This window comes from Rhodopirellula sp. SH410, assembly GCF_055811895.1.
Genome location: NZ_CM147949.1, coordinates 7797986 through 7855656 on the forward strand (window position 1 = coordinate 7797986; position 57671 = coordinate 7855656).

At 57.2% G+C, this 57671-nt stretch carries 45 protein-coding genes and 1 pseudogene (2 of these 46 running past the window's edge); 16 read left to right on the top strand and 30 right to left on the bottom strand.

Annotated elements, in window-relative coordinates; translation table 11 throughout:
* A protein-coding gene (locus SH410x_RS28655; RefSeq protein ID WP_473673080.1) for an outer membrane protein assembly factor BamB family protein crosses the window boundary here: on the top strand, positions 1-488 show its 3' portion. The gene continues 904 nt to the left of window position 1, outside the view; the window shows 488 of its 1392 coding nt (coding positions 905-1392); the start codon falls outside the window, past its left edge; the stop codon is at positions 486-488.
* A gap of 402 nt (positions 489-890) precedes the next feature.
* A complete protein-coding gene (locus tag SH410x_RS28660) occupies positions 891-1793 on the top strand; it encodes a sugar phosphate isomerase/epimerase family protein (protein WP_473673082.1) in 903 nt (300 codons plus the stop codon).
* 195 nt (positions 1794-1988) lie between these two features.
* Here the strand turns inward: SH410x_RS28660 and SH410x_RS28665 are convergent, their stop codons facing one another.
* On the bottom strand, positions 1989-4064 hold the full coding sequence (locus SH410x_RS28665) for a VWA domain-containing protein (protein WP_473673084.1): 2076 nt from the start codon (positions 4062-4064) through the stop codon (positions 1989-1991).
* Positions 4061-5050 carry a DUF58 domain-containing protein gene (locus tag SH410x_RS28670; RefSeq protein ID WP_473673087.1) on the bottom strand — a complete coding sequence of 330 codons (990 nt, stop codon included), beginning with the start codon at positions 5048-5050 and terminating at the stop codon, positions 4061-4063. Before SH410x_RS28670 ends, SH410x_RS28665 begins: the two co-directional genes overlap by 4 nt.
* A gap of 139 nt (positions 5051-5189) precedes the next feature.
* Here SH410x_RS28670 and ruvA point away from each other — a divergent pair, with 139 nt between their 5' ends.
* Both ruvA and SH410x_RS28680 read left to right on the top strand, forming a co-directional pair.
* Positions 5190-5813, top strand: a complete 624-nt coding sequence (gene ruvA / locus SH410x_RS28675; RefSeq protein WP_473673089.1) for a Holliday junction branch migration protein RuvA — start codon at positions 5190-5192, stop codon at positions 5811-5813.
* A gap of 141 nt (positions 5814-5954) precedes the next feature.
* Positions 5955-6869 carry a response regulator gene (locus SH410x_RS28680; protein ID WP_473673091.1) on the top strand — a complete coding sequence of 305 codons (915 nt, stop codon included), beginning with the start codon at positions 5955-5957 and terminating at the stop codon, positions 6867-6869.
* On the opposite strand, the gene SH410x_RS28685 is transcribed toward SH410x_RS28680, so the two are convergent.
* Positions 6832-10125, bottom strand: coding sequence for a PAS domain-containing protein (locus SH410x_RS28685; RefSeq protein WP_473673093.1), 3294 nt, complete (start codon positions 10123-10125; stop codon positions 6832-6834). The genes SH410x_RS28680 and SH410x_RS28685 overlap by 38 nt on opposite strands.
* Positions 10126-10354: 229 nt before the next feature.
* Here SH410x_RS28685 and SH410x_RS28690 point away from each other — a divergent pair, with 229 nt between their 5' ends.
* The 3 genes from SH410x_RS28690 to SH410x_RS28700 are packed head-to-tail and all read left to right on the top strand — an operon-like array spanning position 10355 to position 13790.
* Positions 10355-11581: a formylglycine-generating enzyme family protein gene (locus SH410x_RS28690; RefSeq protein ID WP_473677428.1), complete on the top strand. Its 1227-nt coding sequence runs from the start codon at positions 10355-10357 to the stop codon at positions 11579-11581.
* 5 nt (positions 11582-11586) lie between these two features.
* The gene (locus tag SH410x_RS28695) at positions 11587-12486 is read left to right on the top strand and encodes an NAD(P)-dependent oxidoreductase (RefSeq protein WP_473673095.1); all 900 of its coding nucleotides are present in this window, start codon (positions 11587-11589) and stop codon (positions 12484-12486) included.
* The gene (locus SH410x_RS28700; protein WP_473673098.1) at positions 12483-13790 is read left to right on the top strand and encodes a glycosyltransferase family 39 protein; all 1308 of its coding nucleotides are present in this window, start codon (positions 12483-12485) and stop codon (positions 13788-13790) included. Before SH410x_RS28695 ends, SH410x_RS28700 begins: the two co-directional genes overlap by 4 nt.
* On the opposite strand, the gene SH410x_RS28705 is transcribed toward SH410x_RS28700, so the two are convergent.
* The 10 genes from SH410x_RS28705 to SH410x_RS28750 all read right to left on the bottom strand — a co-directional run bounded on the left by SH410x_RS28705 (position 13681) and on the right by SH410x_RS28750 (position 28499).
* The gene (locus tag SH410x_RS28705; protein WP_473673099.1) at positions 13681-14769 is read right to left on the bottom strand and encodes a hypothetical protein; all 1089 of its coding nucleotides are present in this window, start codon (positions 14767-14769) and stop codon (positions 13681-13683) included. The two genes, SH410x_RS28700 and SH410x_RS28705, sit on opposite strands and share 110 nt — an antisense overlap.
* A 3-nt stretch (positions 14770-14772) precedes the next feature.
* On the bottom strand, positions 14773-15354 hold the full coding sequence (locus tag SH410x_RS28710; RefSeq protein WP_473673101.1) for a YceI family protein: 582 nt from the start codon (positions 15352-15354) through the stop codon (positions 14773-14775).
* Positions 15355-15518: 164 nt separating this feature from the next.
* Positions 15519-16760 (bottom strand): DUF1501 domain-containing protein, encoded by a 1242-nt coding sequence (locus tag SH410x_RS28715; RefSeq protein ID WP_473673102.1) that lies wholly within the window; start codon positions 16758-16760, stop codon positions 15519-15521.
* An 18-nt stretch (positions 16761-16778) separates the two neighbouring features.
* Positions 16779-18137: a DUF1800 domain-containing protein gene (locus SH410x_RS28720; protein WP_473673104.1), complete on the bottom strand. Its 1359-nt coding sequence runs from the start codon at positions 18135-18137 to the stop codon at positions 16779-16781.
* Between the two features lie 8 nt (positions 18138-18145).
* Positions 18146-19975 (bottom strand): hypothetical protein, encoded by a 1830-nt coding sequence (locus tag SH410x_RS28725; protein WP_473673106.1) that lies wholly within the window; start codon positions 19973-19975, stop codon positions 18146-18148.
* Positions 19976-20341: 366 nt separating this feature from the next.
* Positions 20342-21616, bottom strand: coding sequence for an ATP-binding protein (locus SH410x_RS28730; protein ID WP_473673108.1), 1275 nt, complete (start codon positions 21614-21616; stop codon positions 20342-20344).
* Positions 21613-22302 carry a response regulator gene (locus SH410x_RS28735; protein WP_473673110.1) on the bottom strand — a complete coding sequence of 230 codons (690 nt, stop codon included), beginning with the start codon at positions 22300-22302 and terminating at the stop codon, positions 21613-21615. Before SH410x_RS28735 ends, SH410x_RS28730 begins: the two co-directional genes overlap by 4 nt.
* An 84-nt stretch (positions 22303-22386) precedes the next feature.
* Positions 22387-25341 (bottom strand): excinuclease ABC subunit UvrA, encoded by a 2955-nt coding sequence (gene uvrA, locus SH410x_RS28740; protein ID WP_473677429.1) that lies wholly within the window; start codon positions 25339-25341, stop codon positions 22387-22389.
* A 399-nt stretch (positions 25342-25740) separates the two neighbouring features.
* Positions 25741-27147, bottom strand: a complete 1407-nt coding sequence (locus tag SH410x_RS28745; RefSeq protein ID WP_473673112.1) for a sigma-54-dependent transcriptional regulator — start codon at positions 27145-27147, stop codon at positions 25741-25743.
* On the bottom strand, positions 27144-28499 hold the full coding sequence (locus tag SH410x_RS28750; RefSeq protein ID WP_473673114.1) for an ATP-binding protein: 1356 nt from the start codon (positions 28497-28499) through the stop codon (positions 27144-27146). The genes SH410x_RS28745 and SH410x_RS28750 overlap by 4 nt, the downstream gene beginning before the upstream one ends.
* A 189-nt stretch (positions 28500-28688) precedes the next feature.
* On the opposite strand from SH410x_RS28750, the gene SH410x_RS28755 reads away from it, so the two are divergent.
* A complete protein-coding gene (locus SH410x_RS28755) occupies positions 28689-29381 on the top strand; it encodes a dioxygenase family protein (protein WP_473673116.1) in 693 nt (230 codons plus the stop codon).
* Between the two features lie 165 nt (positions 29382-29546).
* Here SH410x_RS28755 and SH410x_RS28760 read toward each other — a convergent pair whose 3' ends face one another.
* Entirely contained in the window at positions 29547-30320 is a 774-nt protein-coding gene (locus tag SH410x_RS28760; protein ID WP_473673118.1) for a ThuA domain-containing protein, read from the bottom strand.
* Positions 30321-30435: 115 nt separating this feature from the next.
* Positions 30436-31845 carry a DUF4912 domain-containing protein gene (locus SH410x_RS28765; RefSeq protein ID WP_473673120.1) on the bottom strand — a complete coding sequence of 470 codons (1410 nt, stop codon included), beginning with the start codon at positions 31843-31845 and terminating at the stop codon, positions 30436-30438.
* 308 nt (positions 31846-32153) lie between these two features.
* On the opposite strand from SH410x_RS28765, the gene SH410x_RS28770 reads away from it, so the two are divergent.
* The 5 genes from SH410x_RS28770 (at position 32154) to SH410x_RS28790 (ending at position 40327) form a co-directional block, all read left to right on the top strand.
* A complete protein-coding gene (locus SH410x_RS28770; protein WP_473673122.1) occupies positions 32154-32465 on the top strand; it encodes an AtpZ/AtpI family protein in 312 nt (103 codons plus the stop codon).
* A gap of 88 nt (positions 32466-32553) precedes the next feature.
* A complete protein-coding gene (locus SH410x_RS28775; protein WP_473673124.1) occupies positions 32554-33708 on the top strand; it encodes a type IV pilus twitching motility protein PilT in 1155 nt (384 codons plus the stop codon).
* Positions 33709-35046 carry an ATPase, T2SS/T4P/T4SS family gene (locus tag SH410x_RS28780; RefSeq protein ID WP_473673127.1) on the top strand — a complete coding sequence of 446 codons (1338 nt, stop codon included), beginning with the start codon at positions 33709-33711 and terminating at the stop codon, positions 35044-35046.
* 315 nt (positions 35047-35361) lie between these two features.
* Positions 35362-39750: an RHS repeat-associated core domain-containing protein gene (locus SH410x_RS28785; RefSeq protein WP_473673129.1), complete on the top strand. Its 4389-nt coding sequence runs from the start codon at positions 35362-35364 to the stop codon at positions 39748-39750.
* A gap of 190 nt (positions 39751-39940) precedes the next feature.
* Positions 39941-40327 carry an ankyrin repeat domain-containing protein gene (locus tag SH410x_RS28790; RefSeq protein WP_473673131.1) on the top strand — a complete coding sequence of 129 codons (387 nt, stop codon included), beginning with the start codon at positions 39941-39943 and terminating at the stop codon, positions 40325-40327.
* Positions 40328-41137: 810 nt separating this feature from the next.
* Here the strand turns inward: SH410x_RS28790 and SH410x_RS28795 are convergent.
* The 6 genes from SH410x_RS28795 to SH410x_RS28820 all read right to left on the bottom strand — a co-directional run bounded on the left by SH410x_RS28795 (position 41138) and on the right by SH410x_RS28820 (position 45310).
* The gene (locus SH410x_RS28795; RefSeq protein WP_473670643.1) at positions 41138-41458 is read right to left on the bottom strand and encodes a hypothetical protein; all 321 of its coding nucleotides are present in this window, start codon (positions 41456-41458) and stop codon (positions 41138-41140) included.
* A 46-nt stretch (positions 41459-41504) separates the two neighbouring features.
* Positions 41505-41675: a hypothetical protein gene (locus SH410x_RS28800; RefSeq protein ID WP_186775120.1), complete on the bottom strand. Its 171-nt coding sequence runs from the start codon at positions 41673-41675 to the stop codon at positions 41505-41507.
* Positions 41676-42049: 374 nt separating this feature from the next.
* Positions 42050-42370, bottom strand: coding sequence for a hypothetical protein (locus SH410x_RS28805; protein ID WP_473670643.1), 321 nt, complete (start codon positions 42368-42370; stop codon positions 42050-42052).
* 46 nt (positions 42371-42416) lie between these two features.
* Entirely contained in the window at positions 42417-43220 is an 804-nt protein-coding gene (locus SH410x_RS28810; protein WP_473670642.1) for an AAA family ATPase, read from the bottom strand.
* Positions 43221-43280: 60 nt separating this feature from the next.
* Positions 43281-44498, bottom strand: coding sequence for a DDE-type integrase/transposase/recombinase (locus SH410x_RS28815; RefSeq protein WP_473670640.1), 1218 nt, complete (start codon positions 44496-44498; stop codon positions 43281-43283).
* A gap of 248 nt (positions 44499-44746) precedes the next feature.
* The gene (locus tag SH410x_RS28820; protein WP_473670638.1) at positions 44747-45310 is read right to left on the bottom strand and encodes a hypothetical protein; all 564 of its coding nucleotides are present in this window, start codon (positions 45308-45310) and stop codon (positions 44747-44749) included.
* Positions 45311-45630: 320 nt separating this feature from the next.
* Between SH410x_RS28820 and SH410x_RS28825 the strand changes: the two are divergent.
* From SH410x_RS28825 to SH410x_RS28835, 3 genes and pseudogenes are all read left to right on the top strand, one after another.
* Positions 45631-46713 (top strand): annotated as a pseudogene (locus SH410x_RS28825) (hypothetical protein); the annotation flags it as partial.
* 69 nt (positions 46714-46782) lie between these two features.
* Entirely contained in the window at positions 46783-47748 is a 966-nt protein-coding gene (locus tag SH410x_RS28830) for an RHS repeat-associated core domain-containing protein (protein WP_473677430.1), read from the top strand.
* A gap of 61 nt (positions 47749-47809) precedes the next feature.
* On the top strand, positions 47810-48010 hold the full coding sequence (locus tag SH410x_RS28835; RefSeq protein WP_473673133.1) for a hypothetical protein: 201 nt from the start codon (positions 47810-47812) through the stop codon (positions 48008-48010).
* 580 nt (positions 48011-48590) lie between these two features.
* On the opposite strand, the gene SH410x_RS28840 is transcribed toward SH410x_RS28835, so the two are convergent.
* The 9 genes from SH410x_RS28840 to SH410x_RS28880 all read right to left on the bottom strand — a co-directional run.
* Positions 48591-48755, bottom strand: coding sequence for a hypothetical protein (locus SH410x_RS28840; protein WP_473673135.1), 165 nt, complete (start codon positions 48753-48755; stop codon positions 48591-48593).
* A 341-nt stretch (positions 48756-49096) separates the two neighbouring features.
* Positions 49097-49417 (bottom strand): hypothetical protein, encoded by a 321-nt coding sequence (locus SH410x_RS28845; RefSeq protein WP_473670643.1) that lies wholly within the window; start codon positions 49415-49417, stop codon positions 49097-49099.
* A 46-nt stretch (positions 49418-49463) separates the two neighbouring features.
* Positions 49464-50267 carry an AAA family ATPase gene (locus SH410x_RS28850; protein WP_473670642.1) on the bottom strand — a complete coding sequence of 268 codons (804 nt, stop codon included), beginning with the start codon at positions 50265-50267 and terminating at the stop codon, positions 49464-49466.
* A 60-nt stretch (positions 50268-50327) separates the two neighbouring features.
* Positions 50328-51545, bottom strand: coding sequence for a DDE-type integrase/transposase/recombinase (locus SH410x_RS28855; protein WP_473670640.1), 1218 nt, complete (start codon positions 51543-51545; stop codon positions 50328-50330).
* A gap of 248 nt (positions 51546-51793) precedes the next feature.
* Complete coding sequence (locus SH410x_RS28860) at positions 51794-52357, bottom strand: hypothetical protein (protein ID WP_473670638.1); 564 nt, start codon at positions 52355-52357, stop codon at positions 51794-51796.
* A gap of 204 nt (positions 52358-52561) precedes the next feature.
* Positions 52562-53944: an IS4 family transposase gene (locus tag SH410x_RS28865; RefSeq protein ID WP_473673137.1), complete on the bottom strand. Its 1383-nt coding sequence runs from the start codon at positions 53942-53944 to the stop codon at positions 52562-52564.
* A 362-nt stretch (positions 53945-54306) separates the two neighbouring features.
* The gene (locus SH410x_RS28870) at positions 54307-55290 is read right to left on the bottom strand and encodes an NAD-dependent epimerase/dehydratase family protein (protein WP_473677431.1); all 984 of its coding nucleotides are present in this window, start codon (positions 55288-55290) and stop codon (positions 54307-54309) included.
* A gap of 12 nt (positions 55291-55302) precedes the next feature.
* Positions 55303-56604, bottom strand: coding sequence for a TCR/Tet family MFS transporter (locus tag SH410x_RS28875; RefSeq protein ID WP_473673139.1), 1302 nt, complete (start codon positions 56602-56604; stop codon positions 55303-55305).
* A gap of 139 nt (positions 56605-56743) precedes the next feature.
* A protein-coding gene (locus tag SH410x_RS28880; RefSeq protein ID WP_473677432.1) for a YheT family hydrolase crosses the window boundary here: on the bottom strand, positions 56744-57671 show its 3' portion. 122 nt of this gene lie beyond the right edge of the window; only the last 928 of its 1050 coding nucleotides appear in the window; the start codon falls outside the window, past its right edge; its stop codon occupies positions 56744-56746.

Sequence of the window (57671 nt, forward strand, 5' to 3'; positions counted from 1 at the left end):
AGTGCTACGAGGTCGGTGCGACCCTTGTGGAAATCACCCTCAACGGGGGCGAGGCCGGGTTTGAAGTCCTCTGGCACGACGAACCGGGCAATCGTCGTAAGCAGAGTTTACGCTCACACCTCTCGACGCCCATTTTGGAGGATGGCTTTCTGTACGCATGCAGCGGCCGGAACGCACCGGATAGCGACTTTCGCTGCGTTGAGTTTTCAACCGGAAAGGTGCAATGGACATCTCTTGAACGTCGTCGCAGTACCGCATCGCGGGCCGGCAATCTGCTGTTGGTGCTCGAAGAAAGAGGGGAGCTGCACCTGCTGCGCTGCACACCCCAGCGATTTGAGGAGATCGCAGTCTGGCCGCTCGATACGGATGCGGAGAACCGCCCGGCAATCACATACCCCTGCTGGGCCGCCCCCATCATCGCCAGCGATTGCTTTCTCGTCCGCGGCGACGACACCCTGTTATGCCTCGAACTCCCCGCCCACCCCTAACAGGCTGTTGATCTCGCCGAAGGGCGACCGCGCCGACGCCGATGACCACGCCGATGACCACGCCGATGACGGTGATCGGTACGTCAATCGTCGGACGAGTGAAAGTGGCGAGTGAAAGTGGCGAGATTGAAGGCCCGTTTCGTAATCAAGGACTCCCGCAAAGCGGACGACTGATGCGAGTAAATGCATGACACTGCGGTCGCTCTCGATTATCCTGTTCAGGCTGTCGATTCCATGAGCCGCGTGCTGTGAGGCAGCGGGTAACATCGCTGTCGGTTGAATGAACCGATCCCCGTAAGGCATCGGGCCAACACCGCCCACCCCAGTCGCTCACGCGACTCGTCTCACTCCATCGGCAGCCCGTTTTGAGAAACCCCATCAGCTTCCGCACAAGGTACACTCATGCAACGTCGTGATTTTCTAGCTGGACTCGCCGCCGCCTCGGTCACTGGTCCGTCAGCGTTCGCTCGCGGGCCGATCGAACGGAGCGGTCCGCCGAGGCTGAACATCGGATTGGCCGCCTACTCGCTGCGAGCATACTTTGGATACTCGCGAGGCAAACGTCAGGCCATTGCGGCGGGCGACACTGAGATCGATATGTTCGATTTCCTCGACTACTGCGTCGCTCAAAATTTCGCAGCCGCGGAACTGACCAGCTACTTCTTTCCACCTGAATGCGATCACGCGTACCTGTTATCGTTGCGACACGCAGCCTTCATACGTGGTCTGGAGATTTCGGGTACGGCAATCGGAAATAATTTTACGGTTGGCAAAGGCCAGCGACTCGATGACGAAGTTGCGGCGGCCAAGCAATGGATCGATCGCGCCGCGATCCTCGGTGCACCGCATGTTCGTTTCTTCGCGGGCACCGCGAAGGATCTCAACCAAGACACCGCCCGACTCGACGAGGCCATCGAGGCACTCGGCGAATGCGCCGCGCATGCAGCGACCAAGGGTATCTTCATTGGCGTGGAGAACCACGGGAATTTAACAGCCACCAACATGCTTGAAATCATGCGGCAAGTGGACAGCCCATGGATTGGTATCAATCTCGACACCGGCAATTTCCACAGTGAGGATCCGTATGCCGATCTCACCGCCTGTGCGCCCTACGCGGTCAACGTGCAAGTCAAAGCCAGCATGAAGACACCCCTTGGGAAGGTTTATCCCGCCGACTTACCAAGGATTGGCAACATCCTGAAAGACGCCGGCTACCAGGGGTTCGTGATTCTCGAATACGAAGACGAACGACCCTACGCGAATATCCCCCAGGTCCACAGCGAGTTACGTCGAGCACTCGGTTAGTTGCCAATCGCGTTGGCACATCGTTTGCGTTAAGGATTCCTTTGTATCCGCGTTGTTGTTGAATGCGGAATCAATTTGGCCTTAGCGGAGAGAATGAAATGTATATTGGTGGTGGAATACTAGGAACGATTTTGTTGGTACTGTTAATTCTATTCGTAGCCCGACGTGTTTGAGCTACCGATCGGCAGGCTGCAGTCAGCTCACCCGCCGGCTGTACAGCCACCATTCGCCCAGCAGCACGGCGAGCACGAGCATTAGAAGTAACCGCCAATACTCATGGCGGGATTCGATGCCCGCGCTGGCTGCGGACACTTTTTGAAAACCAAGCTCGACATCTGGCTTGGTTGCAATACTGCTCTCTTGCAGATCGAACAGATTGATCGCGAAACGATCAACGACCTTGGAAGCGGGATGACCGTCACTCCCTCCACGGGCAGCGGCTACCGCCTCCGTGCTGACGAGTTGATAATTACCCGGCTGATTCGTCTGCACAATTTCGATGTTGCCACCTTCACCGATCGCGAGTTCCTCAAGCGTTGCGTCGCGATCATCTTCATCCGTCCGTACTAGGTCGACGTGGTGGATCACGCTCTCGAGTCGTACCGGAACCGTTTCACCGGGCTGGTACGAAGGGGCTGCTGACGAGGCGGCGGCACCGGCGAGATACCGCAGCACGTTGAGCAGGAAAACCGGCCACGAACGCTCGGCATACCAGTTGGTGTTCGCTTGGGTAATGCCATCGGCATCTTCGTCGACCAACGCGAACCCCAACACGAGATCACGATAGCCGCCGCGCGGCGCGACGGCCATGACCGTGCCGAGGTCTGATTCCACCAGCGTGGAGGTGCCTTCAGGGCCTTGGACACCGCGACCTGAAAAGACGAGTAGCGAATACATCTCGAGGTACCGCAAGATCGGATGCGTACGATCAATGTCGATCAACGTCAAACTATCCTTCGGAGTCGTCCACTTCCAATCTTCGCTAGGCAGCTCGCCGATCGTGAAGGTATTGGTCGCGGGCAGTTTCGGCGGCCCGCAACGATCGAAAATCATCAAGTCATCGCTACCTGCGGCGGCGCGTTGGACGTACGCGTCGGTCTTTAAGTAATCCGGGGCGACGAACTCACACGCAGCAATCCGCTTCGCTTTCTCAGTGGTCAGCCCCAGTTCCAGTGGACGATTTCCCTCCGTGACAACGAGCACAGAGACCAGGCCGGAGGGAGTCAGGGCGGCGTAGGCGGTATTATCGATCGACAGGTCATCGTCGACGTCGAGGGTGAAACGCAAACGGACGGCGTCCGCTGCTTCGACGGTGAACGACATGCCGCTCTGTTCACCCGGGGCGATGGACACTCCCGTCGCGTCGACGAGTCGGCCCTCGAGATACAAGGACGCCTCAGTGGACACGGGCTCACCCCCTGCATTGACGACCGTCGCGAACGCTTCGATTTGGGCGGGATTTTGCAGGTTTCGCGTGGCCGAAAAGGAGGTGATGGCAAGGTTTTTACTCTGCTCCGATCCGATCGCATGGTAGACAGGTTGCAGATTCCCGAGATCAAAATCGATCGCCGCTGGAAAATTACCGTCGCTGAAGAGCTGCAGTTCGGCGGGCATTGCCTCGGCGACCGATTCGCTGTCAGGATCATCTGTCGCCGAAATCCGCCGCGGATTGGCCAGCCCATCGGCGGCGCGGAGTGCTGCGAGAATGTCCGTTGGACGATTGGTCACCTGGCAGCGATCAAGGGCTTCCCGCAGACGGCCACGATCGGACGTGAACGCCTGCATGACTTCGGCGCGGTCGCTGAACGTGATCAGCATCGCTGACTCATGATCCTGCATCGACTCGATCCGCTCTCCGATGCGTGCGCGAGCTTGCTCAAACCGCGTTTGCGATCGCTCACCGTCAGCATCCGCCGCCGGGGCCTGCATGCTCGCCGAGGTATCGAGCAAGAACACGATCCGGCCGAGCGAACTGGTTTGACCGCGAACCCCAGGTCGAAGCAACGCGGCCGTCGCCAACAGCACGGCCAGCAACTGCAGCAGCAACAGGATGCTGTTGCGGAGCCGTTGCAACAAACTATTGACGTGCAAATCTTCAATCGTCCGAGACCATAAATAGGTACTCGGCACCTCGACGGGTTCCCGTCGCAGTTTTAGAAAGTACATCAGGATGATGCCGATCGGAACTGCCGCGAGCACCGCCCAGGGCCACGTGCCCGTCAGGGCTGGGATCCAACTCAGTGCGGCGAGTAGCGGAACCATTGCAGTCATCGGACGACTCCCCGAGAGCGAAGGTACTTCGTCATGACCGTTTCGACGGGCGTGTCGGTCGGCACCAAGACATGCATGATCGACCGCTGAGCGCAATATTGCCGCGCGTCGTGCAGGAACGCATTGAGGGTTTCATGGTACTGGTCGATCACATACTGATTGACGGTAATCTCTGCGGCGTCACCGTCTTCGACATCGATCAGACGACGATCGCCCCGCAGCGGTGGATCGAGTTCCTCTTGCGAGAGCACTTGCAAAACAAACACGTCCATCTGGCGACCGATGAGCATCCGCAGCGCCGATTCGTAACCGGACTTGTCCATCAGATCCGTAATCAGCACGACGACCCCCGTCGACACGCCACGGAGCACGAAGTCCTTGACCCCCTCGTGCAGCGACGTGTTGGCCGACGGATCGTGACTCGGTGCAGGCACGAGGCCATCGAGGTATTGCAGCATTTTCCACAAACCACCACGTGAGCGGATGACGGGTGCGGACTTGCCGGCATTCCCCAACGCCTGCACACATACGCGATCACCGCGGCACAGACCGATATACCCGAGTGCGGCGGCGAGCTGCTTGGCCACCCGTAACTTGTTGGGCGTGCCGAAGTTCATCGATGCACTGGTGTCGATGAGCGCGTAGAAATGCAGATCTTCCTCTTCCTGGAATAGCTTCAGGAATAACTGGTCCAATCGCGCGTACAGATTCCAATCAATCAGTCGCAAATCGTCGCCGGGCACATAGTTGCGAAAATCGGCGAACTCAACGCTCTGACCCTTCCGCCGGCTGATCCGCTCACCCTTCATTCGCCCTCGAAAAATTTTCCGCGAGACCAACTCAAGCCTTTCGAGTCGGTGCAGCAGTGCCGGAGATAGCAGCGGACCGGCCTGAGCGCTATGGGCCCCAGGCGTTGCCGCCGATGGCGGATCGGTAGTGAGATCAGTGGTATCAGACATGTTCCCTAGGATAGCCGAAATCCACATCGCGGCGGCACTGGCTGGCGAGCCGGATTCCGATCCACTAGATTCCTTGTGACCAAGACCATCGCCGTACCGGCCCAAGCGACGCGGAGCCTGTCGTCTGGGCCGGCGTCCTCAGGAAAATCTCACCAAGGAAATCGATTTGATTAGCGCAATCGCAGGGACGCTCAGCCACGTTGACGAAACGAGCATCACGATCCAGGCCGGCCCGTTTGACTACGAGGTGTTCGTCGGCGATTTCACGCGTCGGCAACTGCAGCCGAAAATCAACGAACAGATCCGCCTGCACACACTTAATTACATTGAAGGCAATACAGCGGGAGGCCGACTGACGCCTCGATTGATCGGATTTTTGACGCTGCCCGAACGGCAGTTTTTTGATCTGTTCTGTAGCGTTGATGGTGTGGGGGCGAAAAAGGCGTTGCGGGCGATGGTGCGTCCGGTGCGTGAACTCGCGGTGCTGATTGAGGAGCAGGACAGCAAGTCGCTGTCGGCGCTGCCGGGGATTGGCCCGGCGACAAGCGAACGGATTATTGCCAAACTACGCCGCAAAATGCCCCGTTTTGCCCTGATGGTGACCGGGGATGAGCTCAGTGGCGGGGCTGCCGAAACCTCCCCTGTTGTCGAGGAAACCTACGAGGCGCTCGTGATGCTCGGTCACAGCGAAGCGGACGCGAGGCATTTGATCGATGAAGCGGTCGCGAGCGGCAAGAAGTTCAAAGACACCGAGTCGTTGTTGACAGCGATCTACCAGAAATCGAAGTAGCCCTCCGAACGCGAGTGAACCTGATACAATCGAGAGTAATATCCTTCGTACCAGCGATTTTTTTGAGAAGGACTCTGTTCGTGCAGAGCCTCCGCTAGACGATGTCGGTTTTCTGACCAAGTCAACTGCCTAGAATCGAATATGACTGAACCCACACTTGTCCTCGCTGTCGACGATAGCATGACCCAGGTGACTGGCATGCAGCTCCTGTTGCAGCAGCATGGATACGAGGTGATGACGGCGGCCAACGGTCAGTTGGCACTCGAGGCAGTCCGGCAGCGTCGCCCGGACCTCGTCGTGACCGACTTGCAGATGCCCGAGATGGATGGCTTGCAACTCGTTGCCGCCCTGAGGCAAGAATTCGCGGGCCTGCCGATTATCTTAACAACCGGTAAGGGTAGCGAGGAGATCGCGGCCAAGGCGTTGCGTTTGGGCGCGTCGAGCTATGTTCCCAAGCGAACGCTCAACGAGGATTTAGTCCCCACGATCGAACGGATGATGTCGATGGTCGACGTCGCCGACCACCGGACTCAGCAATCGACACTGCTGACATCGATCCGCCTGGAGTTATCCCTGGGCAACGACGATATTCAGGTTCCCAATGTGATTGCACGGCTCGAACAACCCTTGTCGGAATTAGGTCTGCTCGACGATACGATGCAGATGCAGATTTCAACGGCGTTGGACGAGGCGTTGATCAATGCGATCATTCATGGCAACTTGGAGATCAGTACCGAGCTGCGTTATGAAGGCACCGACGAGCAGTTTCGCGAACTTGTCCGCGAGCGACAACGGCAGGCCCCCTTTCGCGACCGCAACGTCACCATCGCGATGGACGCCAATCGCGAGGAAGTGACGTTTACCATTCGCGATCAGGGTCCTGGATTCGATGTCAGCTGCCTTCCCGATCCGACGGACTTCAGCAACCTTGGGGAATGTGGCGGCCGAGGGCTGCTGCTGATCAATGCATTCATGGATAAAGTCAGTCACCATGACAATGGCAATGCGATTGTCATGTTTAAGAAGAAGGCGGACGCGTCGCTAGAGAGTGATTGATCTCGTCTAAATAATGCCGCGTGCAGCGATCGAGTTCATCGAGCATGGACGCGGCATCACGGAGATCACCGCTCTTGGCTTGTTGCTCGAGTCGTTGTCCGGCCGCGGCGACTTGCTCGGCCCCCAAACAGCCAGCTGCTCCCTTGAGCGTGTGAGCACTGCGTTGCAACAGTGTCGCGTCTTCCGCACTGAGCTGATCTCGCATCGCAGGCAACAACTGCTCCGCTTCGTCGCAAAACGCCATCGCTAACTGGCTGGCCATGTCCTCATCGCCACAGGCTTTGCCCATGATGACTTCCCACGCGGAGGTTGACGGCTCGCATTGAGGTGCCCGGACGTCCATGGCCTGCTCCTGTTGGTGTTCGTGCCGTCCCGCGAAAGCGTTGAATTCCTCGGCCTCACTCGGAGCAGCTTTCTCGCCCGTCTCGAACGCTTCGGTGCCATCGAGCAGCACTGCGGGCGACCGTTCGAGGGCCCGCTGCAAGTCGGCCGCATCAAATGGTTTGGAGACATAATCATCCATGCCTGCGGCGAGGCAGGTTTCGCGGTCACCTTTCATGGCTTCTGCGGTCATGGCAACGATGAACTGATGTTGTTCGGTTCCCACCTCTCGCTCCCGGATAATTTCGGTGGCTTCGTACCCATTCATCTCGGGCATTTGGATGTCCATCAACACCACATCGAACGCCTCGCTTTGAAGAAGATCGACGGCTTCGCGACCATTGAGAACGAGTTGCACCTGGTGCCCCCACTTATGGAGAAAACCAAGTGCCACGCGTTGATTGACCAATCCATCTTCGACCAGCAAAACCTTCCGTGGTCTAATTTTCGGCAGCGCACTTCGCAACGGCGCAACTACTTTTTTCTCATGCTCGACGCCCATCACGTCCAAGACCACATCACGCAGCTCTGAGGCGATCACAGGTTTGGTCAGATATCGGTTGATGCCGAGTTCACGCATCTGCGGTGAACTCAGTCCTGCGAATGAGGAGGACAGCATCACGATCGGCCCGTGCTCGAGTTCATTTTGTCGATCAGCGAGTTGTTGTGCGAACCCAATCCCATCGAGGTAGGGCATGTGATAATCCAATAGGATCAGCCCGAACGGATCATCGTCCCGCATGGCTTGCGAGATGGTGTGGAGTGCGGCCTCACCGTCCTCGGCCATGACGGGTTTCAGATTCCAGAGTTGCAATAGCTCTTGTAAAATCCGTCGGTTTGTCGCGTTATCATCGACGACCAAGACTCGCGTGCCCGCAATCTTGGAGAACGCCGCCGGGCGACGGGGTGTTTGGTCGGGTGCGATGCCCAAGTGGACATAGAAGTGAAAAGTGGTGCCGACGCCGAGCTCACTCTCCACCCACACGCTGCCTTGCATCATCTGGATCAACCTCGCCGAAATGGTGAGGCCCAACCCCGTGCCCCCGAATCGCCGCGTCGTCGACGCATCGGCTTGCGCGAACGCTTCGAAAATCTTCTGCTGTTTTTCTTTGGCGATACCGATGCCGGTGTCTCGAACGGTGATGTGCAGGACCGCCTCGTCGCCCTCGAGTGATTCGGGATTGACGTCGACGACCACCTCCCCGCTACTGGTGAACTTGATCGCGTTGCCGACAAAATTAACGACGATCTGGCGGAGACGCCCGGCATCCCCCATCAGTTCGTTGGGGATCGATGGGTCAATTCGACCTGCTAATTCCAGCCCCTTTTCGTTGGCCTTGAGCGTCAGCAGTTTGATGGCTTTGCCGATGCAGTCGCGCAGGTTGAACGGGGCACTGTCGAGTTCGAGACGACCGGCTTCGATCTTTGAGAAATCGAGAATGTCATTGAGCAATCGCAGCAGGGAGTCGGCAGATTGCTGGACCAAGGCCAAGAATTCCTGCTGCTCAGGCGTCATTTCCGTGCCAGCGAGCAGCTCGGTCATCCCCAAAATGCCATTCATGGGCGTGCGGATTTCGTGGCTCATGTTCGCCAGGAACTCACTCTTCGCGCGGTTGGCTGCATCAGCGAGCTCCTTGGCCGCGAGCAGCTCTTCTGCGGCCAACTTCCGCGCCGTGATATCGCGGCTGATCCCGACCATCCCCATCACGTTGCCGTCGTTACCGTACAGCGGGACCTTCGTCGTCAGCAACCAAATCCGCCGACCGTCTGAACGTTGAATCGTTTCTTCTTGATCAACCAACGGCTGCCCCGAACGCATCACATTTTGGTCATCGGCGACGTAGTTGCATGCCATCTCAGGCGGAGAGAAATCGTAGTCATTTTTGCCGACGACCTGGGACACATCGTCTATCCCGAGCAACCTCATCATGGCATGGTTGCTGGTCAAGAACCGACTGTAGCGGTCCTTGACGTAAATGATGTCGGGGATGTTATTCATGATGGTTTTGAGTAGATCGCGTTCACGAGCCAACTCGGTTTCGGCCCGCACTTGGGCCGTCACATCGCGTGAGATGCCAAAGGTGCCAATGATTTCCCCTTGATCGTTTCGCAACGGAATTTTGGTGGTACTGCACCAAGTGTCGGGTTCCCCGTCGCGAGTCTCACGCTCGATTTTGCCGACGATCGATTCGCCGGTGCGGATAATCCTCCGCTCGTCTTCGAGGGCATCGCTGGCGTGCTCGTCACCAAAGAAGTCAGCATCCGTTTTGCCCACGGCATCGTTGGGATCGGATAGTCCAAACATGCTCGCGTGTGCCTGGCTGATGCGGACAAATCGACTTCGGCGATCTTTGAAATAGACCGCATCGGGGATGTTGTCGAACCACGCATCCATCAGGAATCGTGCTTTTTTCAACTTCGCTTCGGTTTGTTTTTGCTCCGTCACGTCCCAGCAGATCACTTCGACGCCGAGGACATCGCCGTCGGGGCCGAGCGTCGGCAGACGGATGACTTCGAGGAAGCACGTCCCCTGGACATCCCCCTTGAGCAGTTCATTGTCCTGTGCATCGAGATCACGGATGTCGCTGACAAACGCCTCGATCACATGATCGGGCTGGCCACACTTCATCACCTGTTGCTCGAGCACCCAGCCGGCCTCGGCGATCTCGGAAGAATAGAGCTCGAAATCTGTTTTGCCGGCAATTTCGTCGAAACTCATCCCGATCGATTCGCAAAACATCTCGTTGGCATAGAGGATGCGACCCTCGCGATCCTTGCGAACAACGCATAATTCGCGCTTTTCGTACAGGCGTTGTCGCGAACTGGCGGCTTTTTGACGCAGACTGTGCGACACGCTTGGCTTGGACTTGTTCATGAATATCGGCTCAGGTGGAGTTTGACCTACCCTTATTCTATCCTACGGTTTGGAGAAAGACAGAAAACAATCCCCTGACGGCCTATTGTTCGACTCGCTTTCAGCAAGACTAGCATCCTGGGCGAAGAGGTCTAGAATGGGGCACCGAACGATCCCAATCCGATGTGAACTGCGCCGATCGACTCTCGCCGCGTCCCATCTCGCCTCGCTAGCCACTGCCTTCATCGCCATGCCTGTGTACCGACAAAAACTCTTCTCCGCTTGCCTCGGCCTCGCTGCACTTTCGGGAGCGGTCGTTTCGACGCAGGCGGTCGCAGCCCAACCCACCCCAGCGGCAGCCAAGGATGCCGCGACCATTCAGGGGATCGCGAGTGAAAAACCTGCTGAGGGGCCCTTCGTCGCGCTCGAGGATGGCAGGTTCATGGTGCCGTACACGGAACGCATTCCGGGTACGGACATTACCTTCGAGATGGTCCCCGTCCCAGGCGGTGATTTCACCTTGGGAACCCCCGAAGACGCCGACGACTTCGTCGAAGATGAGGGGCCCGCGATTGTGCTAACCGCCAAGCCCATGTGGGTGGCCAAGACGGAAACACGCTGGGACATGTACAAAGAGTACATGCGGATGTACGGCGTCTTCAAAGATTTTGAAATGGAGGGGATTCGTCCCGTCGATGAAACCAATCTCGTGGATTCGGTGACGGCACCGACGGAACTCTATGACCCCTCGTTCACGTTTGAATATGGTTCCGAACCGACTCAGCCGGCGGTGACGATGACCCAGTACGCTGCCCAGCAGTTCACCAAATGGTTGTCGCGAATGACCAACACGCAATACCGCTTGCCCACCGAAGCCGAATGGGAACACGCCGCCCGCGGCGGAACCACGACAGCCTACAGCTGGGGCGATGACCCGACTGTCATCGACGACTACGCGTGGTACTTCGATAACTCCCTCGATGGTCCCGGTGACGTTGGTACGAAGAAGCCGAATCCGTTTGGACTCTATGATATGCACGGCAACGCCGCCGAGTGGACCGTCAACGGGTACACCGAAGATGGTTATGATTGGATGCAAGACGAAACGCCGAGCGACGCGACCGCCGCAACGCGTTGGCCTGAGAATCCCTATCCTTGTGTCGTCCGTGGTGGCAGTTGGGAAATGGAACCACCCGAACTGCGCAGTGCCGCGAGATTGGCGTCGGACGACGAGGAATGGAAGTCGGAAGACCCGAATTTCCCTCGCAGCCCGTGGTGGTTCACCAGCGACCCATCACGCGGTGTTGGCCTTCGCCTGTTCCGCTCTCTCGAGCCGCTACCCCCCCAAACAATCTCCAAGTTTTGGGATACCTCGGTCGCTGAAACACTCATGGACGTCGAGAGCCGCATCAATGAAGGCCGAGGCGGATATGGCTACGTCGATGAGGGTCTCGGTGAGGCCGCCAAGGAAAAGTAAGCTCCATGACCGCTGACAAACCGTCGATTGGTTGGATCGGCACCGGTGTCATGGGACACTCGATGGCCGGACACCTGCTCGATGCGGGTTACCCGCTCACGCTCACAACACGCACGCGAGAGAAAGCGGCGTCGCTGATCGAGCGTGGTGCGCGATGGGCGGCCTCACCCCGTGAAGTCGCCGAGCAAGCGCAGATCGTTTTTGCGATCGTGGGCTATCCCGCCGACGTCCGCGAGGTGTTCCTCGATCCGCAACACGGCGCTGTGGCGGGGATCCCCCAAGATGGCATTTTGGTCGATATGACGACCAGCGAACCGTCCTTGGCGGTCGAAATTGAAAAGGTCGCCCGCCAGTGCGGCGCTGACGCTCTCGATGCCCCCGTCTCCGGTGGCGACTCAGGCGCAGCCGCCGGCACACTGTCGATCATGATCGGTGGCAGTCCCGAAACGGTGAATCGCGTCATGCCCTGTTTTGAGATCATGGGCAAGACCATTGTGCACCAGGGCGGTCCCGGTGCCGGGCAGCACACCAAAATGGTCAACCAAACCTTGATCGCCAGCGGCATGATTGGCGTCTGTGAAGCACTCGTCTACGCCGTCCGCGCGGGACTGGACCCGCCGACCGTGCTGCGCTCGGTCGGCTCGGGTGCGGCGGGCAGTTGGTCGCTGAGTAATCTGGGTCCCCGTATGATTGCGGGCGATTTCGAACCCGGTTTCTATGTCGAGCACTTCGTCAAAGACATGGGCATCGCGCTCGCGGAAGCAAAGAGAATGAATCTTTGCCTACCAGGCCTTGCACTCGCCGAGCAACTCTACCAATCCGTGATCGCCAAGGGCGGCGGGCGGGCGGGGACGCAAGCCCTGGTCAGTGCCGTCGCTGAGATGTCAGGAATGGAGTGGGATTGAGCGATCAGGCACGCACGCGCCTGGTCCGTTGGACCTGCTTGGCATTGGTCGTTGTAGTCGTACGCGGCGGCTTCCTGCTGACCCACTACGATTCCCTACAAGACGATCCTGACGCGTATCGGGTGATTGCCGAAACGCTCGCGCGAACCGGTGTGTTTGGGTTGCCCGTCGGTCCCGACGCGGCGCGGGCGACCGCGTTTCGCCCCCCGCTCTATCCGTGGCTGCTGTCGTGGCTGGTCGATGGGACGGGGCAGCTCTCCAATTTCTCGGTGGCAATCGTTCAGTTGATCCTGGGAGGGCTGACGATCGGATTGACCTGGGACATTGCCCGCCGCCTGTTATCGGGCTGGGCGGCATTGTTCGCGGCCGCGTTGGTCTTGATCGATCCCATTCTGCTATGGCAATCCTCGCTTGTGATGACAGAGACCATCGCGACGGCACTCGTGGTGATGGTGTGGTGGTGGTGGGTCGTGCGAATTTCCGGCCCGCGAGATCGCCCACCGGAAACACGGACTCCTCCACCACCGCGGTCGCCTGTTCTGGACGCAGTCGTCCTGGGCACGCTGCTGACCTTGTGCATTCTTTGTCGACCGACCTTTTTAGTCTGGGCAGCGATGATCGCTGCCTGCCTGCCGGTGGCCGGCCGGTTGCACCGTGCTGGCCGAGCCGTGACGCTGGCGATCACGCTGGCGATCATCGGGATGGGCGTGGGTGCCTGGACGCTGCGCAACGTCGCCGCGATCGGCCATGGAGTCTGGGGCACGACGCATGGCGGCTACACGCTGCTGTTGGCCAATAATGATTCGTTCTATGACTACTTGGAAAACAAACCCACCGAGCTGCCCTGGCGTCGCCATGCATGGCAGGCGGACGAGTTTTTCGAGGTGTACCAAGCATTGCCCCGGAGCGGAGACGAAGTCGCTGACGATCGAGTCGCCTACGCTGCTGCAAAATCAGCGATCGCACGCCGACCGGATATGTTCACGTACTCGTGCTGGGTTCGCATGATGCGATTGTGGCAGCCGTTCCCGCACGCGACCGCAGGCCGGTCAACGAGCCTGATTGTTATCGTTGGGTTGCTGCACAGTCTCGTGTACGCGCTCATTGTGATGGCGGTCCTGAGACATATTCATTCATTTCATCCGCGTCACTGGCGGCGTTGGATAGCATGGTGGCCCGCTGCCGCGCTCGTGATCACGCTGAGCGCTGTCCACGCGGTTTACTGGAGTAATCCACGGATGCGTTCGCCCGCGATCCCAGTTCTCTCCATCGCCGCTGCAGCAGCGTTTGTGCGACGGCGCTGATCTCTGATTCATGGGCTGACGTGGATTCATGGGCTGACGTGGTTGTCTTGGCAGTTCCTAAGAGTGGTGACATCTCGCGGTCGAACTTTCGCTTCGCCGCGATCAATACGACCAGTAAGGGGATCACGACCAGTGCCAAGCGGAATGATGCAACCAACCAAGGCTTGCGATTTCGCAGCAGGGGTAACTCAGTCGTCCAGCACAACAGGGGCGCCAACAGCATCGTGAGTGCAGGCCCCGTCGAAATCTCACCGAAGAAGCGACCGATGAACAGCAGGCTGAACAAACCTACGACGCCAACGCCAACGACGCCCGCAGGCACGAAACGATCCGGGTTGTCCCTCTCGACGCGGTGAGCGGCGTATTTTGTGAACACACGCAGAGCGAGCGATGCTCCCAGCAGTGTCGCGACGAAGGGGATCGCTGCGGCGCCGCCTTTGATGTAACCCGCCATCATCACAGCCACGCCACTGCACTGAATGGCAAGACAGAGTGCCAATGGAATGGAGAGCCCCCCACTTCGCGTCGCCAACCAGGAAAGCAGGCTCCAAACGAGCGCCAACCCGAGGCCACAAGCCACGATCGTCACCCCGGCTCGCGACGACGTCCAGTCTCCCGAGCTACTCAGATAGACGGATCCATGCAGCAAGATGCGTGGCGTCGCCAGTGACAGGATGATTCGCAACAACCAAACCGCCCTGCGCGGAACTCGGTTGAATCCCGCGATTAGTTCAATACCGAGCACTGCCGGAAGAACGATCATCAACAACCGATCGAGCCCGCTGCGCGGGGGCCACGACAGGTTGAGAGCCAACACGGCGTTGCCGGCCGCGAGGCCGACTCCGACCCCGATCAGGCACGCCGCGTTCAACCCAGTCTCGTTTACCGACCGCCTCAGCGACAACACTGCCAGCACGACGATGGCGCTGACGGCGGCGGCAACACCCATTGCCTTCCAATAGAGCAATGGATCAGGCATCAGCTATTTCTGAACACCTTCACAGTCAATCATGATCAACGCTTCGTCGCCGATCGGTCCGATCGCATTTTTGTCGAAGCCGTAGTCACTACGCTTGAGTGCTAGCTCAGTCGAAAATGCGACGCGTTTGACGTCTTTAAACACGTGTTCCTTGCCACCCATCAGGACGATCGTGATCTCGTTCGTCGTGCCGTGCATCGTAAAGTCGCCTGTCACTTCATACCCACCATCGATCGCCTTCGTGCTCGTGCTTTTAAACTCAATCGTGGGGTACTGTTTGGTATCAAAGTAATCGGGTTGGCGCAGGTGTTTGTCACGAGCTTCGTTAGCGGTATCCACGCTGTCGGTTTTGATCGTTAGAGAGAAAGTCGACTTGGAAGGATCCTCGCGATCGAGAGTGAATTTTCCAGCGACGTCATTGAACCGGCCATGAATCCAGCTGATGTCGAGATGTCGGGCCTTAAAACTGACGGACGAATGAACGAGGTCATAGTCATACTCGTCCGCCGCCTGGGTGGGCGTGGTGGAGACGCATAGGACGGCGCCACATACGAGCATTCGGGCCGACGCTGAAAGAAATCGCATCATAAAATTGTTCCTGGGAGAGTTAGGGGAATGGCATATTTGCCGCCATTGTAGCAGCTAGAGGTCCGCGGCGAAGCGAGTTGAAGGGTGGATCGCCCCTGCGGCTCGGTATCGTTGATCTCCCGTGACCATCAGGTCTGTACTCGCCAGGTTCAAAATGAAAATCAAGCGAACAATGGTAGTGACTTGTATTCTTTACCGAGAATGGGTGTCGGATCGGTACCGAGCCAATCTTGCAGCACCGATGCGTAGACTTGGCGGAAGTCGTACTCGTGTTTCAAATCGCCGTCTTGCAGATCGGTCAAGTTCGGATGTTTGCCGTAAATGCCCGCGTTGACACCGCCACCACATAAGAACATTGGTCCCGCAGCGCCGTGGTCGGTTCCTTCGCTGGCGTTCTCCGAAACGCGCCGTCCAAACTCGCTAAACGTCATGACGCAGACCCGCTTGCCGTGATCGTGGGCCTCTAAGTCACGCACCAACGCGCTCACCGCATCGCTCCATTGTCGGAGCAGAATACTGTGCGTCTGTGCTTGCTGGGCATGCGTGTCGAAACCATCGTGTTGGACGTAGTAGATTCGAGTCGTCAGACCTGCGTCGATCAATTGGGCCACGACTCGCAGCTTCTTCCCCAGCTCCGTTTCGGGATATTTCACTTCGCTTTGATAGCCCTGAACCGCGTCCGTCACTCGCTGGCTCGCCGCAATCGCGGATCTCGTGCTGAATTGCAAAAAATCCAACAGGTCGTTCTCACCCGCAGTGCTGGTCAGCTGAGGATTGTGCAGCAGCTCACGCAGTGACTGCTTGTCAGTGCCTCGCAATTGGAAATCGGTTAGTTCTTTCACGGTGGGGACACGGATGCTGGTCGAAGCGATCGCCGCTGGTTGCTGTTCACTACCGAGGTGTAAGGCAAGGACATCACCTCCAGCGGTCAAGGGCTGCTGATCCAGGAACCGGCCAAGCCATCCATCGGGACGGGGTTCGCCTTTGCGTCGGCAGGTGTGCCAGATATCCATCGACTCGAAATGGGACCGGTTCGGCTGCTCATACCCGACACTGCGAACGGCGGCAAATTGGCTGGCTTGCAATAGATCATGCATGCCGGTCAATGAGGGATGCAAACCGCAATCATCATCACACCTCAACACGTCGCTCGCTGGGATCGCGAGCCGAGGACGAGCCGACCGATAGTCATCATCAGCGTACGGAACGATGGTGTTCAATCCATCGTTCCCACCGGACATTTGGACAACAATCAGTACTCTTTCATTCTTGCGACTGACACCCGATGCGGCTTCGGCAAAGCAATTCGGCAATGCCACCCCCACCCCCACCCCCATCGCCGCAGCCGAGCCGACGGAGTTTCGCAGGAATCTTCGTCGACTTTGATTGTTAGCAATGATCATCTTGATAGGCCTTTAAAATCACGCGAGTTGGCAGATGGGTAGAGATGTCACAGCATGCAGTAGCGAACGCATTCGCCGCTCGGTGTCGCCCGAGTGGGATGCGGCGGTCTCGCGGAGCTGGGCTTTGGTGGCGTCATCCAATCGCACGGCGAGCAAACAATGCTCGAAGTGCTCGATGGCCTGGTCGGTCGTTTGCACATCCTGGCCCCGTAGATATTCAGAAAGGCTCCCGCCTCCGAAGCGTGTCGCCTCGCTTTCTAAAATGTCAGCGATCAGATTCGCGCGGCCGAGCAACGTTGAAGAATTGATCCACGCCCGGCCGCCGTCCCAGCCCTTCACATTCGGCGGGTAGAACAAGCCTTGCCCGATGTTCAGCAAGCCTTCCGCGACCAGTTGGGTATTGGTGGTGCCCTTGAGACTGCGCAGCATGCCCATCACCAATTCGACCGGTGACTTGATCTTGCGACCGACCGAATTCGAGGAATAGAACAGATTGCTCGCTAGGATTCGCTGGACGACTGGCGCCAATTGCCAATCATGTTCGCGCAGCAGGTCTGCCAGCGGTTGCAACATTGCATCGGTTGGAGCGGGTTCATCACTGACGAAGAACCGAACCAGTTTACGAGCGATGAACCGTGGTGCAGCAGGCTGCTCCAAGACGATCCGCACACCATCCTCCCCGTCGAAATTGCCACGCTGTCCCAACACCGTCTTCTCGTCAGAATCGTGCTGGTAACGATTCTTGCGAAACTTTTTGTTCTTGATCTCCCATCCCGTGAAACAGCGTGCCAGTTCGAGCACGTCCCTTTCGCTGTAGTTGCCTTCTCCCAAACAGAACAGCTCCATCAATTCGCGGGCGAAGTTCTCGTTCGGATGCGCTTTGCGATTGATAGCCGAATCGAGGTAGATCAGCATCGCAGGATCTTGAGAAATCTTCATTGCCAACTCACTAAAATCACCCAGCGCATGATCACGCAGGAGCTGATTTTGATTCCACATCATTCTGGCGTCTTTGACCTTCTCAGCCCCCGTTGCGAAATGCCCGTGCCAAAGCAGCGTCGTCTTCTCGAGCAGCTGGTTGGGTGTGTATAGCAGTCGATAAACCCACGCCGCTGACAACTTTGCGGGGTCGCCGCCAGCCAACGTCGCTTCGGCAAGCATGTCGGCGGTGGAGCGAAAATCGGTTGGATCAGAATCTCCCGCAAGCAGTTCGCTCACCACTTCGGCGGGTGTTCGTTTGACCGCATCGTCGATGCGAATCAAATCAGCACCGAACCCCGCTCGGCGATACAAGTGCGCGACCGATGAACGGTCCCAAGGTTGCTGGGGCGTCGGGTCGAACGGTTGCCATGCCCAGGCGGGGTCAGTGGATTGCATGCTGATCATTACTGGATATCCGCCTCGGTTTGCAGGTCAACGGCCAGACTCAACGACATCTGCGACTGCGTGACATCCAAATTCAAGCGAGCGCCGCGGAAGAAGCTAAGCAGTTTGAGTAGCAAGCCGATTTCCTCTTCGGCGGCCTCTTTGCTGTGCCCTTTTTCGAGCATGTTGTTGGCAACGAGCTGCAAACGATTGGCTTCCAGGATGCGGCGCAACGTCGTCGCGTCCAACTCGCCGCTCGTATTGGAGTCACGGGCGTCTGTGGTTGCGACCGTACCGGTGGTCTCCACCGTACCGGTGGTCTCGGCCGTGCCGGTGGACTCGATCATCGCGTGAGCGAGCGCGAGTGAGCTGGAAATGATGATCCGTTCGTTGGCGAACGCGATCGTCGGCGAAAAGTTAAATTGAATCTTCGCGTCCAGGCTCTCTCGCTGATCCCTATCGGGCACATAACTGGCCGTGATGTACTGCGTGTCGCCGGCCACTTCCATACCCAGGTCAAGTTGTGGTTGTCCGTTTTGTGCGCCGGTGACGTTCAAGAAGCCGATAAAGCTTTGGAACACGCGACGCAGTTCGGGGCGGGTTTCTTCCGGGTTCCTCATCCGAAACTGCAACGCAAAAGCGGGCAACTTGATCGCCGGTTGCGGAAGCACTTCAGAAAAGTCTTGTTCCATCCCGACAATTTGCACATCACTGGCAAACGAGCCCAGGATGTCTTCCCCAAAGTCACGGCCTGAGAAGAATGTTGTGAGCGTGGTATCGGCAACCGCCAGCTGATCGTTGACTCGATCAGAAACCAAATCACCAGCGCGCAGCCACATTTGGGATAGATCGCGGTGTGCCGACATCGCGAACAGTTGGTGGGGGACCGTCAATAGAGAGGGCGCCGCAGCGAGCTCCGGCGCCCCAAAAAAGTACTCTCGAGGAGGTTCCCATTCTCGCTGGTGCGGGGTGGCCAATCGCAGTGACACACCGTCATTGTTGAGCTGCAACTCGCCCGTCAAATACGGCGTATGACGAAGGTTCGCCAACACACCGCCCAGTGCCACTTCGGCGGCAAGGTTGTCGGTTTTCTCCTTGTTGAGATTCTTGGCAACGCCCGCATCGCGAATGGTTTTAATGTCAAGGAAAGCAGAAGCAACGCGGCGCTCGGTATCGCCCGCATCAAACCCCTTCGATGCCGCTGCATATGCTGCGTTGGACGCCAGTGTATCGCCGTCGCGATCGAGGTACTGGTCAATGATCGTCTTGCCCAGCTCGGAACTGTTGGTCAGCAGCATCCAATCGTGCATCCGGACCATCTTGAATTTGTCGCCTACCCGATCGACTACAAAGTCTCGGTAGTCACCCTGTTCGGCAGCTGCGCCTCGCAGTTGCCGAACAGCCAGCACAAAACCTCGGAAGCGTTCTAGCAGTTCCGCATCGGATGAACGGATGAGGATCGCCACTCCGCCGCCCGCAGTATCCAATGCGATCGTAACGCCACGGTCCGTCAGCGTATCGAGAGCCTGTTGCCACGGTTTTCCCATACTCGCTTCCAAGCCATGCACGCCCATTTGCAACTGTTTAGACGCTCCCGATTGCATGAACAGCTCATAGGCCGGCATCGCCTCGAATTGGGCGCGCAACGGATGACGCAAAACCGTCTGCAATACCGCGCCCACATCGGACACCTCTGCACAGGCGACAATCGAGGAAGGCAATAACTCCGCCGCCTTGCAATCAACGCCACGAGGCGGATCGGCAAATGATTCCACAGGCCACACGACGTAGCTGGCCATGACCAGCAGTCCGCTCATTGCGTGGATTGAGAGTTTCGGTCGATGGCTCATCAGGTTTATCTTTATGAAAAGAGATCGGGTGCGTGGGTGACATCCTGTCCGGTACACGACAGCGACATCGCTAGAAGCAGCAACAGGGCCAGGATTTGCAAGATAAGGAACGAGCGAAAAATAAGTGGCCGAACGCTGCGCGGTCGGAATGGTCGACCGCGGAGCGTTCGGCCACAATATCAGACAGTCATTTTCCGCTCGTTCCTAAGTTCCATTGGCGGTAACTCGGTAAGAGAGCGTTTTAGTTGATGATACACCGCAACGGCGGCGTCGCATTGAATCGTTTTGTATCGCTCTGTAGGGATTCCGGACCGTGCGTTCGGCAAAACGGACTCACGGGGTCACCGCCTGGAATGCGATCCACGTTCATTTCGTGACTTGGGGAACGGTGATCGTGAATCGGGCTCCCCCGAGCGAACTTTGGTCCACGCTGACATCACCACCGAGACGTCGGGATATCCGGCGGACCAGAGCGAGGCCCAGGCCCGTGCCCGGCTGTGATCCGGCCGCGAGCCGCTTGAACGGCTCGAAGACAGCCTCCCGATCTTCCTCGGAGATCCCGTCGCCGTCATCTTCAACGTGAATGCACCACTGTTGCTCGCACTGACTCGTGCTCACACGGACTTGCGAAGCTGCGTACTTGCCCGCATTACTCACCAGGTTACCAATGGCGCGCACGAGGCCGACTCGGTAAGAGTGGATCTCAGATGAATCGGAGCAGCCAACCGTGATGAACTGAATGTTGGGATGCAAGGGCGAATGAAGCTCGATGGCTTCACCGATCAGATCATCGAACGAAATGCTTTCGCGTTGATGGTTCTCGGCGCCCGCGTCATAACGGGTGTAGTCCAGCAGTTCGCCCACCAACGCATCGAGTTTGTCGGTGGCTTCGTCGATCGAATCCACCCGCTGCTCTCGTTTGACGTCATCCTCGGCCGAGCGGACTAACTCCGTCGCAAACTTGATTCGCGCCAAAGGTGTACGGAGTTCATGCGAGACCGCTTGCAACAGTTCTTTCTGCGAGCGGAGCAGCGACTCGACGCGGTCCGCCATCGCGTTGAAAGCGCCTACGATGGGCAGCTCACGCTTTCGTTTGCCCTTCGGAATACGAGCGGACAAGTCGCCTGCGGCGATCGCCAGTGCCGCGTTCTCGACATTCCGCAACTGTCTCGCGATCGGTCTCAACAGAAACGCGATTGCTCCGGCGGCGAGTAAAAAGACGCTACCGAGCCCCAGTAAGATATCGTTTCGAGAGGGGCTAACGAATTGAGGCAGCGGCCCCAACTCGACTAACAAGTCCGTTCCCGTGATCGCAGCGTCCATCTTGCCGAGGTGCAACACCGGTTCCCCCGCATCAATCCGTGAGATCATGTTCGGTGACATCGGCCGGTCGGACCGTTCGACAATGTGCACGGGGTGAGCAAATCGCTGCTGAATCTTAGTCAGCGTTTCGTCAAAATGCTCCCGGCCGCCCTGCAGTAATTCATCGCGGACCGACAATGCCCCGCCACCGAGCGCATTCTCAATCACCTTGATATTGTCGGATTCCGTCGTCCCGCGGAACACATACGCCTGAATGCACCAAGCTACGAACAGAATGAGGATCACCCCCAAATAGAACCGCAGAAACAATCGCGTCATGTTATCTTTGCCATCAGGTAGCCGACGCCGCGAACGGACTTGATGCGCGTGGGTTGGTTTGGGTCATCGTTGAGTTTTCGTCGCAACCGAGAGACTCGCAGGTCGATCGAGCGGTCCAGACCATCGTAGGGCAGTTCCAAGAGATCGTCGTAGATGTCTCTTCGCTGGACCACTGTTCCCGCGCGCTGCGCCAAATAGAGCAGCAGTTCAAACTCAGCAGTCGTCAGATCGACGTTCTCGCCCGCGACGGAAACCGTGCGATTGGATTCCTCGATCCGCACATCGCCAACCGTGATCGCAGCCGTGTCCGACGGCGGTGCCATGTCGCCGCGTCGTAAGTGGACTTTCAATCGAGCCAACAGGGCGCGCGGGCGAACGGGTTTCGCCATGAAGTCGTCGGCACCCACTTCCAACGCGATCACTTCGTCGATTTCTTCCCCGCGCGCCGTCAACACGATGATCGGACCAGCATACTTGGGACGCACCGACCGGCAGATCGTGAAGCCATCGGTTCCCGGCAACCCAATATCCAAGACGACCGCGTCATAGGATTCGCGTTCGATACGATCGATCGCCTTGAGCCCGTCTGCTTCGATGGTCACATCGAAGTCCTGCTCCACTAAAAACTCGCGCACCATTTCGGCGAGTGGGCGGTCGTCTTCCACGAGAAGGATGTGAGTTTTCATGCTTTGCCTCGATCCAAAATCTGTGTGCGAGTGCGGTTCATTGTACCGCGGAGACACGAGGGCCAGCGCGGAAACACAACGGGTTCATCGGTTCGCTTCGGAGCGTACAATCTGGCCGCCCTCGTCGGCGGCGCCGGGACCGATTTCGATGATCCAGTCGGCGGCGGCCGTTAGCATGGGATGATGCTCGATCACAATGAGTGAGTGGCCGTCGGCGATCAGCGCGTCGAAACAGCCTATCAGCCGCGTGATGTCGGCGAAGTGCAAACCGGTCGTGGGTTCGTCCATCAAGAATAATGTGCGACGCTTTGTCGAACCGGCCAGGAAGGCGGCTAGCTTTAATCGTTGGGCTTCGCCGGAGGACAACGTCGTGGCGGGCTGGCCGAGCGGGATATAGTCCAGCCCCACATCGACCAGTCGTTTGAGCCTCGCTTGGGCCTTGGGCATGCTGCGGAAAAATCGGTACGCATCCCCGACCGTCATCTCCAATACCTCAGCGATGGTGCGGTCGCGATACCGCACCTGCAACACTTCGTCACGGTAACGCCGCCCTCGACACTCCGGGCAGCGCATCGAAACGTCCGCGAGGAACTGCATGTCGACCGTCTGCACGCCCGCACCTTCACAGGCTGCACACTGCCCAGCGGAGGAGTTAAAACTGAAATGCCCCGGTTTGAAATTGCGAATTCGAGCATCGACCGTGTCCGCGAACGCCTTGCGAATCTCATCAAAGGCTTTGGCAAACGTTACCGGGCAGCTCCGTGGACTGCGGCTGATCGGGGACTGGTCGACGAGCAGACAGTCTTCGATTCGCGCGACACCCTGCAGGCTCGCAAACGGCAATGTCGCCGCAGCGCTACTCGGGGGTGCCTCCCCGCGTCGTTGGGCCAGCCCGCTCGAGACAGCGCCGAAGAGCGTGTCATGAATCAGGCTGCTCTTGCCGCTGCCCGAACGGCCCGTCACCACGCACAGCGTTCCGAGCGGGAAGGACACGTCCACACTCTTGAGATTGTGCCCCGACGCACCACGCAGCTCAAGGAAGTGATGGGGCTCTCGGACGCGACGTTTCGCGACTGTCGAATCCGCCGCGTCGAGATCGTCGAGATAGGGACCGGTGAGCGAGTCCGGGTCATCGAGTAATTGTTGAGGCGTTCCGACAAACGTTTTTCGTCCCCCGCCCACACCCGCATCGGGGCCAATCTCAATCACATGATCGGCCGCGGCGATCAGTTGAGCATTGTGTTCGACAGCCACGACTGTGTTGCCGCGATCACGCAGCCGCACGATGGTTTGGATGAGATTGCGGACGTCATCGGGGTGCAGACCAGCGGTCGGTTCATCGAGTACATACAGCATACCGATGAGGGTGCTGCCGAGTGCCGAGGTCAAGGCGATTCGCTGGGTCTCGCCACCTGACAAGGTTCGAAGTGGTCGATCGAGCTGGAGATAGCCCAACCCCACGGCATCGAGATATCGCAAGCGGTCGAGAACTTGACGCACGGGTTCACGCGCAATCGCATACTGCCGATGCTCATTCGCCTCGGCCACCCGCGCGAGTGTCATGGTGTCGTCGTCCGCGACAGAATCCGCGTCGTCGCGGACGTCGATCGTCACACTCGTCAGAAATTCGGTGACTTGATCGCAGCGCATCGCGAGTACATCGGCGATACTCTTCGTCGCGATCCGGTAGGCGAGTGCTTCAGGTTTGAATCGTTGCCCTGCGCAGGTGGGACAGGTTGAGTACGTCCGATAGCGGGAGGCAAAAACCCGCACATGCATTTTGTATTTTTTGCGATCCAGCCACGCGAAGAAACCATCGAGCCCACCGAATTTCCGCTCGGGCACGCCTGCATGAATCTTCTTCAGTTCGGACTTCTTGAGTTTTTCAAACGGCACATCGACACGAATGTTGAAGTCCTCTGCGAGGGCGATCAGCTCATCGAGTTCATGGCTGTAGGAGGGCGTGTTCCAAGGAGCGATGGCGCCCTCGCGAATCGACAGCGAGGGATCGGGGACGACCAGTGACATGTCCACTCGCAACACATCCCCGAACCCTTCACAGGTAGCGCACGCACCGAGGGGATGGTTGAAATTGAACAACCGCGGCACAGGGTCAGCATATTCGATGTCACACTCATCACAGCGTCGACGATCGCTGACAACCCGCTGTTCCATGTCGCGTCCATCGACAACCATGCTGCGCACGGGAACCTTGACCAGCCGCAGGGCGGGCTCGCTCGGATCGGCGGCCTCGGCGCCCGCCGGACTGGGTTCGCTGCGCTGCAACAGCACAACGGCGCGCCCATTGCCTTCGGCCATCGCAGTTTCGAGTGATTCGGTCCATCGCGACAGCTCGCTATCACCGGACAACCGATCGACGACAACAACGGCGGCCACGCCCCGGCTACCGATCCGCCGAGCGAGTGGTCCTCGGTCCTCGTCGGAAAGACGAAACGTTTCGTTTTTAAGGATCAGACGCAGGTACCCTTCCTGCTGCAATCCGAGCAGAATCTCGCTGGCGGTGACTCGATCGGGCAACCAAACTTCAAAGCCCACGATGGCGCGTTCGACACCGCTGGCGGGGTCTGCCATCTCTGCGGCGACACTCTGCGGGCTATCAATTTCGACTTGGCGACCACAGCCATAGCAAATCAGATCGGCGGCTTTGGCGAACAGCAATCGTACGTGTTCGGCAATTTCCGTGGCGGTCGCAACGGTGCTGCGGTTGTTCTTCACCGCAGCCGCTCGCGTCACGGCGATCGCCGGTGGGATGCCCGTGATCGAATCGCAATCCGGCTTCTCCAGCCGAGCCAAGTATTGGCGGGTGTAGGCGGAAAAACTCTCGATATAACAGCGTTGCCCTTCGGCATAGAGCGTGTCCAACGCCAGCGACGTCTTGCCGCTGCCGGAGAGGCCGCAGATCACGGTCAATTGCCCACGCGGGATATCAACGTCAATATTTTGCAGGTTGTGGACACGACATCCACGCAGCTCGATCGGCGGCGCATCATCGATCGCATCGTCGATCGCGTCGTCGATCGCGGCGTTCGGGCGGGGCCGTTTGGAACGGGGGGGCTTCACGGGGGAGCTCGGTGTTTCGGCGTGCTAGGCAGATCGGGGATTTCTAATCCACTGAAATAGTAGGCGGTTCGGTAGGTTAACGCATTCGGGTTGTGATCTGAGGGTTAAAAAAGGGAGCTGTTCCGCAAAATCAGTCGCTAAAACGAGCCGCGTCATCCAACCGGGCACGGCGAACCACGGCGTTTTCACTAAGCAACGCGGGATCAATAACTGGCGTAGTGGATCTTGTTAAAGATCCATCCAGAACAGGATCTTTAACAAGATCCACTACGGTAAACCCGTCACTTATTGTTCCTGGTATCCTAACAACACTCACTTTGGAAAGTCGCTGTCGGTTTCGAATCGTCGCACGAGGGCTCACACCTCATCGATGCGATAGACACGCAAACGATCGCGCAGAGTGCCGCGGTGGATGCCGAGCATCTCGGCGGCTTTGGCGCGGTTGCCGCCGGTGTGCTGGAGAACGACGCGCAGTAGCGCGGGCTCGACGGCCATCAAAAAATCAGCGTGTAGGGTTTCGGTGTCGGGATGTGCTGCGAGTGTGGCTGTCGTCCATGTTTCGACAATGCGCTCGAGTGAGCGATCTGACGACGCGGGTTCGGTGTCGCGGCCTGGTTTGGGATCGGGAAAGTCGCTGATATTGAGTCTGCGGCCACGAGCCACAACCGCCGCATGACTGACCGTGTTTTTCAATTCGCGAACATTGCCATGCCAGGGTCGCTTTTGCAGTTCCGCCAAAAGGGGCTCGTCGATTGCCGCGTCAGCATATTCCATGGCCGCGAGAAAATGCTGGCAGAGCGGAGCGATGTCATCGAGTCGTTCGCGCAGCGGTGGCAGATGAATCTGTACTCCCGTCAGCCGATGAAACAAGTCCTCGCGAAAACTCCCCGATGCCACCGCATCATGTAAATCACTATTCGTGGCCGCCAGAATTCGGACATCGGCCGTCCGCGGTTTGACATCGCCGACGCGACTGTATTGCCCCTGCTCTAAAACTCTCAACAATTTGGCTTGCGTGCCCAGCGCTAAATCGCCAATTTCATCCAACAGTACCGTGCCGCCTTCAGCGCGTTCAAACAACCCCGCGCGATCTTCGCTGGCGCCGGTGAACGCCCCTTTGACGTGACCGAATAATTCACTTTCGATCAACTCGGGATTGAGGGCTACCGGAGCAATCGGAATGTAGGCGGCGCCCGCCCGATTGCTATGTCGGGCGATCGCGGCGGCGACGAGTTCCTTGCCCGTCCCCGTTTCACCGGTGATCAAGACGGACAGGTCACTGTCAGCGACCAGGGCAATCTGCCGGAAAACCTGCTGCATCGCAGGCGATGTCCCCACCAACACGGACCGATCCAACGACATCGGCTGGGTCGCGGTCGGCGCCAAACGCTGGGCCGATTTTTGCAACGCCGTCCGGCACGTGCGCAGCGCATCTTCAAGCTTGAACGGTTTGGTCAGATAGTCGGTGGCACCGTTCTTGACCGCTGCCACCGCAGTTTCTAAATCGCCAAAGGCGGTAATGATGACAACAGGAGCATTGTCGGTCGCTGCGAGAAATTTCGGTAGCGCCGTGATACCGTCGACTTTGGGTAAGCGAACGTCCAGGATTACCATCGCAACCTGGTGTTCTCGTGCCCGTTGCAGTCCCTCTTCGGCGCTGGATGCTGTGACGACGCAGTGGCCTTCCCCCACGAGCATTTTCTCGAGTGCCCAACAGATCGTCGGTTCGTCATCGACGACGAGCACCGTTTGTTGTGTTGTCATACGAGTTTAGCATCCAATTCAAAGTAGGTTCGATCATTCTCACGCGCCCAGCGCACTTCACCGCCGAGTCGCTCGGCGGCCCGCCGAACCACCGACAGCCCCAGACCCATGCCTTCGGGTTTGGACGTGACGAACGGTTCGAACAGGTCCGCCGCGATTTTCTCCGGCACGCCTGGCCCATTGTCCGAAACACTCAAACGGACACAATCAGCCCGAACCGCGTTGAGCTCAACACGCACGTCGTTGCCGGCCTGGATCGCGTTGTGGATAAGATTGCTGGCCGCTGCGATCCAAGTGGGGCCGTCCTGAACGTGACCAACCACACCGCCGGTAGGATCGTCGACTGCGGACAATCCGTTGACCGTCCAATGCATAGTAACGTGCAAGTGCCTCGCAATCGGCGACAGGCTGCTGCGGACATCCTCGAAGCAGGACTGTACCTCGGCGGCGCGATCCTCATCCTGGCGGCCCGAGGCGACCAATAGTAATCGTCGAACGTAGTCCTCAGCCACTTCCATTTGGGCAATGGCAACAGCGATGCCCTCGTCGTCAGCCGCCTCGCACTGCTGGGCATGCATTTCCACCGCCATCCGCGCACCCGTCAAGCTGTTGCGAAGTTGATGGGCCATCCCGCCAGCGATTTGATGCAGTAATTTTTCACTTTGTTGGCGATTAATCTGACTCCATAGTTGGTTCAACTGCGAGGCCATCGAATCCACGGCACCGCCGAGCCTACCGATCTCATCGTCGATGTCATCAGAGACCGTGGATTGAAAATCGCCGCCAGCGACCAGCTCCACTCTTTGCTGCAGTTTGCCCACGCGGCTGATCAACCGAGATGACAGAAGCAGCATGATGCTGGTCAGCGCCAAAATGGTCGACAGCCCTGTCACGAGCGGTAGGATCGCTGCGCGACGGCGACTCGCCTCGATCTGGCTTGTGTCAAATAACACACTGACGCTGGCCACTCGATCCTGACGCGAAGTCTCATTCTTGATGGGAAACGACAGGGCGCGGAACGTTCGTCCATCGATGCTCGATCGAAACCGCGTCTCGGCTGCGTCGCTCAGGGCCGTTGTGCTGTGGATGACCACGCCTGCCGCGTTGACACTGACGAGTTCGGTTTGGGTTAACTCGGCCAGCGAATCGAGCACCCGCGAGTTGAGTGGAAAGCTGGAGCCCGACAGCGATTCTTCAATCGCATCAAAGCGAGATTGCAGTTCGTCCGTGGCCCAGCGTGCGCCCAAACCATACGAAGCAATGGCCACCAACGCCGCAGCGAGCAGTGCGGCAGCGATCATCGGCGCGAGCAAGCGAAAGCGAAGGGATCGGAACGTCGGATGATTTTTCACACCCGCATTCTAGCTCAAACCCATCGCTGGAAAATCCGCCAACAACGATGAAAGGACCGCCATCACGCGCCGCGAAGAATCACACGATTTCGTTTGCCACCGATCGTCCCGAATGCCTATCATGAAGCACGTCGCTCGTTCAAGCATACGCCCTGGCGTATCACCACTCCTGCATGGAATCCCACACAGATGTCTCGACCCACGCTCTTTCCTCACTTTTCGCGGCGATCCATGTTGCTAGCCGGCGGGACTGCTCTTTTCACGACTCGCGGGCTCTTTGCCGAAGAGCTGATGGTGACACCCCGCCTGACCGAAGGCCCGTTCTATCCTGATCACCTACCACTCGACCAGGATAATGATTTGATTCTGATCAATGACAGCACGACACCCGCCGTGGGCGAGATCACCCATCTGACCGGACGGATCCTGACCAAAGCCGGATCACCCGTGCGGAACGCATCGATCGAGATCTGGCAGTGTGATGCCAACGCAGTCTATTTGCACTCGCGAGATAGCAATCGCAAAAAACAACAGCAGGACCAAAACTTTCAAGGCTACGGCAAGTTTGAAACGGCCGCCGATGGTGGCTATCGCTTTCGCACGATCAAACCCGTTCCGTATCCCGGCCGGCCGGCACCGCACATTCACATTAAGGTCTCCCAGCATGGCAACGAATTGCTGACCACCCAGTGCATGATGCGGGGCTACGAAAACAACTCGCGCGACGGTGTCTTCCGTGCTGCAGGCGACAAGGCTCATCAGGAGTCGATCATGGCCGACTTCAAGCGTGTGCCCGATTCAAAAATCGGCGAGTGGAGTGCGAACTTTGATATCGTTCTCGGCCGCACACCGGATGATCGCGAAATCAAACAACAGGGTTAGTCCGCTGGGACCGTGGTCCCTCGCGACCGATATCCATTTTGATTTTCCCAGCCCTGCGGTCTGGGCTAGGCAAACCGCTGCGTCCGCGGCCCGATGATCGCGTGATGGTGAACGATGATCGCGCGATGTTCAACGAGGTTTTGTCGATGACGTGCACGCCGGTGCTTACTGCCCGGCTGCCCATTGCATCCCGCGGACGAGCAATGCGAGGTATTCATCGTTCTGGAATGTGTCTTTGGAATGGCCGTAGGTGGTCCCGAAGACTCGCGCCTTGCCATATTGGTTCGTCCAAATCACGGGGTACGACTTTCCATCCACTTGGCTCTTTGACGTCGCCAGCACGGTGGTGTTTGGCCACACCTTCTCGATCACATAGAGTTCGTCCATCGGCATGGTGAAAGGTTCGGGGAACTCACGCATGACCGGATGATCAGTGGCTTGGACTTCGACACCATAGCGGGCTTGGTGTTCGTGTCGGCGGCTCGTCACGCCCAAAAACTCTCGCCAGTCATCGATTTCAGCATCGCGGTAGCTGTGCATGGCGCAGTGAATGACGACGGCGGGAACCCCGGCCTGGTGTGCCGAGGTGATGCGGCGGATGTACTCGGAGTCTTTTGTGCCCGCGAAACACTCATTATGGACGACGAGGTCAAAATCATCGGCCCAATCCGGCGACTCGTAGAGGTCGATCTCGGCCTGAGTCCCCGTGCCGCCTTTGGCGACAACCGTCCAGGCAGCTTTCACGCCCGCCTTTTCGGCAGCCAACTGCAACGCTTTGGCCTGAAAGTCGTAGTCGTGGCAGCAACCGCTGGTGATCAAGAGAACGTTCAGCGGCTTGCTATCGGACGGTTCGTCGGCCTGCAAATGACCGGAGACCGAGACAAAAGCCAGAGCGGCTACCAGCGTAAAGGCTGTGAACGATTTTGAGATCAAGGACATATGCGGTGTTTCGTTGGATCTTGAGAGTGTTGCCGGACGGTGGATGGAACGGCCCCAGACACTGCCAACCCGTCCCCGCTCGGGCGAGCAGGGCTACAAATAAGTCAAATTGGATTTAGTTGTTTTCGGCGAGTTCGACGGTATCCATGACCTTCGTATTGCGTTCGACGGCGAAAACCGTGGTGCGTTGGCGGAGCCCGTCACGGGTTTCCGCGGTGATGGGCAGAACTTGCCGTTTGTCGGGGAAATCTAAGCGGACGGTGAAGGCACCGTCTTTCTGCAGTTTGACAGGGTGCCCCGAGACACTCACGGAGGCGGTGGGATCGGTTTTCCCAAACACGATCAGTTCGGCTTGCACATCCAATTGCAGTTTCGATTGACGCAGGAGCGAGGGGTCTCCGGTCATGCTGCCCGATTCGACCGCATGAGGCATTCGCCGTTGCAAACGATCTTCGAAAGCTTCCCGCAAGTCACCGCCGCCCGATTGGAGTCCTCCGCTGAGTGCGTAGATCCGCTCGTAGTCTTCGGCGATGTCCTGCCAGTGCTCATCGAGTCGCTCGCAATCTCCGGGAACGGGCGTTTCGACGATATTACTGCGGCAGAGACAGTGAAATTCACCGTTCCCCGCGAGATATCCGAGTGCCACCCGGTAGCGAGATGGTGGGTCCTGGACGTCGACGTACCAGGTACTAACCCCGCCATGGACCGCGATATCCCGCGAGACCGTTTCGGCGCGATTGCTGGAGACGTCCCCCACGGCGAGCAAACGCAATGTCGGTGTGGCCGAGTGCCACTGTTCGGCAAGCGCCGATTGGGCGCGTTGAACGCTCGCCCGGGTGACTTCCCAACTCGCCTGCAGCCAGTACGAATCTCGCACGAGCAGCGCGACGCGATCACGATGGGGTGCCGTGGTGCGGTGTCGCTCGGAACCGCCTGTCACCGCAGACCCACCGACGAGGGTATTGGTGGAGAGATCTTTGTGTTTTTGCATCAACTCGCGTCGGCGACGCATTTCGGCGCGAATCCGCAGCGTTTTCGCCGAGACTTTGGGTTCGTCCAACTCCGGCAGGGGGGCATCGTTGCGCGATGTGGGTTTGCGTGGTTTGCTACGCGACGTCGTGCTCGGGGACTTGGCGTTCATTGATTTTCGCGCAGGCGACGCGGTCGCTCGCGAGGATGATGGGGCGGCCGACGACTTGCTCGCCGTCAGTGACGCGGCCTTGCTCCCCGATGGTTTTTTAGCGGAGATGGCTTTCGAGCTGACCGTACTGGACCGTTTGGCGGTGGGACTGCTCGATTTTCGCTTAGCATTGACTGGGCTGGCCGTCCGCCGCGAGGTCGTCGACGCTGACGCTTCGCTTGTTTTTTCAGCAGCAGCTTGTCGTCGGAGACGCCGTTGCACCTTTTTGATCTCGCTGACCAAATCGTCTTTCCGCATCGAGTGCCACCCCGCCACCCCGTAATTTTTAGCCATCTCGGCCAGTTCACGGCGTGTTTGGGAGCTCAGGTCGGCGTTCGTGATCATGATGAATTCCTCGTCAATGCGACCTGAGACCGAACCCAGGGAACGTGCAAAAAAGGTGTGCAGAGCAGCCCATTGTCCGGGCATTCGGTCAAAAACCGGGATCGCCCCCAGAAACATGTCGTAACGGGAGAATTTGCTGCCCAAGTATTATGGCAAGGGACCACCCTGGGTTCTAGGGCTGGCTCGTTAAATTGTCCAAATCAGTCAAAAAAGATGCGGCGAAAGACGCTCTGCAACCGAGTTTCCGTCCAGGTCGGGTTAACATTGACACGTTGCCGTCTCCCCACATCGATAATATGGTCTGAACGATGGACTCGCCCCCCCCTCGCACCCCTGACGATGATTCAGCCGACACGTCCACCGAGCCCGCGCGGGCCACGGCAGGGCATGCTGACCATCATCTTACTTCCTCGCAGTCAGTAAGCGAGCGACAATCGCTGCTGAGACTGGCGTCGTCTGGTTTCGAACTCGCTACCTATTCGCTGCTTCTCGGCGGCGCGGGATACGCGGTCGATCATTGGCTGGCCCACGCCACACCGTATTTCGCGATCGCGGGAGTATTGCTGGGGTTCTCCCTCGGTTTCTATCGGCTGATCGTCATGGCAAGTAAGATAAGCTGAGCTCCATTCGTTCTTCTCTCCTCTCGGTTCTGAATCGCACATGTCTCACGGTAAACCTTCTAAAGCAGCTCCTGCTTCGGGTCGCGATATGTCCGCTGAAGCGGTCGCCTCCCGGCTCAAAAGTTCCCTGCTCCAGGAGAAGAGAGAACTCGAGGTCGACAAAATTTTTCGTGCCTTGGTCAAACTCGAAGGGTCTGACTTGCACATGAAGGTCGGCCAACCGCCCATGGTACGCGTCGGCGGGGAACTCAAACCGCTCAATCGCGGCCCGATCGAAGCCGAGGAGATGGTCCGTCTGCTGCTGCCGATGATGGACGAGCGCAACCTCATCATCTTTGAAGAGGAGGGCGGGGCTGACTTTTCGTACCAATGCGAAGTCGACGGCACACGCTGGCGGTTCCGAGTCAACATGCTCAAATCGCTCGGCAATATCGGCTTGGTGGCGCGGCGGATCAGCAACTTCATTCCCGATTTCCGCGGTTTGTTCCTGCCCGACTCGATTGAGAATTTATGTCACTATGAGCAAGGCATGGTATTGCTCGCGGGCGTGACGGGTTCGGGTAAAAGTACGACGATTGGTTCGATGCTCAACTACATCAACAGCATCTATCGCAAACACATTCTGACGCTCGAAGACCCGATCGAATTTATCTTTACGGAAGATAAGGCGCTGATCAATCAGCGTGAGATTGGCCAGGATGTGGTCGACTTTAGCGTCGGCATGAAACACGCCGTGCGGGAAGACCCCGACATCATCCTCGTCGGCGAGCTTCGCGATGAGGAGACGTTCATGACCGCCATCCATGCCGCTGAAACGGGTCACTTGGTGTTCGGAACCATTCACGCCGCCAGCGCCTCGACCTGCATCGGGCGGATTCTCGATTTGTTCCCCCAAGACATGCACCGGGCCATTCGCAGCGCGATCGCCTTTAACATGAAGGGCATCGTCGCGCAGAAACTACTCCGCAGCATCAAACCAGGCGTGTCCCGCGTGCCGACGTGCGAGGTAATGACATTCACGCCCATGATCCGTAAACTCGTGCTCGAAGGGCACGATAACAAACTGCCCGATGCGATTCGCATCGGTGCCGAAGACGGCATGCAGGATTTCACCATGAGTTTGAAACAAATGATCGATGACGACCTCATCGATCGACCGACCGCGTTCGCGGTTGCTCCGAACAAAGACGCATTGAAGATGTCACTCAAGGGCATCGACGTGAAAGCACCAGGGATTATTTAAGTGGCACAAGAACCCGACGAACTTCAGTTATGGCAAACCGTGGCTCCCGTGGAATTCGTTCCCAAAATCAAGGAGAGGAACGATGCTCAAGCTCTGCTGGTCACGACTCGGCAGGGCGCCGGATACATGGTCGCCGGCGGTCAGCTGGCGCACGCCATCGTCTCCCGAGCGACCCACATCCTCATGGATTTCTCGAAGAACGCATGCGCCATGCGGTACCAAGTCGATGGGACTTGGGAGCAATTGCCGCCGCTTGATCGAGAAACCGGCGACGCGATGCTGTACGCCATCAAACAACTCTGCCTGATGAACCCCGCCGACCGGCGTGGGGCGCAGAAAGGTGAGGTGGGTCTGAAAGTGGGCAAGGAAAAATATGCCTTCACGGTCCAGTCCCAAGGCGTGCCGACCGGCGAACGAGTGATCTGCCGGATCACCGCTGAAAAAGTCCCCTTTGAAAAACTCGCCGATCTCGGCATGCGAGATACCATGATTGAGCAGTTCAAGGAACAGCTCAATTCAAACGGCAACATCGTGATGATCACCGCCAAGAAAGGTGAAGGCGTCAGCACCGTGTGGTCCGTCGCGATCAGCTCGGCCGATCGTTTCATCCGGGACTTTCAATCCTTCGAACCAGAAGATTCGCCAGAACCCGAAATCATTAATGTCACGCCGAATTTTTTCGGTGGCGACACCGGCAAAACCGAATTCGAAGTCGTGCAACGGATGGTATTGCGCGAGCCTGATGTGCTGATGTTCCCCTTCCCGCCCGATCCCGAATCGCTCGAGACGGTCTTGGAGAAGGTCCAGGAGGAAGATCGGCAACTGATCTACCGCACCGCCGCCGACAGCGCGATGGGTGCCCTGCTTACGCTCATCGGACGCTATCCTGACTGTCGGTCGATGATCGCCGAAAACATTGGCTGCATCCTGCACCAGCGACTGGTACGCCGGCTATGTGACACCTGCAAGGTCGCCTTCGAACCGCCGCCGAAACTGCTTTCGCAACTCGGTATCCCGGCGGGCCGCGTGTCCGTTTTGTACCAACCCTTTAAGGCGCCACCGATCGAACAGCAAGTCGATGAGAACGGTCGTCCCGACCCGATCATCCCCTGTCATGTCTGTGGCGGACGAGGATACTACGGACGCGTCGGTGTGTTTGAAATGCTCCGCCCAGGTCCCAAGTTGCATGAGGCACTTGCCAAGACCAATGATGCTGGCCAACTCGCGGCAATCGCGAAATCCGAAGGGCATCGCGGGATACAATCCGAAGCCGTGATGGCCGTCGCCCGTGGTCTGACCAGCCTCGATGAACTCAAACGAGTGTTTTCAGGTAAATAGACGTAGCGACAACAATCTTGCCTTTTTAGGGAATTTGCCGCCAACGTCCAATTCAGACGGCACCCGCGGTTTGCGGTTTTTATAAATAGTGTGAGCTATGCGGATTCATAAGCAGAACTCGACGGAAACCTACGAAGGACACCGCGAAGTCTTCAATCGCATCAACAGCGAATTCGGCAACCGCATGTGGCTCGATGATCTCGATCGGCTCATTGCCTATCCCGATGGCGTTTCACTACTGCGTGGCGATGGCACCGCCGCTTGGTTCCGGACAACGCCCGCCGGCTTCGACTCGCCTCCAGCAGCTTTTCAGAGTTGGAACAGAATCTGGATGGGTCCTACACGCTGCACCGCCGCTGGGGAGATCGTGACGAATTCGATGCCGATGGCTTGCTTACTGCGAATGTGGATCGTTATGGCAACGATACGACGTTCCTATATACTGACGCCGATAGCGACAGTGTCGTCGACGAACTGTCAAAAAAGACCGATCCCTTCGGGCGTGAGACTGATTACCAATACACAAGCGGCCTGCTCAACAGCGTCACTGATCATGCGGGCCGCGTCACCACCTACGCGTACGACACGAACCACTACCTCACGTCGATTACTCGTCCGGATTCCGATGGAGCTGGTCCGTTAGCCGCCCCAGTCACCACCTTCGAGCACGATTCGGCTGGGCGAGTTACCAAGCAAACTGATGCTGCCGGACGTGAGATCGACTACACCCACAATGCGGCTGGCCGCGTGTCGAGCATCACGCAGGATGGTCAAACCCTGTCAATCGTCGCACGCCGTGTGCAGGGATTCGTCGACGTGTCCTTGACCGGCTATGACTCGGCGCACAAGGCGGACGTATCTTACCTGCTGGCTCAACCCGTCGCCGTGGTCACAGACCAATTGGGCAACGAAACCACCACTGAGCTGGATCGCTATGGCTACGCCACCGACAAGACTGACGCCGAGGGAAATCAGTCCAGCTTCGAACGCAATGAACGCGGTCAGATCATGCAGGCCACCGGCCCAGATCCCGATGGCGCCGGACCCCTACCCGCCCCAGTAACTTCATTCGAATACGATACTGCAGGCAACGCCACTCAAATCACTTACCCCGATGGCGGCATCGAAACTCGCACGTACGACGCTCTCTGGAATCAACTCACCAGCCAGACCGACCCGCTCGGTCGCCAGACGCTCTACACGCTCGATTCGCTCACCGGCGATATTTTAGAAATTCGCCATGTCGTCGGTGTCGACGATCGCACATCGAGTGAATCTGACGACTCCGTCACCAGCTTCACCTACACCGCGATCGGCGGCGTCCTGCCCGGCGGGCTGCCGCTGAGCCAAACCGATCCGCTCGGTCACACCACACAGTACACCTACCAAACCAACCCCAGTGCAGTCGACTTTGGCGAGATCACCGCGATTACCATTGCCGCTGGAACGGCAGTCGCTGCCACGACGACCTTCACTCACGACGCCGCTGGCAACGTGACGTCGCAGACTGACCCGCTGGGACGCACGATCACGTACACCTTCGACAATCTTGATCGAAAAATTCAAACGACGTTCCCAGATCCTGATGGCGCGGGACCGCTGACCTCGCCAGTCATCACGTTCGACTATGACCCCACCGACAATCTGATTCGGCAAACAGACCCGCTGAGTCGGGATACCGAATACACCTACGACGGGCGCGGGAATCTCATCACGGTGACACGTCCTGATCAAGACGGAGACAGCAACCTGACGACCACGACGTTCACCTATGACGCCACCGGTCGAATCGCCACGCAAACCGATGCCCTCGGCGGCGTGACGGCGTTTGGATACGACAAAGACGGTCGGGTGACGACACTCACGGAGCCCGATCCTGACGGGGTTGGGCCACTGGCGTCACCGGTCTGGAGTTATGACTACGACGCTCGGGGATTGCTGGCAAGCGAAACCGATCCGCTTGGAAACGTTACCAGCTATCAGTACGACGCAGCCGGACGACCGACGACCACGACCTACCCGGATCCTGATGGAGCCGGACCTCTGGCCAGCCCACAGTTTGAAACCGCCTACGACTTGGCGGGGCAACCGGTTAGCCAAACCGACGCACTCGGCCGCTTGACCGGATTTTCTTACGACACCCTCGGTCGATTGGACACGATCACGCTCCCCGACCCGGATGGCCTCGGTCCGCTGACCGCTCCCGTACTCACTCGCGAGTACGATATCGCAGGCAACCTGCTATCGGAAACCGACCCACTCGGTGGCGTAACCCACTATAGCCTCGATGCTCAAAATCGAGTGACGTCGATAACCCAGCCTGATCCCGATGCCGCGGGCCCGCTGGCAGCTCCCGTCACCAGCTACGTCTACGACACCGCCGGACAGCAAACCAGCACCACCGACCCGCTCGGTCGGGCAACCAGCTTTACCTATAACTTGCTCGGTCAACTCACTCAGCGAACCCTACCCGATCCCGACGGTGCTGGCCCTGGAACCTCACCGTTCACCCAGTTTCAGTACGACGCGGCCGGTAACCTAACGGAGACAACCGATGCGCTGAGTCGCCAAACCACCTACGCCTACAACTCGCTCAACTGGCGGACCGGCATCACCGATGCCGCTGGCAAAACGACGACACTGACCTACGACGACAACGGAAACCAAACTTCGCTCACCGATCCCGAGGGCAATACGACCACGTGGGTTTACGATGCGTTGAATCGAGTAATCCTCGATACCAACGAGCTCAGTGACTCACGCAGCTTTGTCTATGACGCCAACGGCAACCTGACTGCGCATACTGATCGCAACGGTCGCGTGATCGAGTTTGAGTACGATCATCTCAACCAGATGAATGAGGAAAGTTGGTATGTGGGCGGCGTTCTGCAAGAGACCCGCGACTTTCGGTATGACGCCATGGGCAACCTCACTAGCGTCAACAGCGACGAAGCGGTGTACGCGTTCGCTTACGACAACCTTGATCGACGCACGCAAACGATCCGCGACTACGTCACGCTGACCGCAATGCCAAGCGTCACCACGAACAGTGTTTATGACTCCAACAATCGCCGTACGAAGCTGGCCACCACGATCGGGACCACGGACGATTTTGTCACAGACTTCATATATGACGATCTCAGCCGCATGACCGGTATTGAGCAACACGGTGTCAGCGGTGGCAACGCTGTCGCGAACAAACGCATTGACCTCGCCTACAACGCCGCAGGTCAGTTCGAAACGATCAGCCGTTACGCGAATTTAGCGGGCACTCAGTCGGTCGCCACGACGGACTATCTATACGACAACACCGGACGGCTCAGCGATCTCACCCACTCCCAGGGTTCCACCACGCTGGCCGGCTACGGCTATTCGTACGATGCAGCCAGCCAACTGTCGCAAATCGATTCGGTGACCGACGGCACCACGACCTTCACACAAGACCTCACCGGTCAACTCACCGCCGCCGACCACGCCTCCCAAACCGACGAGTCGTATACTTACGACGACAACGGGAACCGCACTGGCAGCGGCACATCGACCGGCGATGACAATCAACTGATGTCCGATGGCACGTACAATTACCAGTACGACGCCGAAGGCAACCGGATCAAAAAAACTAGCATCGCCACCGGCGAAATTACCGACTACACCTGGGATCACCACAATAACCTAGTCGAGGTTGTCGAGAAAAATGCGTCGGCCGTGACCATCAAAACCGTCCAATACGGCTACGACGCCTTCGATCACAAGATCTGGAAGAAGGTCATCACTGGCAGCGGGACACAAACGGAAGTCTACGTCTATGATGGTCTGCGTCAGGAACAATCGGGTGCCGACGACGCGATGATCCTCCGCTTCGATGGCAGTGGCAATGTCACCAACCGTTACCTACATGGACCCGCAGTCGACCAGATCCTGGCCGACGAGCACGTCACCAGCACGTCCAGCCCCGGCGACGTATTCTGGGCTTTGACCGACCACCTCGGCAGCGTCCGCGACGTGGCTGAGTACGACGCGGTCACCGGTATCACGTCGATCGCCAACCACATCGTCTACGACAGTTTCGGCAACCGCACCAGCGAAACCAACGCCGCCATCGACTCGCTCTTCGGCTTCACCGGCCGCGAGTGGGACGAGGATATTGATATGCAGTATAACCGCGCCCGCTGGTACGACCCAGCCACGGGCCGTTGGCTGAGCAATGACCCTATTGGGTTTGCTGCGGGGGATGCGAACTTATATCGGTATGTGGCAAATCAGCCGACTGCGTTGACCGATCCGAGTGGTTTGAAACCGGGCGAAGACGCGGAAGCCAAAAAGGTCAGGGAAGAGGTCGATAAAATACAAAAACAAATAAATGCCAACAATGAGCAATTGAAGAAAGAGAGGAATCTAAAAGATCGCAAAGTAATCCAAAAACAGAACGACGAACTTAGACGGCAGAAAAAGGAATTGACCGCCGCGGAACGACTTCGTACGAAAAAGAAGAACAATGAAGGAACAACGGATGGTGGGAAACGGAATGGACAAAAACCCAGGAGTATTCACCTCCCACCAGTAATACCTCTCGATGAATGGATTGACGATGGATTAGAATGCATCAAAGGTGGATTAGACTCCATCAACGACTGGTGGAACGAGCCACCGCGTCTCCCAGTTATTGGTCCAATCCCCGACTTTCGCGGGCAACCATATGCTTGAGATAATCCGTACATTTTTTTGGCCTGCGTCTAGGGGATTGCCTTCCGTATGGAACTTAGGTTTCTCTCCCCAAGTGAGGCGTTTTCGGCTCACCTTCCCTTACATGCGATTGCCCATTTAGCTTAACGCAAGTCATGTCAGTCAAATGCTAAGTGTTTAGGTAAATGCACGCAAAATACGAAGGATTACAATGGGTTCGGGTCGAGATTACAAAGCGCATAGTTGCGTTATTCGAAATGATCGAAAACGACTACGTAGGATGATTCGCAAGCACCCGGAACTTTGCGAGTCGTCGACAGCCTGGATCGTTGCCGCCTCAGTGTTAAACAATCCTGGCATGCTACCATGGCTGTTTAGTCTTGGGGTCTTGCCCGACTCTCGATTATCTGCTGGCGGCGACACCCCGCTGATGCTTGCTGTTGCCTATGGAGACCTATCTGTTATCCGCGTTTTGCTCAAATATGGAGCAGATCCAACGGCGAAAGGTGCCAACGGTGACACTGCGATATCTCGAGCGACGGATTGCGGCCAGAACGAGGTGCTGTCACTGCTTAAGGAGCAGACGCGAGAAATTTAAGGTGGAGAGTACGAAATCCATCCCATGGGTCGTGGCTGAATGCCGCGTATTTTAGCTGTAGTCCTTAATGCCGCTGACCATCGTGTCGCCAACCGAATTGCTGTCGTAGTTTTTGTTGAATTGCGACTGTGTGGATTCGGGCTCATGATGGTAGTTTTGCCGGAGAGCGTCCAAATGGGTCAGCTGATACCGACCGAATTACGGTCGCACTTTTTGCCGAACTGTGACTGTAGGGATTTGAGGTGCGAAATGGCTCTTTTTCCGAATTGCTGAGAATTCTGGAGAGCATCTTTGGGGCAATGCGATCGCCGCCCTCTGAAAAACTATGTCGACCCGGCAGACTATGGCATCGCCTTAGCCGCGATCCTCGACGAAGTTCGCCCACACCTGGCAGGCAAAACCAACGCCGAAGTCGGTGAACTTGCTGGGATGAGCCCCGTAGTTGTCGTTTAACTGTTGACGCGGTCCCTATCAGCATCCCTGGGAGCCGTTGCCGCGTTGGCCGATGCCGCCGGCGGTCGCCTCGTGGTGAAGTGTTACCGACCGAATTGCGGTCGCACTTTTTGCCGAATTGTGACTGTAGGGATTTGAAGCCCGAAATGGTCCTTTTGCCGAATTGTTGAGAATTCTGGAGAGCGTGTTTCGGGGCTGTGCGATAGGAGCGACCGAGTCGAGGCTCGAACCTGTTGTGCTCGAACCTGTTGTGCTCGGAGCCGTGTGTGCTCAGCGCATTAAAAAAGTGCGATCGCTTGGGCAAAGCGGTCGCACTGATTGAAAGAACTTTGGCTGGGGGCCGATGCGATTGACTGATTAGGCCGAAGACTTTCTTTGGCCGAGGTCGCTTTGGTATTGCACAAGCCAGTTGCTCAGGATGTCGACCGCCGGCAAGAAGTCGTGGCCCTGCGTCATCATCAGATCGATGTTGTTGTAGTTCTGGCCGCAGCTAAAACAATGAGCGAGATTGTTCTTCGGGTTCACGGTCGCTCGAAGTTCTTTGCACGATGGGCATTGGAAACGGAAGTAGCCGTCGCTTTGTTTCGCTATCGGACCGTGCTGGCCGAGCCGAACGATCGTCAGTTTCATCGGTAGATCGTTGCGGATCGCGCGGAGTAAGTCGTTCGTCATCTTCATAACAGAAGCCTGGAGTTAGAGGGAGGGGAGGGAGCATTTTTGGGTCTTAAAAATCTGTTAGGTCGACTTCGTTTTGCCAGTGCGGTTGAAGCAACACGCGATTGACCAAGTCGATATCGATCGTCGTTCCAGCGGCGGCTCGGACCGCTTCGAGCATCGACGCTAAGCACAGGTTGCGGCACTTGCGCAACACTCCATCGGCAGAGCGGATAATCAACTCCGTTGCTCCAGCAGTGAACGTGCTGTGCGCTAGACCGATCGAATCGAGTTCACGTTCGATAAACTGTTACCGACCGAATTGCGGTCGCACTTTTTGCCGAATTGTGACTGTAGGGATTTGAAGCCCGAAATGGTCCTTTTGCCGAATTGTTGAGAATTCTGGAGAGCGTGTTTCGGGGCTGTGCGATAGGAGCGACCGAGTCGAGGCTCGAACCTGTTGTGCTCGAACCTGTTGTGCTCGAACCTGTTGTGCTCGGAGCCGTGTGTGCTCGGAGCCGTGTGTGCTCAGCGCATTAAAAAAGTGCGATCGCTTGGGCAAAGCGGTCGCACTGATTGAAAGAGCTTTGGCTGGGGGCCGATGCGATTGACTGATTAGGCCGAAGACTTTCTTTGGCCGAGGTCGCTTTGGTATTGCACAAGCCAGTTGCTCAGGATGTCGACCGCCGGCAAGAAGTCGTGGCCCTGCGTCATCATCAGATCGATGTTGTTGTAGTTCTGGCCGCAGCTAAAACAATGAGCGAGATTGTTCTTCGGGTTCACGGTCGCTCGAAGTTCTTTGCACGATGGGCATTGGAAACGGAAGTAGCCGTCGCTTTGTTTCGCTATCGGACCGTGCTGGCCGAGCCGAACGATCGTCAGTTTCATCGGTAGATCGTTGCGGATCGCGCGGAGTAAGTCGTTCGTCATCTTCATAACAGAAGCCTGGAGTTAGAGGGAGGGGAGGGAGCATTTTTGGGTCTTAAAAATCTGTTAGGTCGACTTCGTTTTGCCAGTGCGGTTGAAGCAACACGCGATTGACCAAGTCGATATCGATCGTCGTTCCAGCGGCGGCTCGGACCGCTTCGAGCATCGACGCTAAGCACAGGTTGCGGCACTTGCGCAACACTCCATCGGCAGAGCGGATAATCAACTCCGTTGCTCCAGCAGTGAACGTGCTGTGCGCTAGACCGATCGAATCGAGTTCACGTTCGATAAACGCGCGCATCACATCGTCGTGCAACCGCTTGGTGATCACCGAATACGTCACCCGGCTTTTCAAATCCAGGTTGACCGCCAAGTCCAGATCGGCGAGCAACTCCGGCTGGCCGACCAGAATCAGGTTGTGATTCTTCGGGAAATCTTCCAAGAGGAGTCGTAGTCGGCGAAGGTTATCCATCGCCATCAGATGGGCATCGTCGATCACCGTGACGAGCATCTTGCCACTGCGATTGAGGCTGAAGGCTTGCTGGATCAGCTTGCGTTCGCACTTGAACGCCGAGCTTTCAAACTCAATCCGAAACGCTTCACAGAGGATTTTTACTGTATTGGTATAGGTGTGCAGTGTGCGTGCAACCGTGGCGACCAAGTACTCTTTCTCGGGAAGTCGTTTGAGCGATTCTTTGATCACGGATTTGCCGGTGCCGGGTCTGCCGACGACCAGACATAGGCCGCCTTGTTGGCTGTGGACTCGGAGCGTGTCATGGATTTCCTGCTGATGTTGTAGTAGTTGGATGTCGCGTAGCGCGAAGGGATTTTCGGACAAGCCGAAGTAAGAACGGATCATGGTGAGGTGGACTTTTGGAAAAAGAAGGAGTTGGATCACGGTGGATTGGCTGCCGGGCATTTATGAGTCTTTATGGCGTTTCATGCCGTTGGCGACGGCATCGAGCAACCGGGCCTTGCCGATGCGTCGATCGTTTTCGTAGACGACGACCACACCTTGGTGATGTCGCTCATGCCGCAGCGTGACCTTCTTGCCACGCAAGTCGATCGGAGTTTCGTAACGCTCGCCTTGGAAGCTGAACGTGTTGTCCTTTTTGACACTGCGAGTCGCCTCGGCGTAGAACAACTCGTCGGTATCCTCCGATGGCGAGAGAAATCGGATCCGAGAAAGATCCACACCAAAGCGATCAATCGGCTTCATACCGAGGGTCGTGTGTACAGTGGCGTTGTAGTCGTGTTCGACCCAGTGAGTGAACTGTTTGTTGAGAGCGTCGATCGAGGAGAGGTCGAGTTTGCGGATTAGAAATTGATCACGCACGCGACGAAAGAAGCGTTCGATTTTCCCTTTCGCGGCGGCGTCTCGAACGGCGGTGTGACGAAGGATGCAGCCCACGCGGGCGCAGATCAGCGTGATCTCTTGGCTGCAGTAGATCGAGCCGTTGTCAACGTATAGCTGTTCGGGCAAGCCTCGTTTGTAGAAGGCCGAGCGAAGCGCCTTGATCATCGAATCGGTGTTCTCTTCGAAGAAGAATTCGCCATGACAGAGCACACGACTGGCGTCATCGATCAGGCCAATCAGCTTGGCTTGCCGGCCACCGATGTGCGGTCCGAACATGGTATCGGCCTGCCAAAGTTGGTTGGCGTACTGCATGCTGAAGGCGAGTCGGCGTCGATTTTCGCCTGGATCGTCCTTGAGTAATTCGTACTCACGGACGAAGCGGCAGAACGTGGTCAGAGCGATCTGGCTAGCGTGCAGGAGTCCCTTTTCAATGCAGAACCGATAGACGGCTGACTTGGTGGGCGTCCTCTTGTGCCCCGTTTTCGCAGATACAAAGTGCGGCAGCGCGGTGTTGATCGCTTCGAGAACTTCTTCGGGCGTGACCTTGCGTGGCTTGCCTTTGTCGGCTCGCGGTGAAGCATTCATGCCGGTGATGCCGTCGTTTTTGTAGCGGTAGTACCACGTTTGGATGGTCCGCCAGGTGAACTGGTGTGGGTCTCCTTGGTCGTCCAGGAACGTCATCGCCGCGACGTTGTGGATTCTCTCGTGACGTGTTTTTCCGGGGGCGACTTCGATCGCTCCGAGGACTTTCATTTTGACGTAGATCGATGGTCGTTTCATGGACCGCTCCGCTGGTTTTTGACTTTTGATTGAACGAAATCGATTCATGAAATCGATTCGCAGGCGAGTCTAAGTGCGGTCGGCGGTGGATCTATCGTCGGGTTGTGTTGTCGAGCAGAAAAAAGAATTTCGCAAGCGTGAGCTACGATGGCAAATCGACCATCCGAGGCAGACGATGCTGGCCAGGATCGACAGGTTGCCGTGTGATCACGGACCGAATCGGCCTGCTGAGGTGCGGCCGCAGCGTGTCAGATGAAGAAGGTCTGCAGTGTGAGCTGGAAGGCGGCGATGGGATTGAGCGTGTGGCCAGCGAAGGCTTTGATCAGATGAGCGAGTGTGCTCTCAGCGGGCGTGTTGCTGGGCTGTGAGCTATCGATTTTTGGCGGCAGGCACATGGTCGACAGTGCGGTCCGAATCGCGGATTGTGCATCTTGCAATCGTTTCCAAATTCGATAGGGTGCCGAATCGCTCATGCTGCTATTGAGCTTTTTGAATGCCTTGCGTTTGTTGCCGGTCGCGGCGGCCTGGTTGAGGAATGCCCAGAGTTGCTCTGCACTGAGAAAGAGTCGTTTGACTTTGTCAGCAATCCACACGCTGAAGGTGCGTCCACATCCGGCGGCTTGATTTCGGTTGCTACAGAAGACCCTTCGTGCCCGGATAGATTTGTGGCGGAAGTTGTTCTCGTCGTATCCGCGCAAGGACCCATGGCGATTGAGCGCGCCGACTTTCTTGCAGTGGGGGCACTGGGTGAGCTTGAGCTCCAGCAGGAACTCATCACGTTCTGCTTGAGAGCGGAAGATTCTGGCTCGCACGGGCGCTGGCTTTTGAACTTGAAGTAGAAAAGTCCAGCAGGATAGTTGGTCGAGTCAGGGATTCGAATGATCGCGAACCGACTGCCTGAAAAGTGAGTCGGGGGGCGAGGGGAGAGGCGGGGTACGATTTAGTTGAAGGGGGCGGGTTGCGAGGCGCGGGGGGCAAGGCTCTGGTCTGCGGGCGGCGGGCTGCTGCCTACCGAATTACCGGTGTAAGAACAGTCCGTGACTACGACAACAATTCGGCAGGAAAAGACCGTAAAATGCGATCAGAGCGAGGTCGGTAACACCAAACTTCGCTCACCGATCCCGAGGGCAATACGACCACGTGGGTTTACGATGCGTTGAATCGAGTGATCCTCGACACCAACGAACTCAACGACTCACGCAGCTTTGCATACGACGCCAACAGCAACCTGACCACACGCACTGACCGCAACGGTCGCGAAATCCAGTACGGCTATGATCATCTCAACCAGATGAATGAAGAAAGTTGGTATACTGGCGGCGTTTTGCAAGAAACCCGAGACTTCCGGTATGATGCCATGGGGAATCTCACCAGCGTCAACAGCGACGAAGCGGTCTACAGTTTCGCGTACGACAACCTCGATCGCCGCACGCAAACCATCCGCGACTACCTCACGCTGACCGCCATGCCGGGCGTCACCACGAACAGTGTTTATGATTCCAACAACCGCCGCAGCCAGCTCTCCGCCACAATCGGCTCGACCGACGACTTCGTCACCGATTTCGATTACGACTCGCTCAACCGGATGACCGGGATCGAGCAACACGGCGTCAGCGGTGGTAATGCTGTCGCTAGCAAACGCATTGACCTCGTCTACAATGCGGTGGGTCAATTCGACACGATCAGCCGTTATGCGAATTTAGCGGGCACTCAATCGGTGGCCACAACGGGTTATCAATACGACAACACCGGACGGCTCAGCGATCTCACCCTCACGCAGGGTGCCACCACGCTGGCCGGCTACGAATACTCGTACGATGCCGCCAGCCAGCTGTCTCAAATCGATTCGCAGACCGACGGCACAACGACCTACACCCAAGACCTCACCGGTCAACTCACCGCCGCCGACCACGCCGCCCAAGCCGACGAGTCGTATACTTACGACGACAACGGGAACCGCACCGGCAGCGGCACCTCAACCGGCGACGACAACCAACTGCTCTCCGACGGCACGCACAATTATCTGTACGACGCCGAAGGCAATCGGATCAAAAAGACCAACATCGCCACCGGCGAAACCACCGACTACATCTGGGATCACCACAATAACCTGATCGAAGTCGTCGAGAAAAACGGCTCCGCCGTGACCACTAAGACGGTCCAATACGGCTATGACGCCTTCGACCACAAAATCTGGAAGAAGGTCATCACTGGCAGCGGGACGCAAACGGAAGTCTACGTCTATGACGGCCTCCGCGGGGAGCAGTCCGGCTCCGGTGACGCGATGATTCTCCGCTTCGATGGCAGTGGCGACGTCACCAACCGCTACCTGCACGGCCCCGCCGTCGATCAAATCCTCGCCGACGAGCAAGTCACCAGCCCAACCACGCCCGGCGACGTCTTCTGGCCATTGACTGATCACCTCGGCAGCGTCCGCGACGTTGCCGAGTACGACGCAGTTACCGGCATTACATCCATCGCCAACCACATCGTCTACGACAGTTTCGGCAACCGCATCAGCGAAACCAACGCCGCCATCGACTCACTCTTCGGTTACACAGGGCGAGAGTGGGACGACGATGTCGATCTGCAGTACAACCGCGCCCGCTGGTACGACCCAGCCACGGGCCGTTGGCTGAGCAATGACCCCGTCGGCTTCGCTGCGGGTGATCCGAACTTGTATCGGTATGTGGGGAATCAGCCTACGACGTTGACTGATCCGTCAGGCATGTCGCCACCCGTGCTTCCGACATTATTTGGAGTCCCATGGGCGCCCCCACAACCACCTCAGCCACCTCCACGTCCCCCTGGACATGCAGAAATAACCCTTGCGGATGGAACTGTGGTTGTGGCGCAGTCGGGAGCTGAGCTGGTTGAAGCTCTGGAGTCGCTGGAAGATGGGGAAGAGCTGATTGACATATCAATAAGCGGCCATGCAGGAACTGGGGGAGGAAATCTACCCCACATAGATATCGGAAGTAGCGGTCAAATGGTAATTGTTTCTGGCGGGGCTGTTGTAGTTTCTCACGGCAACGGAAGCACCGACGCAGTTACCGATATTACGCAACAATTAATAGACCACACAGGCCCACGGACAAATATTGAACTCGACGGATGCAGGACAGCCGTCCTAGCAGAACGGCTAGATGAAGCGATCGGAGGCGATCCCACGATTCAAGGACATCCTGGGCCAGTTTTTGATCTTCCTTACAACGAAGTTCTACCTTTCTGGCCCCCACGCTATTATTGACTTTGGATATTTTAACTTGTCCAGCCATCGTGATCCCGATTTATTTGGTGCGAAAACGTAAATGAAACTGGCAGTTCGACTAGTGATTCTCGCAGTAACATTGGTGTTTGTGGTGTTTCTGGCATCCAATATGATGGTATCTAAAGGACCAGCGGCGGAAGAACGTATGCGCAGAGCACTCGATGTGCAGCGTCGCTACAATCTCTCCAGAGAGCGTCAACTGGAAAAAGCCAAGGCAGCACGTCCAGAGAAAGAAATCTAATGGGCCATGGGCGAAGAAAAGGGTCAGAGTAAGTGTTACCGACCGAATTACGGTCGTAGTTTTTGCTGAATTGTGACTGTAGGGATTTGGAGCTTCAGATGGTGCGTTTGCCGAATTGCTGAGTATTTTGGAGAGTCCGTTTGTGGGTTGTGCGATGGGAGCGACCGAGTCGAGCCTCGACCCTGGCGAGCTCCCATGGTGAGTGCTCAGCGCATTGGCTCTTCCGCCAAATCGGTGGGTAAAAAGCGATAGAAAGCAGAGGGCTGACGGCGACTCGGGAGTGCAGAGAACGCACACGCTCACCAACGGGAAGAAGAAAAGGTGTCCGGTACGAATGGCATTGTCTACGCTTTTTACGAGCATTTCGGCGGACCCGTAGGATCCTAAAGCGTGTCAGACGCCGTTCACTCGAAGTGCCCCGCGATATTGGTTCCTGTCAGGCGCACTCAATGGTTGCTCCTGGCTTTCTTTGTCTTTGGCGGTAGCATTTCGCGGTTTCCTGGCGACAGCGGCGCAGCAGCGAACTCAGCGCCTCGCAATCGCCAGCGATGCGAACTCTGAGCGCAACAAACTGTCTCGATTACCCGGCTCGTGATAACGCACCGATCATCGCATGGAATACACTGCGGGGCACCGTCATGAGTTTGATCGTTTTGGGACGTCGCTTGTTCTCTCGTGGCTCGATGCGATCGGGACGCTGCCCCACAATGGCGCACACACCTTGCTTTTGGGACGCAGTCGCCATCGGTTTACTCACGCCCACGCATGCACAAAGTAGCTGTTACCGACCGAATTGCGGTCGCACTTTTTGCCGAATTGTGACTGTAGGGATTTGAAGCCCGAAATGGTCCTTTTGCCGAATTGTTGAGAATTCTGGAGAGCGTGTTTCGGGGCTGTGCGATAGGAGCGACCGAGTCGAGGCTCGAACCTGTTGTGCTCGAACCTGTTGTGCTCGAACCTGTTGTGCTCGGAGCCGTGTGTGCTCGGAGCCGTGTGTGCTCAGCGCATTAAAAAAGTGCGATCGCTTGGGCAAAGCGGTCGCACTGATTGAAAGAGCTTTGGCTGGGGGCCGATGCGATTGACTGATTAGGCCGAAGACTTTCTTTGGCCGAGGTCGCTTTGGTATTGCACAAGCCAGTTGCTCAGGATGTCGACCGCCGGCAAGAAGTCGTGGCCCTGCGTCATCATCAGATCGATGTTGTTGTAGTTCTGGCCGCAGCTAAAACAATGAGCGAGATTGTTCTTCGGGTTCACGGTCGCTCGAAGTTCTTTGCACGATGGGCATTGGAAACGGAAGTAGCCGTCGCTTTGTTTCGCTATCGGACCGTGCTGGCCGAGCCGAACGATCGTCAGTTTCATCGGTAGATCGTTGCGGATCGCGCGGAGTAAGTCGTTCGTCATCTTCATAACAGAAGCCTGGAGTTAGAGGGAGGGGAGGGAGCATTTTTGGGTCTTAAAAATCTGTTAGGTCGACTTCGTTTTGCCAGTGCGGTTGAAGCAACACGCGATTGACCAAGTCGATATCGATCGTCGTTCCAGCGGCGGCTCGGACCGCTTCGAGCATCGACGCTAAGCACAGGTTGCGGCACTTGCGCAACACTCCATCGGCAGAGCGGATAATCAACTCCGTTGCTCCAGCAGTGAACGTGCTGTGCGCTAGACCGATCGAATCGAGTTCACGTTCGATAAACGCGCGCATCACATCGTCGTGCAACCGCTTGGTGATCACCGAATACGTCACCCGGCTTTTCAAATCCAGGTTGACCGCCAAGTCCAGATCGGCGAGCAACTCCGGCTGGCCGACCAGAATCAGGTTGTGATTCTTCGGGAAATCTTCCAAGAGGAGTCGTAGTCGGCGAAGGTTATCCATCGCCATCAGATGGGCATCGTCGATCACCGTGACGAGCATCTTGCCACTGCGATTGAGGCTGAAGGCTTGCTGGATCAGCTTGCGTTCGCACTTGAACGCCGAGCTTTCAAACTCAATCCGAAACGCTTCACAGAGGATTTTTACTGTATTGGTATAGGTGTGCAGTGTGCGTGCAACCGTGGCGACCAAGTACTCTTTCTCGGGAAGTCGTTTGAGCGATTCTTTGATCACGGATTTGCCGGTGCCGGGTCTGCCGACGACCAGACATAGGCCGCCTTGTTGGCTGTGGACTCGGAGCGTGTCATGGATTTCCTGCTGATGTTGTAGTAGTTGGATGTCGCGTAGCGCGAAGGGATTTTCGGACAAGCCGAAGTAAGAACGGATCATGGTGAGGTGGACTTTTGGAAAAAGAAGGAGTTGGATCACGGTGGATTGGCTGCCGGGCATTTATGAGTCTTTATGGCGTTTCATGCCGTTGGCGACGGCATCGAGCAACCGGGCCTTGCCGATGCGTCGATCGTTTTCGTAGACGACGACCACACCTTGGTGATGTCGCTCATGCCGCAGCGTGACCTTCTTGCCACGCAAGTCGATCGGAGTTTCGTAACGCTCGCCTTGGAAGCTGAACGTGTTGTCCTTTTTGACACTGCGAGTCGCCTCGGCGTAGAACAACTCGTCGGTATCCTCCGATGGCGAGAGAAATCGGATCCGAGAAAGATCCACACCAAAGCGATCAATCGGCTTCATACCGAGGGTCGTGTGTACAGTGGCGTTGTAGTCGTGTTCGACCCAGTGAGTGAACTGTTTGTTGAGAGCGTCGATCGAGGAGAGGTCGAGTTTGCGGATTAGAAATTGATCACGCACGCGACGAAAGAAGCGTTCGATTTTCCCTTTCGCGGCGGCGTCTCGAACGGCGGTGTGACGAAGGATGCAGCCCACGCGGGCGCAGATCAGCGTGATCTCTTGGCTGCAGTAGATCGAGCCGTTGTCAACGTATAGCTGTTCGGGCAAGCCTCGTTTGTAGAAGGCCGAGCGAAGCGCCTTGATCATCGAATCGGTGTTCTCTTCGAAGAAGAATTCGCCATGACAGAGCACACGACTGGCGTCATCGATCAGGCCAATCAGCTTGGCTTGCCGGCCACCGATGTGCGGTCCGAACATGGTATCGGCCTGCCAAAGTTGGTTGGCGTACTGCATGCTGAAGGCGAGTCGGCGTCGATTTTCGCCTGGATCGTCCTTGAGTAATTCGTACTCACGGACGAAGCGGCAGAACGTGGTCAGAGCGATCTGGCTAGCGTGCAGGAGTCCCTTTTCAATGCAGAACCGATAGACGGCTGACTTGGTGGGCGTCCTCTTGTGCCCCGTTTTCGCAGATACAAAGTGCGGCAGCGCGGTGTTGATCGCTTCGAGAACTTCTTCGGGCGTGACCTTGCGTGGCTTGCCTTTGTCGGCTCGCGGTGAAGCATTCATGCCGGTGATGCCGTCGTTTTTGTAGCGGTAGTACCACGTTTGGATGGTCCGCCAGGTGAACTGGTGTGGGTCTCCTTGGTCGTCCAGGAACGTCATCGCCGCGACGTTGTGGATTCTCTCGTGACGTGTTTTTCCGGGGGCGACTTCGATCGCTCCGAGGACTTTCATTTTGACGTAGATCGATGGTCGTTTCATGGACCGCTCCGCTGGTTTTTGACTTTTGATTGAACGAAATCGATTCATGAAATCGATTCGCAGGCGAGTCTAAGTGCGGTCGGCGGTGGATCTATCGTCGGGTTGTGTTGTCGAGCAGAAAAAAGAATTTCGCAAGCGTGAGCTACGATGGCAAATCGACCATCCGAGGCAGACGATGCTGGCCAGGATCGACAGGTTGCCGTGTGATCACGGACCGAATCGGCCTGCTGAGGTGCGGCCGCAGCGTGTCAGATGAAGAAGGTCTGCAGTGTGAGCTGGAAGGCGGCGATGGGATTGAGCGTGTGGCCAGCGAAGGCTTTGATCAGATGAGCGAGTGTGCTCTCAGCGGGCGTGTTGCTGGGCTGTGAGCTATCGATTTTTGGCGGCAGGCACATGGTCGACAGTGCGGTCCGAATCGCGGATTGTGCATCTTGCAATCGTTTCCAAATTCGATAGGGTGCCGAATCGCTCATGCTGCTATTGAGCTTTTTGAATGCCTTGCGTTTGTTGCCGGTCGCGGCGGCCTGGTTGAGGAATGCCCAGAGTTGCTCTGCACTGAGAAAGAGTCGTTTGACTTTGTCAGCAATCCACACGCTGAAGGTGCGTCCACATCCGGCGGCTTGATTTCGGTTGCTACAGAAGACCCTTCGTGCCCGGATAGATTTGTGGCGGAAGTTGTTCTCGTCGTATCCGCGCAAGGACCCATGGCGATTGAGCGCGCCGACTTTCTTGCAGTGGGGGCACTGGGTGAGCTTGAGCTCCAGCAGGAACTCATCACGTTCTGCTTGAGAGCGGAAGATTCTGGCTCGCACGGGCGCTGGCTTTTGAACTTGAAGTAGAAAAGTCCAGCAGGATAGTTGGTCGAGTCAGGGATTCGAATGATCGCGAACCGACTGCCTGAAAAGTGAGTCGGGGGGCGAGGGGAGAGGCGGGGTACGATTTAGTTGAAGGGGGCGGGTTGCGAGGCGCGGGGGGCAAGGCTCTGGTCTGCGGGCGGCGGGCTGCTGCCTACCGAATTACCGGTGTAAGAACAGTCCGTGACTACGACAACAATTCGGCAGGAAAAGACCGTAAAATGCGATCAGAGCGAGGTCGGTAACAAGTAGCCAGTTCGTCGAAAGGAGTTGGTAGCTTTCTGTAAAGCTCAAACTTCGCGTGTCTCGATTGGCAGCGAAGCCGCTCTGTAACATTTTGAATCTTACAAAGTTGTGGGCTAAAAGACCTGTCCACAATTCACGCTCGATACCTTCCGGTGTTTGGCTCCGTAAGTGCTCTAAATTCAGCGTGCATTTGATTGATCGAATATCCGGTTCGATCTGCCATCGTCCTTCGTAGAGTGCGCCAATCCAACTCGCGTTGGCGGATTCATGTTCGAGTATTGTCGTGGCTACCGTGAAGCCTTCGCAGCGAGCACCGGGAACTGCCGGAGCAACATCAACAAGTCGTATCGGTAACGCCTCAGGGATTTTTCGATACTCACGCTTGCCCATCCACTTCGGCCGCTTCGGACGGTCCCATACGACGATGCGTTCACTCTCGTTGAGTGCCTGCGCACCTTCCGGATGATCTTCGCGTTTGTGGTGATTTTTCATGACAACTTCGACGCCCATCATTGCACACATCGCGACAAGCCAGTACGTGCAGTAGTAACAGTCAGCAGTCAGGACATCGCCCGCACGCAAGGAACCTTTTATTTGACGAAGCAGAGCAGTTTCGCCGGTTTCCTTTCCACTGTACGGTGCCATTGCCAAATCGCTCAGTAAACCGGTTGTCATTGAAATGAGCGTGACGCAACGTAGAATGGGAAACCCAAGCCCTTCCTCCTGGACCGGATTTTGAGGATATTTCTTTTGATTCTCCGGCGTGTCGGGGGCATCGACTGTGAACCCATCAACACTGATAAAACGTCCCTTGATGGCCATCGACCGGATGCCCGCAATCACCCTCGGACTCATCTGGTCTTCGCACTGATCTGCTTCAAGAGGAACTCCAAGATCATCAAAAGCATTCGTTGCAAGCTCAGCTCGCGAGGCGAGTCTACACGCTAGCTTCTTGATCGCACTGACTGGAATCTTCTGCTTAGCTCGACAGTAGTTGCCAGCGTTCTGCGCAACGACTCGTCCTTCAACTTGCGCATAAAGCGAGACGACTCGCCCAGCAGCAGCCTTCACAGATCGCCCCGTTCCACTGAAGAGGAACTGAGAGATCATCGCCCACAACGTGATCGCAGGCGTGAACACATCTTCGTAGGCATTTCCAAACTCGATTTCTTCTTCGCTAAAAACATCTTTGACGAACGAGTCATCGATGATTTCGGTCAACGGCAACGCCGTCGACTGAATCATTGATCGCTTGAAAATACTGAAGCAATCCTTCGAGTCAACTGATAGAATGGACATGACCCTTCCTTGGTCGATTTCCTGAAAGTCCCCAACCAAGGAAGGTCACGTCATCGCCAAATTATATCGGCCGATCGGGTCACGCCAATCTCAATATTCATTTATCGGTGACAATCCGTTGAAACTTCGAATCGCGAAGGAACGCGATTTTTGGTGCTGCGCGGTGGTCGACCTCCGCTGAGCAAAAGTACTCGAAAACCGCGTAGACAATGCCATTCGTACCTGACACCTTAGTTCCTAATCCGGTTGTTTCGGCTGGATGCCGCCAGTCTGGATAGATCGCTGAACGACGGCGACAAGGATGTTGCCGCATGACGAAGACCGGTGGCAGGATGCGGCGAGAATGCCGTCCATCACTGGGATCAATCCCGCGCCAGCTCCGCCAGACCCTCATCCATGCTCACGCGCGGCTCATAGCCGAGTCGCTGCTTGGCCGCGGTGATGTCGAAGTAGTGGTCCTTGGCCAGCTGCGCCGCGACGAAACGTGTCATGGGCGGCTCGTGGCTGATCCGCAGCGTTTTGTAAATTCCTTCGCAGGCCGCACCGATCGAGTAAGCGGACCGGTACGAGATATGACGCGTCGGCGGTGGCGCACCGCTGGTCTCGCACAGCCGGGCGATCCACGGCCAACACAAGACCGGCTCGTCTTGAGCGATGAAATAGGAACGTCCCGCTGCCGACTCCGGCGTGGCGTCTAACGCGTCGACGGCGCAGACGTGTGCCAACGCCGCATTGCTGACGTGGACCGTATCGATCCGATTTTGACCATCGCCAATGATTCGCAGTTTTCCCGCCCGAGCGCGATCGAGTAGCCGCGGCAACAGGTGCGGGTCACCCTGGCCCCAAATCAAGTGTGGTCGTAACGAAAGGGTGCGCATCGCTCCGGGAGCGTCCGCCGCAATCACTTCTTGCTCGGCGATCGCTTTGGTATGGGGATAGTGACAGAGCCAGTGACTCGGATAGCCCACCGTTTCATCGATGCCACTTTGATGGCCGCCCGCAAACGTCACACTCGGGCTGCTCGTATAGACACACTTCATTACCCCGGAGTCTTGGCATGCCGCGAGTACGTTTCGTGTGGCGAGCACATTGTTGTCGAAGAAGTGCTTCCACGAACCCCACACACCCGCGACGGCAGCGGTGTGGATCACAACATCCACGTCGGCGATCGTGCGGTGGACGTATGGGGCATCGGTCAAGTCGCCGCGGTGGTGCTGCATCCCCAAACGCACCAGTTGCGGTGTCTCTCGTCTGGAGAGCCCGACGACTTCGTCACCGCGCTGAAGTAGTTGACGGACAATCTCACCGCCTAAAAAACCGCTGCATCCGGTCACTAAAATTCGCATCATGGGGCGCCGTTATTCCGCCGTCTCGGCCAGGGGCGCGGCAACCGGCACCGGATCGGGCGCGGTGACTGAATCGGGCGTCGCCACCGGATCGGCATCTGCCTGTCTGGGATATTTTTGGAACACCCGATACAGGATCCCCAAGGCGACGAGCAATAAAAACGAACCGAACAGGAACGGTGCTCCGGCAAACGGTGCTCCGTTGTACCGGATCGAGGTGTCCTCATGGGTGAAATACCGAAACAGGCCCGCCGTAAAAATCAACGGCGCGAGAATATTCGTGAGGCTGATCAGTGAGGTCAGGGCCCCCTGCACGCGGCCCTGTTCGCTAGGATCAACCGTGCTGGTGACAAGACTCTGTATCGCGGGTCCCGATAAACCGGCGAGCGAACCGAAGACGATGATACAGGGGATCATCCAGCCAGCGGTCGCCAGTCCATAACACAGGAACGCGACGCTCGAAACACTGATCGCTATCATCAGCGTGCGGCGTTCACCAAAGCGGCGGATGACCGGTCGCACCATCCCGCCTTGCACGATCACCGCCATGATGCCAACGAGCGACAGCGCCAAACCGTTGGTGACCTCACCCCATCCGAAGCGAAATCCCATCGACAGCACCCACACATTCTCCAAACCACGCTGGGCGAGTGAACTGAACACAAACGCCGCCGCCAACCCCAGCACCATCGGGTACGCCCGCAGCCGAGTGATTGTCCCGAACGGGTTCATACTACTTAGCGTGATCGTCGTGCTACGTTTTTCTGGCGGCAATGACTCCGGCAGGATGAAATAGCCGTAGAGCCAATTGACGAGCGACAACCCAGCGGCCACGAAAAAGGGTAGTCGCAGCGAGATGCCACCCAAAAGACCGCCTAGGGCTGGACCGATAATGAAGCCCAAACCAAACATCATCCCCACCAAACCAAAATTGCGGGCCCGATTCTCGTCGTTGGAGATGTCGGCGATGTACGCGTTGCTCGTCGAAAAACTGGCGCCCATCACGCCGGCGATAAAACGGCCCACAAACAGCCAACCCACCGACGTCGCCAAGCCGGTGATGATGAAGTCCAAACCGAGCCCGAATAGCGACCCCAGAATGATGGGGCGACGGCCAAATCGGTCCGACAGCGCCCCCAGCACCGGGGCGCAGAAAAACTGCATCATGGAATAGGTTGCCGCAATGATCCCGACGTACCATCCCGCCGCTGACTCTTCGCCACCAACGAACGCTTTGACCAACTCGGGCAGGACCGGGATGATAATCCCGATCGCCAAAATGTCGATCAACAGCGTCAACAGAATGAATGCCATCGCGGCAGGTCGTCGTGGAGGCGCAGTCGCGGTCAAACCGAAGGACTCATGAGGTGGAAAGGGATTTCAACGTCGTTCGGCTCTCCGAGCCAAACGCGTGAGGGGCGACAACCGTCGGGGGCCGACAGTTATACACAAGTTACTTGAGAGAGCGAGGCTGTTCGATGGAAGGACTCACAAACGCGTCGCCAAAAAACTCGCTCACCAGATCATCTGTCCATCCGGTGCGGTCGCGTTGCATGAAACCATGGTGGCCGCCGGCCGGCGAAATATGGACTCGCACGGTACTTAAATTGGCGTTTGAGGCTTCGCAAATCCGCTCCCCAGCAACCGAATCAAAGAGTCGAAGACGATCGGGCCCCATTTCTGAACGGACCCTGAGTCGATCCTCCAACTCCGTAAATGACTTCACCGGTACCAGGGGATCGTCCGCGGACGTGACGATCAGCGTCGGCACGGCAATGTCGTCGGCAACCGAAATCGCTGAGGATTCTCGATAGTAGTCTTGTTCGTTCGCAAAACCAGCCAAGGGCGCGGTGAATTGACGGTCGAATTGACGGAGTGTTTTCGGTTTGGGTAGCCGCAACATGGCTTGATAATCCGCTCGTGCGCGAAGTTGCGGTGACGCTCGGCGGAGCAGGTGCTTGATAAAGTACCAGTTGTAAAACCGCAGCTTCGCTGACTCCATCGCATCGCTACACCGCTGCAAATCCACTGGGGGGGCAATCGCCAGCAGCGGGCCAACGCGGTTCCAAGCCGCCGGTGCCGGGTAGCTGCCGTTTCCAATCTGCCCCGCGGCGAGCAAAAGCTGGTTTGCGCCGAGGGACACACCAAGTGCTCCGATCGGACTGGCAGGATCGTCCACCAACGCGGCGACAAACTCGATCGCCGCCAACACATCTTCGCTGCGGCCGGCGTGGGTGATCGTCCGGCACAGCGGAGCGGAATCGCCGCAACCACGCATATCGAGTCGAAACGTGCGAATCCCGCGTTCATTGAGTCGCCGCTGAAATCGCACCATGTAACCGGCTGCATGACAGCCACAGATACCGTGCAACAGCAACACC

Bases quoted from the DNA above. Each gene is read 5' to 3' on its own strand.
- SH410x_RS28660 (WP_473673082.1), top strand. From the start codon at position 891: ATGCAACGTCGTGATTTTCTAGCTGGACTCGCCGCCGCCTCGGTCACT.
- SH410x_RS28665 (WP_473673084.1), bottom strand. From the start codon at position 4,064: ATGACTGCAATGGTTCCGCTACTCGCCGCACTGAGTTGGATCCCAGCC.
- SH410x_RS28670 (WP_473673087.1), bottom strand. From the start codon at position 5,050: ATGTGGATTTCGGCTATCCTAGGGAACATGTCTGATACCACTGATCTC.
- SH410x_RS28680 (WP_473673091.1), top strand. From the start codon at position 5,955: ATGACTGAACCCACACTTGTCCTCGCTGTCGACGATAGCATGACCCAG.
- SH410x_RS28685 (WP_473673093.1), bottom strand. From the start codon at position 10,125: ATGAACAAGTCCAAGCCAAGCGTGTCGCACAGTCTGCGTCAAAAAGCC.
- SH410x_RS28690 (WP_473677428.1), top strand. From the start codon at position 10,355: ATGCCTGTGTACCGACAAAAACTCTTCTCCGCTTGCCTCGGCCTCGCT.
- SH410x_RS28695 (WP_473673095.1), top strand. From the start codon at position 11,587: ATGACCGCTGACAAACCGTCGATTGGTTGGATCGGCACCGGTGTCATG.
- SH410x_RS28705 (WP_473673099.1), bottom strand. From the start codon at position 14,769: ATGCCTGATCCATTGCTCTATTGGAAGGCAATGGGTGTTGCCGCCGCC.
- SH410x_RS28710 (WP_473673101.1), bottom strand. From the start codon at position 15,354: ATGCGATTTCTTTCAGCGTCGGCCCGAATGCTCGTATGTGGCGCCGTC.
- SH410x_RS28715 (WP_473673102.1), bottom strand. From the start codon at position 16,760: ATGATCATTGCTAACAATCAAAGTCGACGAAGATTCCTGCGAAACTCC.
- SH410x_RS28720 (WP_473673104.1), bottom strand. From the start codon at position 18,137: ATGCAATCCACTGACCCCGCCTGGGCATGGCAACCGTTCGACCCGACG.
- SH410x_RS28725 (WP_473673106.1), bottom strand. From the start codon at position 19,975: ATGAGCCATCGACCGAAACTCTCAATCCACGCAATGAGCGGACTGCTG.
- SH410x_RS28730 (WP_473673108.1), bottom strand. From the start codon at position 21,616: ATGACGCGATTGTTTCTGCGGTTCTATTTGGGGGTGATCCTCATTCTG.
- SH410x_RS28735 (WP_473673110.1), bottom strand. From the start codon at position 22,302: ATGAAAACTCACATCCTTCTCGTGGAAGACGACCGCCCACTCGCCGAA.
- SH410x_RS28745 (WP_473673112.1), bottom strand. From the start codon at position 27,147: ATGACAACACAACAAACGGTGCTCGTCGTCGATGACGAACCGACGATC.
- SH410x_RS28755 (WP_473673116.1), top strand. From the start codon at position 28,689: ATGTCTCGACCCACGCTCTTTCCTCACTTTTCGCGGCGATCCATGTTG.
- SH410x_RS28760 (WP_473673118.1), bottom strand. From the start codon at position 30,320: ATGTCCTTGATCTCAAAATCGTTCACAGCCTTTACGCTGGTAGCCGCT.
- SH410x_RS28765 (WP_473673120.1), bottom strand. From the start codon at position 31,845: ATGATCACGAACGCCGACCTGAGCTCCCAAACACGCCGTGAACTGGCC.
- SH410x_RS28770 (WP_473673122.1), top strand. From the start codon at position 32,154: ATGGACTCGCCCCCCCCTCGCACCCCTGACGATGATTCAGCCGACACG.
- SH410x_RS28775 (WP_473673124.1), top strand. From the start codon at position 32,554: ATGTCCGCTGAAGCGGTCGCCTCCCGGCTCAAAAGTTCCCTGCTCCAG.
- SH410x_RS28790 (WP_473673131.1), top strand. From the start codon at position 39,941: ATGGGTTCGGGTCGAGATTACAAAGCGCATAGTTGCGTTATTCGAAAT.
- SH410x_RS28795 (WP_473670643.1), bottom strand. From the start codon at position 41,458: ATGAAGATGACGAACGACTTACTCCGCGCGATCCGCAACGATCTACCG.
- SH410x_RS28805 (WP_473670643.1), bottom strand. From the start codon at position 42,370: ATGAAGATGACGAACGACTTACTCCGCGCGATCCGCAACGATCTACCG.
- SH410x_RS28810 (WP_473670642.1), bottom strand. From the start codon at position 43,220: ATGATCCGTTCTTACTTCGGCTTGTCCGAAAATCCCTTCGCGCTACGC.
- SH410x_RS28815 (WP_473670640.1), bottom strand. From the start codon at position 44,498: ATGAAACGACCATCGATCTACGTCAAAATGAAAGTCCTCGGAGCGATC.
- SH410x_RS28830 (WP_473677430.1), top strand. From the start codon at position 46,783: ATGATTCTCCGCTTCGATGGCAGTGGCGACGTCACCAACCGCTACCTG.
- SH410x_RS28835 (WP_473673133.1), top strand. From the start codon at position 47,810: ATGAAACTGGCAGTTCGACTAGTGATTCTCGCAGTAACATTGGTGTTT.
- SH410x_RS28840 (WP_473673135.1), bottom strand. From the start codon at position 48,755: ATGGCGACTGCGTCCCAAAAGCAAGGTGTGTGCGCCATTGTGGGGCAG.
- SH410x_RS28845 (WP_473670643.1), bottom strand. From the start codon at position 49,417: ATGAAGATGACGAACGACTTACTCCGCGCGATCCGCAACGATCTACCG.
- SH410x_RS28850 (WP_473670642.1), bottom strand. From the start codon at position 50,267: ATGATCCGTTCTTACTTCGGCTTGTCCGAAAATCCCTTCGCGCTACGC.
- SH410x_RS28855 (WP_473670640.1), bottom strand. From the start codon at position 51,545: ATGAAACGACCATCGATCTACGTCAAAATGAAAGTCCTCGGAGCGATC.
- SH410x_RS28865 (WP_473673137.1), bottom strand. From the start codon at position 53,944: ATGTCCATTCTATCAGTTGACTCGAAGGATTGCTTCAGTATTTTCAAG.
- SH410x_RS28870 (WP_473677431.1), bottom strand. From the start codon at position 55,290: ATGCGAATTTTAGTGACCGGATGCAGCGGTTTTTTAGGCGGTGAGATT.
- SH410x_RS28875 (WP_473673139.1), bottom strand. From the start codon at position 56,604: ATGGCATTCATTCTGTTGACGCTGTTGATCGACATTTTGGCGATCGGG.